This is a genomic window from Psychrobacter sp. 4Bb (assembly GCF_002836735.1).
Taxonomy (GTDB): Bacteria; Pseudomonadota; Gammaproteobacteria; order Pseudomonadales; family Moraxellaceae; genus Psychrobacter.
Window position 1 is genome coordinate 1 of record NZ_PJAS01000070.1, and the last position, 42,064, is coordinate 42,064.

The 42,064-nt window shown below is 42.5% G+C and carries 41 protein-coding genes and 2 pseudogenes; 22 read left to right on the forward strand and 21 right to left on the reverse strand.

Annotated features, from left to right (window positions below):
* Positions 1-279 precede the first annotated feature (279 nt).
* From hfq to radA, 7 genes are all read left to right on the forward strand, one after another.
* Positions 280-807 carry an RNA chaperone Hfq gene (hfq, locus tag CXF60_RS09655; protein WP_101205039.1) on the forward strand — a complete coding sequence of 176 codons (528 nt, stop codon included), beginning with the start codon at positions 280-282 and terminating at the stop codon, positions 805-807.
* Positions 808-1,027: 220 nt separating this feature from the next.
* Positions 1,028-2,020, forward strand: a complete 993-nt coding sequence (locus CXF60_RS09660) for a KpsF/GutQ family sugar-phosphate isomerase (RefSeq protein WP_101205038.1) — start codon at positions 1,028-1,030, stop codon at positions 2,018-2,020.
* Positions 2,021-2,097: 77 nt separating this feature from the next.
* Positions 2,098-2,664, forward strand: coding sequence for a KdsC family phosphatase (locus CXF60_RS09665; RefSeq protein WP_102091770.1), 567 nt, complete (start codon positions 2,098-2,100; stop codon positions 2,662-2,664).
* The gene (gene lptC / locus CXF60_RS09670; protein WP_102091771.1) at positions 2,661-3,245 is read left to right on the forward strand and encodes an LPS export ABC transporter periplasmic protein LptC; all 585 of its coding nucleotides are present in this window, start codon (positions 2,661-2,663) and stop codon (positions 3,243-3,245) included. The genes CXF60_RS09665 and lptC overlap by 4 nt, the downstream gene beginning before the upstream one ends.
* A gap of 89 nt (positions 3,246-3,334) precedes the next feature.
* Positions 3,335-3,892: a lipopolysaccharide transport periplasmic protein LptA gene (gene lptA, locus CXF60_RS09675; RefSeq protein WP_057760441.1), complete on the forward strand. Its 558-nt coding sequence runs from the start codon at positions 3,335-3,337 to the stop codon at positions 3,890-3,892.
* Positions 3,893-4,035: 143 nt separating this feature from the next.
* Positions 4,036-4,746 (forward strand): LPS export ABC transporter ATP-binding protein, encoded by a 711-nt coding sequence (gene lptB, locus CXF60_RS09680; RefSeq protein ID WP_416376875.1) that lies wholly within the window; start codon positions 4,036-4,038, stop codon positions 4,744-4,746.
* Positions 4,747-5,138: 392 nt separating this feature from the next.
* The gene (gene radA, locus CXF60_RS09685) at positions 5,139-6,575 is read left to right on the forward strand and encodes a DNA repair protein RadA (protein ID WP_102091773.1); all 1,437 of its coding nucleotides are present in this window, start codon (positions 5,139-5,141) and stop codon (positions 6,573-6,575) included.
* A 162-nt stretch (positions 6,576-6,737) separates the two neighbouring features.
* On the opposite strand, the pseudogene CXF60_RS14725 reads toward radA, so the two are convergent.
* Both CXF60_RS14725 and rodA read right to left on the reverse strand, forming a co-directional pair.
* Positions 6,738-7,079 (reverse strand): annotated as a pseudogene (locus CXF60_RS14725) (septal ring lytic transglycosylase RlpA family protein); the annotation flags it as partial.
* Positions 7,080-8,185: 1,106 nt separating this feature from the next.
* Entirely contained in the window at positions 8,186-9,328 is a 1,143-nt protein-coding gene (gene rodA / locus CXF60_RS09695; protein ID WP_102091774.1) for a rod shape-determining protein RodA, read from the reverse strand.
* Positions 9,329-9,612: 284 nt separating this feature from the next.
* Between rodA and CXF60_RS09700 the strand changes: the two genes are divergently transcribed.
* The gene (locus CXF60_RS09700; protein WP_102091775.1) at positions 9,613-10,560 is read left to right on the forward strand and encodes a D-Ala-D-Ala carboxypeptidase family metallohydrolase; all 948 of its coding nucleotides are present in this window, start codon (positions 9,613-9,615) and stop codon (positions 10,558-10,560) included.
* A 268-nt stretch (positions 10,561-10,828) separates the two neighbouring features.
* Positions 10,829-11,404, forward strand: coding sequence for a hypothetical protein (locus tag CXF60_RS09705; RefSeq protein ID WP_102091776.1), 576 nt, complete (start codon positions 10,829-10,831; stop codon positions 11,402-11,404).
* 151 nt (positions 11,405-11,555) lie between these two features.
* Here CXF60_RS09705 and CXF60_RS09710 read toward each other — a convergent pair whose 3' ends face one another.
* From CXF60_RS09710 to CXF60_RS14465, 3 genes are all read right to left on the reverse strand, one after another.
* Complete coding sequence (locus tag CXF60_RS09710) at positions 11,556-13,133, reverse strand: M16 family metallopeptidase (protein WP_102091777.1); 1,578 nt, start codon at positions 13,131-13,133, stop codon at positions 11,556-11,558.
* Positions 13,134-13,200: 67 nt separating this feature from the next.
* Positions 13,201-14,697: a M16 family metallopeptidase gene (locus CXF60_RS09715; protein WP_102091778.1), complete on the reverse strand. Its 1,497-nt coding sequence runs from the start codon at positions 14,695-14,697 to the stop codon at positions 13,201-13,203.
* A gap of 65 nt (positions 14,698-14,762) precedes the next feature.
* Positions 14,763-14,912 (reverse strand): hypothetical protein, encoded by a 150-nt coding sequence (locus CXF60_RS14465; protein ID WP_165598598.1) that lies wholly within the window; start codon positions 14,910-14,912, stop codon positions 14,763-14,765.
* A 774-nt stretch (positions 14,913-15,686) separates the two neighbouring features.
* Here CXF60_RS14465 and ftsY point away from each other — a divergent pair.
* A complete protein-coding gene (gene ftsY, locus CXF60_RS09720) occupies positions 15,687-16,598 on the forward strand; it encodes a signal recognition particle-docking protein FtsY (protein ID WP_227526712.1) in 912 nt (303 codons plus the stop codon).
* 54 nt (positions 16,599-16,652) lie between these two features.
* Positions 16,653-17,219 (forward strand): methylated-DNA--[protein]-cysteine S-methyltransferase, encoded by a 567-nt coding sequence (locus CXF60_RS09725; RefSeq protein ID WP_102091780.1) that lies wholly within the window; start codon positions 16,653-16,655, stop codon positions 17,217-17,219.
* A gap of 74 nt (positions 17,220-17,293) precedes the next feature.
* On the opposite strand, the gene CXF60_RS09730 is transcribed toward CXF60_RS09725, so the two are convergent.
* The gene (locus CXF60_RS09730) at positions 17,294-18,043 is read right to left on the reverse strand and encodes a YebC/PmpR family DNA-binding transcriptional regulator (protein ID WP_102091781.1); all 750 of its coding nucleotides are present in this window, start codon (positions 18,041-18,043) and stop codon (positions 17,294-17,296) included.
* A gap of 317 nt (positions 18,044-18,360) precedes the next feature.
* Here CXF60_RS09730 and CXF60_RS09735 point away from each other — a divergent pair, with 317 nt between their 5' ends.
* Complete coding sequence (locus CXF60_RS09735; protein ID WP_057760421.1) at positions 18,361-19,191, forward strand: ion transporter; 831 nt, start codon at positions 18,361-18,363, stop codon at positions 19,189-19,191.
* A gap of 41 nt (positions 19,192-19,232) precedes the next feature.
* Here the strand turns inward: CXF60_RS09735 and CXF60_RS09740 are convergent, their stop codons facing one another.
* Positions 19,233-20,534, reverse strand: coding sequence for an ABC1 kinase family protein (locus CXF60_RS09740; RefSeq protein ID WP_102091782.1), 1,302 nt, complete (start codon positions 20,532-20,534; stop codon positions 19,233-19,235).
* Between the two features lie 123 nt (positions 20,535-20,657).
* Positions 20,658-21,194, reverse strand: a complete 537-nt coding sequence (aroQ, locus tag CXF60_RS09745; RefSeq protein WP_102091783.1) for a type II 3-dehydroquinate dehydratase — start codon at positions 21,192-21,194, stop codon at positions 20,658-20,660.
* 446 nt (positions 21,195-21,640) lie between these two features.
* Here aroQ and CXF60_RS09750 point away from each other — a divergent pair, with 446 nt between their 5' ends.
* Together CXF60_RS09750 and CXF60_RS09755 are read left to right on the forward strand one after the other, a co-directional pair.
* Positions 21,641-21,856 carry a cold-shock protein gene (locus CXF60_RS09750; protein WP_057760416.1) on the forward strand — a complete coding sequence of 72 codons (216 nt, stop codon included), beginning with the start codon at positions 21,641-21,643 and terminating at the stop codon, positions 21,854-21,856.
* Between the two features lie 290 nt (positions 21,857-22,146).
* Entirely contained in the window at positions 22,147-23,301 is a 1,155-nt protein-coding gene (locus CXF60_RS09755; RefSeq protein ID WP_102091784.1) for a DEAD/DEAH box helicase, read from the forward strand.
* A 107-nt stretch (positions 23,302-23,408) separates the two neighbouring features.
* On the opposite strand, the gene CXF60_RS09760 is transcribed toward CXF60_RS09755, so the two are convergent.
* The 7 genes and pseudogenes from CXF60_RS09760 to CXF60_RS14605 all read right to left on the reverse strand — a co-directional run.
* Positions 23,409-24,308 carry a sulfite exporter TauE/SafE family protein gene (locus tag CXF60_RS09760; RefSeq protein ID WP_102091785.1) on the reverse strand — a complete coding sequence of 300 codons (900 nt, stop codon included), beginning with the start codon at positions 24,306-24,308 and terminating at the stop codon, positions 23,409-23,411.
* Positions 24,309-24,405: 97 nt separating this feature from the next.
* Positions 24,406-24,666: a cbb3-type cytochrome oxidase assembly protein CcoS gene (gene ccoS, locus CXF60_RS09765; RefSeq protein WP_102091786.1), complete on the reverse strand. Its 261-nt coding sequence runs from the start codon at positions 24,664-24,666 to the stop codon at positions 24,406-24,408.
* A 115-nt stretch (positions 24,667-24,781) separates the two neighbouring features.
* Positions 24,782-25,510, reverse strand: coding sequence for a YdcF family protein (locus CXF60_RS09770; RefSeq protein WP_228707098.1), 729 nt, complete (start codon positions 25,508-25,510; stop codon positions 24,782-24,784).
* Positions 25,511-25,559: 49 nt separating this feature from the next.
* Entirely contained in the window at positions 25,560-26,600 is a 1,041-nt protein-coding gene (gene murB, locus CXF60_RS09775) for a UDP-N-acetylmuramate dehydrogenase (RefSeq protein ID WP_267284421.1), read from the reverse strand.
* 315 nt (positions 26,601-26,915) lie between these two features.
* On the reverse strand, positions 26,916-27,416 hold the full coding sequence (locus tag CXF60_RS09780; protein ID WP_102091789.1) for a low molecular weight protein-tyrosine-phosphatase: 501 nt from the start codon (positions 27,414-27,416) through the stop codon (positions 26,916-26,918).
* Between the two features lie 207 nt (positions 27,417-27,623).
* Entirely contained in the window at positions 27,624-28,046 is a 423-nt protein-coding gene (locus CXF60_RS09785) for an RNA-binding S4 domain-containing protein (RefSeq protein WP_102091790.1), read from the reverse strand.
* 98 nt (positions 28,047-28,144) lie between these two features.
* A pseudogene (locus tag CXF60_RS14605) lies at positions 28,145-28,285 on the reverse strand (excalibur calcium-binding domain-containing protein); the annotation flags it as partial.
* Between CXF60_RS14605 and CXF60_RS14610 the strand changes: the two are divergent.
* Positions 28,227-28,448, forward strand: coding sequence for a hypothetical protein (locus CXF60_RS14610; protein ID WP_228707099.1), 222 nt, complete (start codon positions 28,227-28,229; stop codon positions 28,446-28,448). The pseudogene CXF60_RS14605 and the gene CXF60_RS14610 sit on opposite strands and share 59 nt — an antisense overlap.
* Before the next feature lie 188 nt (positions 28,449-28,636).
* Here CXF60_RS14610 and ilvA read toward each other — a convergent pair whose 3' ends face one another.
* Positions 28,637-30,190, reverse strand: coding sequence for a threonine ammonia-lyase, biosynthetic (ilvA, locus tag CXF60_RS09795; RefSeq protein WP_101205019.1), 1,554 nt, complete (start codon positions 30,188-30,190; stop codon positions 28,637-28,639).
* Between the two features lie 306 nt (positions 30,191-30,496).
* Here ilvA and rpiA point away from each other — a divergent pair, with 306 nt between their 5' ends.
* On the forward strand, positions 30,497-31,156 hold the full coding sequence (rpiA, locus tag CXF60_RS09800) for a ribose-5-phosphate isomerase RpiA (RefSeq protein WP_057760400.1): 660 nt from the start codon (positions 30,497-30,499) through the stop codon (positions 31,154-31,156).
* 136 nt (positions 31,157-31,292) lie between these two features.
* Here rpiA and argF read toward each other — a convergent pair whose 3' ends face one another.
* The 3 genes from argF to dnaB all read right to left on the reverse strand — a co-directional run bounded on the left by argF (position 31,293) and on the right by dnaB (position 35,123).
* Positions 31,293-32,216, reverse strand: coding sequence for an ornithine carbamoyltransferase (gene argF / locus CXF60_RS09805; protein WP_102091791.1), 924 nt, complete (start codon positions 32,214-32,216; stop codon positions 31,293-31,295).
* A 217-nt stretch (positions 32,217-32,433) separates the two neighbouring features.
* On the reverse strand, positions 32,434-33,540 hold the full coding sequence (alr, locus tag CXF60_RS09810; RefSeq protein ID WP_102091792.1) for an alanine racemase: 1,107 nt from the start codon (positions 33,538-33,540) through the stop codon (positions 32,434-32,436).
* Between the two features lie 179 nt (positions 33,541-33,719).
* Positions 33,720-35,123, reverse strand: a complete 1,404-nt coding sequence (gene dnaB, locus CXF60_RS09815) for a replicative DNA helicase (protein ID WP_057760393.1) — start codon at positions 35,121-35,123, stop codon at positions 33,720-33,722.
* A gap of 298 nt (positions 35,124-35,421) precedes the next feature.
* Between dnaB and pdxA the strand changes: the two genes are divergently transcribed.
* A complete protein-coding gene (gene pdxA / locus CXF60_RS09820; protein WP_102091793.1) occupies positions 35,422-36,522 on the forward strand; it encodes a 4-hydroxythreonine-4-phosphate dehydrogenase PdxA in 1,101 nt (366 codons plus the stop codon).
* A 161-nt stretch (positions 36,523-36,683) separates the two neighbouring features.
* Here the strand turns inward: pdxA and CXF60_RS09825 are convergent, their stop codons facing one another.
* Positions 36,684-37,463 (reverse strand): transglutaminase-like domain-containing protein, encoded by a 780-nt coding sequence (locus tag CXF60_RS09825; RefSeq protein ID WP_102091794.1) that lies wholly within the window; start codon positions 37,461-37,463, stop codon positions 36,684-36,686.
* 520 nt (positions 37,464-37,983) lie between these two features.
* Between CXF60_RS09825 and rsmA the strand changes: the two genes are divergently transcribed.
* The 5 genes from rsmA to CXF60_RS09850 all read left to right on the forward strand — a co-directional run bounded on the left by rsmA (position 37,984) and on the right by CXF60_RS09850 (position 41,838).
* Positions 37,984-38,847, forward strand: coding sequence for a 16S rRNA (adenine(1518)-N(6)/adenine(1519)-N(6))-dimethyltransferase RsmA (gene rsmA / locus CXF60_RS09830; protein ID WP_102091795.1), 864 nt, complete (start codon positions 37,984-37,986; stop codon positions 38,845-38,847).
* A gap of 145 nt (positions 38,848-38,992) precedes the next feature.
* Positions 38,993-39,829, forward strand: coding sequence for a symmetrical bis(5'-nucleosyl)-tetraphosphatase (locus tag CXF60_RS09835; RefSeq protein ID WP_102091796.1), 837 nt, complete (start codon positions 38,993-38,995; stop codon positions 39,827-39,829).
* Between the two features lie 188 nt (positions 39,830-40,017).
* Positions 40,018-40,359, forward strand: coding sequence for a hypothetical protein (locus CXF60_RS09840; RefSeq protein ID WP_058024042.1), 342 nt, complete (start codon positions 40,018-40,020; stop codon positions 40,357-40,359).
* Between the two features lie 149 nt (positions 40,360-40,508).
* Positions 40,509-40,955 carry a MerR family transcriptional regulator gene (locus CXF60_RS09845; RefSeq protein WP_102076270.1) on the forward strand — a complete coding sequence of 149 codons (447 nt, stop codon included), beginning with the start codon at positions 40,509-40,511 and terminating at the stop codon, positions 40,953-40,955.
* Between the two features lie 406 nt (positions 40,956-41,361).
* The gene (locus tag CXF60_RS09850; protein WP_102091797.1) at positions 41,362-41,838 is read left to right on the forward strand and encodes a hypothetical protein; all 477 of its coding nucleotides are present in this window, start codon (positions 41,362-41,364) and stop codon (positions 41,836-41,838) included.
* A gap of 12 nt (positions 41,839-41,850) precedes the next feature.
* On the opposite strand, the gene CXF60_RS09855 is transcribed toward CXF60_RS09850, so the two are convergent.
* A partial coding sequence (locus tag CXF60_RS09855) for a transposase (RefSeq protein WP_180958129.1) occupies positions 41,851-42,064 on the reverse strand: 214 nt, incomplete at its 5' end.

Consider the following 42,064-nt stretch of genomic DNA (forward strand, 5'->3'; position numbering starts at 1 on the left):
CTGTTATAATTTGGCTCAGTGCGTTGAGCCTTGTTATGATGTCTGGTTTATAGACTTTTGTAGACAGAAAGTATTAACGAAACAACTAGTTACTTAATTATTTACAATAATAACGTATTCGCGATAAAGTGGAATCACTTAAGAGCAATGAATATTTATTTAGATACGTTTTATAAAGAAAACACCTTATTGTATCTACCTTTTAGCCATTATAATTAAATTAACACTTAAAATAATTGGCACTCAAAACATAACTATATAATATTTAGGAGAGATTTCATGTCAAAAGGACAAACTTTACAAGATCCGTTCTTGAACTCGCTGCGCAAAGACCGCATTCCTGTCTCTATTTTTTTGGTAAATGGTATTAAATTACAAGGCCAAATTGAATCATTTGATCAATATGTTGTTCTCCTGAAAAACACAGTGAGCCAAATGGTATATAAGCATGCCATTTCAACAGTCGTGCCAGCACGTAACCCGCGTAGTAGTACGACGACAGGTACAAGTGCTCAGCCTCAAAGCGCAGCACCGACTGGATATCAAGGCGGTGGCTTTGAACGTGGTAGTAATCCTGCTGCTGGTGGCTTTGAAGAGCGCGGATTTGCATCGAGTCGTAGTGGATTTAATCGCGGTGGTTTTAGCCAAGGTCAAGATCGTGGTTTTGAACGCGGTAGTTTCGGTCAAGGTCAAGAGCGCGGGTTTGAGCGTGGTGGCTTCGGCCAAGATCGTGGGTTTGATGCCACGGTAGATAACACCGGCTTTGAAGATAAGCCAAACGACGGTTCTAATGATAGCAATAGCTAACGTATTGAATTAATCGAGCGTGTTGTCTGAAAAAACATTAAGACATGATTTATTCGTTTAAAACCTGCTAATAATAGTGGGTTTTTTTTGTATAGATAGCAGCAAGCTCTTTTATTCCGTATGCAGCACTATATTAGTGTAGATTTTGTAGACTATTACTAATATGAAACATAGTGTAGTAAAATAGCGTATTGATTCATTATAAAAATAGAGCGGATTCATGAGTGATACCAAAAACAACTTAACCCATGAGCAATTTATTACCACTGCTATAGAGGCTATTAATACCGAAATATCTGCGTTAGCACTGCTAACAGAGCAGATTGACGACAGATTTGCACAAGCATGTGACATCATTTTGACTTGTAAGGGTCGAGTGGTAGTCACGGGCATGGGTAAATCAGGGCTGATTGGACGCAAGATTGCAGCGACCTTTGCCTCAACTGGTACGCCTGCTTTTTTTATGCATCCTGGTGAAGCGGGGCATGGTGATTTGGGGATGCTTGTGAAAGGTGATGTGCTGCTTGCTATTTCAAACTCAGGTGAGTCAGATGAAATCAAGATGCTACTGCCAGTTGTTAAACATCTAAATATCCCTCTTATCAGTATCAGTCGTGATAAGCGCGGTATGCTACCACGAGCAGCTGACATTGTATTAACGCTTGGTCAGTCGCAGGAGGCGTGTCCACTTAATCTAGCGCCTACCTCCAGTACGACGGCTACTTTAGCGCTCGGAGATGCGTTAGCGGTTGCTTTAGTACATGCACGTAATTTTACTTCTGAAGATTTTGCATTATCGCATCCTGCTGGTGCCTTGGGTCGTCAGCTATTGACGCGTGTCGAAGATTTGATGCATACCAATTCAGAAGACTTGCCTTTGATTCATCAGCAGGCCCCATTGCAACAAGCTTTGTTTACCATGTCTGCCGGACGATTGGGCATGACCGTAGTGACTGATGATAACAATAAGGTCGTCGGTGTGTTCACAGATGGTGACTTACGCCGAGGGTTAGAAAAAGGCATCGATCTACAAACGCCAATGCATGAAGTGATGGTCAGCAATCCACGCCATATTAGTAAAACGATGCGTGCGTCAGATGCGCTAAGTGTTATGAATGAAAGTGGTATTAGTCAGTTATTGATCATTGATAATGAAGATCGTTTAGAAGCTATTATTACCGTGCATGATTTGCTACAAGCTGGGGTCAAATAAGGTTTGTGAGTTGCCGTTGAAATAGTTAAGCTATATAGAATAACGCTTCGAAAATAAATATTAAAAAGAGACAAATAATGCAGGACTTGATACAGAAAGCCGGACAAGTAAAACTATTGGTCATGGATGTTGATGGTATTTTATCCAATGGTCAAATCATCTATGATGCTAATGGTGTTGAGACCAAAGCGTTCTCAGTACATGATGGTGTGGGTGTTAAGTCGTTAGCACGCTACGGTATTTTGACAGCCATTATTACCGGCCGTAGTAGTGCGATGGTGAATAAGCGAGCAGCAGAAATGGGCGTTAACCATGTGGTGCAAGGCCGTGATGATAAATTAATCGCATTAAACGAGCTGCTATCATCTTTAGATCCTGCCCTGAATATCACTGCTGCCGACTGTGCCTATATGGGCGATGATTTACCGGATATCAAAGCAATGCAAACAGTAGGATTCGCGGCAACCGTACCTAACGCGCATGCTGAAGTTATCAAGCGCAGTGACATGGTAACGACTCGTGCTGGCGGTACTGGTGCAGTGCGCGAGATATGTGACCTTATTTTAAAAGGTCATGGACATTATCAAGACTTTATCGCGCATTACACGCTTGATGAGGCGCAAACTCAGGATAACCAGTCGTGAATACACGTGTCTTAATTGTATTAGCCTTAATTATTGCTGGTATCGCAGGTTGGTTTTTTCAGCAGCAAGGCGACGTAACGCCGCCAGTCAATATTGAAACAACAGATGTCGATTATGAAGCCACTGATATCAAAGCCGTGCAGACCAATGAACAAGGTGAAACCGAATACGAGCTTACCGCTGAGTCTTTGACGCATAATCCTGAGACCAATCAGGATGAAATGTCAGGCATTACCATGAATTGGGAACCATCTGCAGAGCAACGCTATCGTATTCAGGCGGCCAGTGCAGCCATCAGTCAACAGACAGGGGAGCTCAGTTTATCAGGTGGATTTACACTGGTGAGCGAAGGCAATAAGAGTACCCCTGATATCGAACCGATAAAAGTGACTGGTAGTACGCTAAAAGGTAATACGAAATCAGGCAAAGTATACAGTGACGCGCCTGTGAAAATCGAACAAGGTATGAATCGATTTGAAGCCTCTAGTATGACTGCCAATCTTGAGACGGGTGAGTATGAATTTGGCCAAGTGGCTGTTGCCTTTTCTCCATCTGAACGCCAAGATAAAGCATTATTTTAATCAAAGTATTTCTTATTTACTGTGTTAAAAAATAGCAGCTAGCATAAAGTTTGCAAATCCTACCACCTATTATGAAATGAGTTATTTATATGAAACTTAAATTTTTGCCTACTTTACGCGCATCATCACTCTGCTTGCACAAATTGCGCGCACTGCCAATGGTGATGTTATTGGCGCTACCGCTATATAGTCATGCATTGCCATCAGATTCTAATCAGCAGATCAAATTGCTAGCGGATAAAGCCACTTATAGTGAGCGTACCGGCGTGACCAGTTATGCAGGTAATGTCATTATTACTCAAGGTACGTTTAAGATGACGGCCGACAATATCACGGTCAATCTATCTCAGCAGCGTAGCATTAACTCAGCGGTAGCAACTGGCCGTCCAGCGACTATGCAGCAAGTAGTCACACAAGAGAAAGGCTTGGCAAAAGGGCAGGCTAATAAAATTGACTACAACGCAGTGTCTGGGATTATTACACTAACTGGTAATGCAAAACTGGTTCAGAATGGTGCAAGCTTTGCTGGTAATGTTATCCGTTATAGCCTAAAAGCAGGTGATGTTGAAGCAACCGCTGGTGGCAATCAGCGCGTTGAATTGGTATTCCCGCCTAATAACGGTACAAACCAAAGTGGCGTACGTTAATCCAAATAAACAGGCTATGAGTAAATAAGTCTGCCTTTAGCAATGCTTAAATTTTGTGAAAGTAAGAGTAAGTTATGAGCGATGATAAAAATCTAGACCTATCGGCATCAAATACCAATACGGCGCCTGTCGCTCGATTGACTATGCAAAATTTAGGCAAGCGCTATGGAAAGCGTTGGGTAGTCAAAGACGTTTCATTTTCTGTCGAACAGGGTCAAGTCGTCGGACTGTTGGGGCCTAATGGTGCTGGTAAAACGACTAGCTTCTATATGGTGGTGGGACTGGTCAATATGGATAAGGGCCGTGTTACGCTAGGTAAAATGGACTTATCTAAATACGCAATGCACGAGCGTGCGCGTGCGGGTATCGGTTATCTACCACAAGAAGCATCAATCTTTCGTAAACTGTCTATTGAGGATAATATCTTAGCTATCCTACAGACTCGTACAGAATTAAGTAAAGCTGAACAGCATCAAGAACTTGAAAAGTTGATTGGCGAGTTCCATTTAGAACATGTGCGCAAGTCTCAGGGTATGAGCGTGTCAGGCGGTGAGCGTCGTCGCTGTGAGATTGCGCGAGCATTGGCCGCTGATCCTAAGTTTATCTTATTGGATGAACCTTTTGCAGGGGTAGATCCTATCTCTGTCGGCGATATCAAAGACGTTATTTTGACGCTTAAAAATCGCGGCATTGGCGTTTTAATCACTGATCATAATGTTCGAGATACATTGGCGATTTGTGAAAAGGCTTATATCGTATCAGAAGGCGCTATCATTGCAGAAGGCACTTCGGCTGAAGTGTTAGAAAATGATTTAGTGAAATCCGTTTATCTAGGTAAAGACTTTCAAGTATAAGTGAGAGCGTTAAGTTGCTTATCTCATACTCTATTTTATATAGTGCACTCAGAACAAAAAGATGCCGTTAAAGTAGAGTTGTGCTGGCATAGGTTTTCCTTACTTCCTCTGCATTTTGCCTTCAAAACGCTGCGTAAAGTTATACTAACAACTTTATATTTTCTAATTAACTAATAGAGCTGGTTAACACTATTCTATATAGAGCCTGTAAGCCAGTTACTACTTATATCTACAATTAACATCTCTACAATTAATATCATCCTCTTTCAAGTACAGCTTGTAAAACTAAAGGCTGACTTATCATGACAAATATTTTTGAATCAGCGCTTATAAAGCGTGACATTATTACCTTCATTATTCTCGATTGATCCTCTGAATAAGGCTTATAAGCTATGGCAAAAAATAAAAGCAGCTATGTCTGTCAGCATTGTGGCGCGCATTTTGGTAAATGGGCTGGACAGTGTACGGATTGCGGGGAATGGAATAGCTTGGTCGAAGCCCCAAATGTCAGCATGCCACATCACAATAAGAGCATTGCTAAGCCCAATAACGCTAGAGCTGCTACTCGTGGTACCAGTGCGCCAGCTGGTAACTATTCCGGTACTCACAGTGCTGTCATGCCGCTTAACGCAGTAAGTGTGACGCTCGACACACGCCTACCAACCGGTATCAGTGAGTTTGATCGCGTACTTGGCGGCGGCCTAGTGGCGGGTTCTGTGGTGCTGATCGGTGGTGATCCAGGTATTGGTAAGTCAACTATCTTGCTGCAAACCGCGACCAATATGGCACGGGCGGATTCACTAGCAGGTAGTGCGTTATACGTGACGGGTGAAGAGTCACTTGCACAGGTGGCCATGCGAGCCAAACGTTTAGACTTGCCTGCTGATAGACTGCGTGTACTGGCCGAAACTAACGTAGAAACTATCTGTGCTGCATTAACGCAAGAGCAGCCAGCCATTGCTATTATTGATTCTATTCAGACTATTTATACGGATGCTATTAACTCTGCACCAGGTGGTGTCAGTCAGATTAGAGAGTCTGCAGCGATTTTGACGCGTTATGCTAAGCAAACGGGAACGGCACTATTTTTAGTAGGACATGTAACCAAAGAAGGTACGCTAGCTGGTCCGCGAGTATTAGAGCATATGGTTGATACGGTACTTTATTTTGAAGGCCAGTCTGACTCGCGTTTTCGTATGATTCGTGCGGTCAAGAATCGCTTTGGTGCGGTTAATGAACTAGGCATCTTTGGTATGACTGATATGGGGCTCAAAGAAGTCGCCAATCCATCAGCGATATTTTTAAGTCGTTACGATAAACCTGTTGCTGGATCTGTGGTGATGGTCAGCCGTGAAGGTACAAGGCCGTTATTAGTAGAAGTGCAGGCCTTGGTCGATGATTCACAAGGTTCGCCTAGAAGAATGGCGCTAGGTTTAGACTTCCAGCGTTTATCCATGCTACTAGCGGTGATGCATCGCCACGGCGGAATACATACCAGTGGACAAGATGTCTATGTCAACGTCGTTGGTGGCGTCAAAGTCATAGAGACAGGATCTGATTTGGCTGTACTGTTGGCTTGTGCTTCAAGTATCAAAGAGAGAGCGTTACCATCTTCATTAGCCGTATTCGGCGAAGTAGGTCTATCAGGTGAGATACGCCCAGTACCTAATGGACAAGAGCGCCTGAAGGAAGCGATGAAACATGGGTTTAAGCATGCCATCATTCCAAAGGCCAATGCACCTGCTAAGGATGCGTCTCAGTTTAAAGGTATCAACGTGATTGCTGTTGAGCGTCTGGATGATGCTATCGAAAGTGCATTTGAGTTATAAGGTATATAGAACTAATAGTACTTCGTTTTAAGTAGCTTAGTCGCTACTATGAGCCTAGAGCGATCAATATAGACCATAAAAAACGCCTAACCAATGATTAGTTAGGCGTTTTTTGCTATATAGGCTAGTAATATTATTGGTCTTTAAAACTGATACCTAGAATTAAGGTCCTGCAACACGCTCAATAGCAACGTTACCCACGCCTTTGCTCGTAATACCGAGTTTTTTGGCAGCACCATAAGACAAATCTAACACACGATTACCATGGAATGGGCCGCGATCGTTCACTTTTACCACGACACTTTTACCATTGGTTTTGTTAGTAACTTTGACATAGCAGTTCAACGGCAATGAGCGATGCGCTGCAGTTAAACCGTTCATGTCAAAAGTTTCGCCACTGGCAGTCTTGCGACCATGAAACTTACGACCATACCAAGACGCAAGACCAGTCTGCTTAAATTTGCTGACAGAGTTAGAGGCAACAGCTGTTAGGCGCTCTAATACATCTTCATCATTGGTAACTTGTGTCGTATCATTGGCTAACAATGAGCTACTAAGTGCCAATGAAGTCGGCTGACGGGCTGACTTTACCAAACTTGATGCGCCATCATGTTGACGGCTTAACTCACCAAGTACACGGTCAATGTGGGAGGCGTTATCTTGCGAAATCATAGCAAGTGTGGTCTTTGCTTCTACAGCATTTGCATTGGTAGCGACTGCAGAGCCAGCAAATAACATTGCTGACATTGTAAGTAAACCAGATAAACGCTTGTTCATAAATACCTCTATAACTTATACATCAAAACCTAACTCTAAATATTTTAGATTGAGCATGGCATTAATCTCTTATTTTCATATTGATTAATGAGTGGCTCTTATAGATATTAATATATGGTAATTTTTCATTTCATTATCATCAGTGTTCAGCAGAAATAGAGCTAAAGTGACTGATGATACGCTCAAATGATAGTTAGCGATAAGCATTGAATACAAAGTCCAAAATCAGGACTAAGTGACAATGTCACTATATGTTGTATTTACATGATGTGCGATCTACAAACTTCTTTAGAGTGCTACGTTAATAAAAGGTTCAGAGGACATCGCGTATCGCTTTGTTATCAAACCGTTAATTAAGTAGTGTATTTGAAAGTCTGGAATCTACAAGATGCTAACTATACGGCTACGCTACAACCTAAATATATTTAAATGCAAAGTTTATTAGTAGCTATGTACGGGTTATGTATCAGAGTACAGTAAAACGAGGTTAACGCAATTTTTTGTAAAAAACAAGGAATAAAATCTTTCTGAACTTATAGGCGATTAACTCATATTGAAAATCATGTCTATTTACTATTAAAAATAAGAGGCACTAAAACGAACAATTATTTCGGATTTGTAACTATTCTAGTGATTGATATGAACATACATTATATGAAGACCATTAAAATAAAAAAGCCACAGCGCTCAGAATAAAACTTTTCTTCACGCTATGGCTCATTGTCTTTTATCAAATCATTTGTAGTACAAAACAATTTATCTTAATGGTACTACCATAATTATTATAACGACTTACTTGAAAGACGAATTATACAGAAAGTATATTATACAAGTTAGCCGGATTTATGTGTATGGATAGACATGAGTAGGCCAAATCCTGCCATCAAAGTCACGATAGCCGTACCACCATAGCTAATGAATGGTAGTGGAACACCTACGACAGGCAAAATGCCGCCAACCATACCGACATTAACGAATATATAAACAAAAAAAGACATAGCGATAGCACCAGCCAACAATCTGCTGTAAACGTCAGGATGGGTGAAAGCGATATATAAGGCGCGTGACAGAAGGCAAAAGTAAATGAACATCAGTAGCATCACACCGAGTAAACCAAACTCCTCGGAGAAGGCGGCAATAATAAAGTCAGTATGGCCTTCTGGTAAGAAATGTAAGTGTGATTGCGTGCCTTCTAGATAGCCTTTTCCAGTAAGACCACCAGAACCAATGGCTGTCTTCGATTGAATGATGTTCCACCCAGCACCTTGTACATCTGCTTCAGGATTAAGGAGTGTCAATACCCGCGTACGCTGATAGTCGTGGAGTAAAAAATTCCAAGCAAATGCTATAAACGGCACAGCCAAAATTACAGCAGCAGAGATTAAACGCCATGAAAGACCTGCTAAGAAAAGCACAAATATGCCGCTAGCAGCGACCAGTAGTGATGTGCCAAGATCGGGCTCTTTAGCAATTAATAGCACCGGTACAATGATCAATGCTAAGGTAATAGCAATGCTAGATGCTGACGGTGGCAAATCACGCTTAGACAAAAACCAAGCACACATCATTGGCATACCAAGCTTCATAAACTCTGAAGGCTGCACACTACCGAACCCAGGCAAATTGATCCAGCGCTGAGCACCCATACGTACTTCACCGATAATATCTACCAATACCAATAATATAAGTCCTAAGATATAAAATATGGGCGTAAAAGTACGATAGAGACTGGGCGGTATCTGCGCCATGGTAAACATTACCGCGAATGCCACTCCATAACTGACCATTTGGCGAATAACCATACCAATATCTTGGCTGGCGGCGCTGTATAGAATCGTCAGACCAATACAACAAACCGTCAATAACAGTAAAGTTAACCATGGGTCGATATGAATACGTTGCCATAGCGTCGGTGCATGACCTTGACCCAAATGATGGCTCTGACGTGAAAAACGATATTGCGGGTTAGAAGACATAGGCAGAATTTGGCTAACAATTGGTGTAGGAGGGAAGTACTAACTAAATTATCTCATTGTAAATAATGATGAGAAGCGTACTTAAAAGTACCGACTTTAATAAAAGTATGCGAGCACGCGATGGCTATATAATTCACAAATAATAATAAAGTCACTCAATTATAAAAGTTGTAAGGATAAGTGTTAATTATCAATATTGGACTTCAAATTAGAAGCGATAGTTTAGCCTGCTTGTTGAAAATTTGATAGTATCGATAAAACGTTTTTAGCGGTAGTTTATTGCAATGATAAAATCAAAAATCCATGCGTATAGGCAAATTTGCCAACCTATTATCACCCTTATCCTATGTGCTGGCAGTGTCAGTGCTCATGCCGTTATCATCAGTGATGATAGTGAACGCCGTATTCAAATACGTCAAAGTAGCAGTACAAGCAATAACAGTAATGCGTATATAACGCCCTCTACTAACAGCTCAAATCAGCGTCCTGGTGTTACCATGTTGAGTGGTGCGAACGCATCAAATAGCGACAGTATGCAAAACTTGATTGTACAAAAACAGCGTGATTTCGAAATTGATGCTAGGTTGTCCATTGAAGAAAACAAACGTGTGAATGTAGTGAGACGCGGTACTACTTATAGTACAGCAAACAACACCTATAATGGTGCTTATAACGATTCTATGAGTATGGACTTTAATGCATGGTTAAATAGCAATAGTTATCGTGCCAGACAAGTAGCAGAGTATGAGCGTTATCTTAGCGCACGAGTCGGATCACAGAATGTACCGCCATTGTCTCAACTGCTGACGACTGCCCGTAGTTGGAGTAAATGCGGATATGAGCCTTATCAACTGCCACCTCAAGAACTATGGTCTAACATTGTACCAACATTACGCCTTTATAGTGAGTTGAAAAACCAAGGTATTTTACCACTTAGTAGTGAGATACGTTCGGTATATCGTAACCCAGGATTGAATGATTGTGCAGGCGGGGCAGATGGTAGTAAGCATATGAATGCAAGTGCTATGGATATCTGGGTGCCTGAGTACGAAGACAATTTATGGCGCTTGAGTACCATGCATGATGGCTTATGTCAGTTTTGGCATTATCAAGGACAGCCTTATAACTTTGGTTTAGGATTATATGCGACGGGAGCTATTCATTTAGATACGGATGGTTATCGCAAATGGGGATTCAATCACGCTAGTAGTTCCTCTTCTTGCCGCTATTAATTGACTTATCAAGAATCGAGAATTCAAATAATTATAAAGTTAGCCGAGATAACGCTAGATATATATTCATTTTTATATATACTATTCCAGTGTTTACTAAAAATAATAATTTTGTAATTATTTGGTAGGATTCATAGGTCAGACGCATGAGTTCATTAAAAATTTGTTTGTTCTTTAAAAACTATGCTTTAATAATATGTGTTATCAATCGCCTTTATATTTTCATGGCTTATAAAGAAAACCACCAAATTTACTTTAAGCGAAAACTATGAAAAATCAGCGCTCGACAATGAAAAACTATCATAAATTAAATAACGAGAAGCAAAGTTTTTTGCACTTGAACTATAAGTATGGCGCTTTGTTTATTTCTGCACTTATGTCGGTATTACTGATTAGTGCGTGTAGTACAGAGATGTCCTCTGAGAACAATATGATAGTGACGGATAAGGCTGATAGACATATACAAAGCTCTAAAGAGATAGAAGATAGTATCAAGAACTCTTACGCTCGTTTGGCATCTAAGCGCTCTGATGTCTGTCCAAAACTAATTCAAGAAGAAACGGGTAATCAGGTTATTGAACGTATATCAGAGGTCATGGTAAATGACTACTGTGATTATTTTTTATATCCGCGAGAGGGTCAGCGCCTCAATGTTAAAGTAGATAACCGTCAAATAGAAGCGCTATTACTTGTGCCGACGCTACATAATTTTGCCAACGGTAATTATAAAGTGACGTCTTATGATAAGCATGTTATCCGTTTGAGCTATAACGGGGCTACCCATAAGCCTGAGCATTTTGTCTATGATGTTGCGCTAAAAATTTCTGACGCCAAGCATTCCTAATGCCAAGCATTAAGAATGTTCTGCTTCTTATTAATGCATCATAGTAATTTAAATATTTAAATGGACGTATTATAAGCAGTATTCTTTACCACTTATAATACGTCCACAAAATTAATGAGCCTTAACTTTTCTAAACTACTTTCCTAGCAACTTATTTCTTACTGGTTTTTTCTACCACTTTATTTTCTTTCCACGGATCTTCTTGCCCAACCGTAACTATCAAAAAGTTATCAGGCTTTAGCGTATCTCGCATGGTTTGATTGACCTCTGAAAGTGTGACTTGATTAATGCGATTGGTATAGTCAGCTAAGTAATTATTCGGTAATTGGTAAAAATTCATCATTCCAAGTAAGCTATTAATACCAGCATTGCTCGCAAACCCCATCGGGAAGCTGTTTTTCAAATTATCTGTAGTTAAGCGCATCTCCTCATTGGTGATACCCTTGTCTAGCGTCTCATTGATAACCGCTAAGCTTGCATCAATAGCCGCACGCGCCTTGTCATTACGTGTTGAAAAACCAATCTGGTAGGGACCTCGAGAGAGCATCGGATTCATCGATCCCGAGATTCCATAAGTATAGCCGAGGTTCTGTCTTACCTCCGTCATTAGTCGCGCATTAAAGTCACTGCCTGCCATGACTTCGTTTCCAACAGCAAAGTTGGTCTGCTGCTGCTGTGCTATTGGGTCAGTTGCCCGTTTACTACCCAGCTGTCCCATGAGTACAGTGGTTTGAGTGCTTGGGAATGGAATATGAACGTGCTGCGCTTTAGTAAGCGGTTTCGGCTCAGGTAAATCAGTGGCAGCTTGGCCGGTAGGCAATTTAGCAGTGATGTCTTCTGCCAGTTTTTTGGCTTGTTTTAATGTCAGGTTGCCGGTCATAGCAACAGACGCGTTTGCTGCAACTAGATATTTATTTTTAAAGTCTATCAGTTGTTGCTTCTCAATCGTAGGAACGCTTTCTAGCGTGCCGACTGATGGATGCGCGTAAGGGTGAGTACCATATAGAGCCTCGTTGAAAGCGATACTTGCTAAGCTATTGGGATCTTGTTTTTGTTGCTGCAGGCCTACCAACAGTCTTGCTTTATTGCGAGCTAGAACTTGCTCGTCAAAGGTAGGTTCACTCACCATCTGTGTCATTAAGTCAATGGCTGGCAGGAGATGCTTATCATCAGATAGGCTACGCAGTGAAACAATAAACATATCCTTATAGGCGCTACTGCTTAGATTGATGCCCAACGTTTCCACTGCACGAGTAAATGCATTTTCATCTAGGCTTTTTGAGCCCTGTTCGAGCATCGTCGCTGTCATATTCGCAATACCAAAACCATCCTTTTTGATACTACCATCACGCGCGCTACCAGCATTAAAACGCAAATCAACATCGACAATTGGCAAGGTGGTCGTTTGTACAAACATGACAGGTACGCCTGACTTGGTCTTAAACTGTTGAATGGTCGGTACGGTGACTTTTAAAGGTTTGTCATCATCTAAGCTGGTTAGCTTAGATAAGGCAGCAATTGGCGCACTTGCATCGACTGCAGCAGGTGAGCGGTAATCTTCAGCAGCTGTTGCATCTGCCTGCGCGGTAGTAGCTAAGATGCTAAAAGCAAAAATTACGCTAGCACTGAGGTGGGATCGCTTTTTAAGTGCGATAGTGCTTCTTATAGAGGATGAAGCAGTCTTAAAAGATTTTGGTTTTGCTTTAGAGTCGTATTTATTCTGAATCATGAGTTTCTTCTTATTAAGAATACGGTGTTATGGCCATTTTTATGAGACGTTTGATCATATATAGCGACTATTTCGCTGAGGTTTTACTGTCTTTAGGTGGCACGACATGCATCACCGTCAAGTTGTCTTTGACCAAATACTTTTTACTAGCAGCTTGAATGTCAGCCACACTAATACCGTCGAGCTTAGCTGGTAACTTGGCAAGTAATCTATCATCTAGACCGATAGATTGTAACGAGCCAATCATACGCGCTTGTCCTTCCATGCTGTCTTGCGCATAAATCAAACCAGTAACCGTATTGGTCTTGGCGCGACTGATCTCATCATCGGCAATAGGATCGGTTTTTAACTTTTCTATTTCTGAAGTTATGGCTTGTTGTGCTTGCTCTAAGCTGACGCCTTCACGAGGTGTTGCTTGAATCAAAAACAGCCCATCACCGCGATCTAGTAAGTCGTAAGAAGTACCAACCGTCGTCAATATACCTTGCTCCCGTATCAGTCGACTCTCTAAACGTGCAGATAAGCCGCCATCGAGCACATCTTGCGCAAGTGACAGGGCATAAGCTTGTTTTTCATTGTTGGTGCCTGCCGTGGCAAGGCTTGGCACGTTGTAACCCATCAGTAGAACGGGCACTTGTACGGCTTGCTCAGAGTCTACCTTTTGATAACCACGGAAGCCTTTTTGAGTCACAGAGGTACGTTTGGGTAGGTTGCTTTTTTCTAAATCACCAAAGTAACGTTTGACTTGAGTAAGTACTTCTTGTGGTTGCACGTCGCCGACGATGACTAACGTTGCATTATTTGGTGCATACCATGTCTTATACCAATTTTTTAGATCTGAAAGTTTGATCGATTCTAGCTCGTTCATAGGTCCAATGACAGATTCGCCTTTTGGGCTGTCAGGTAAGGCCAGCAGACGAAATGACTCATACGCTTTAGCAAGCGGATTGTCATCAGTACGTTGGCGACGCTCTTCCATGACCACTTGATGCTCTTTAGCAAATTCTTTGTCATCAAATATAAGGTTTTTCATGCGATCTGCTTCAAGCTCTAGCGCTAACGGCATACGATTGGCAGGGAATAGCTCGTAGTATCCGGTATAGTCATAGCTGGTAAAGGCATTATTGACACCACCAAACTTAGCAATTAGCCGCTCATAATCATCACTAGAAACGTTGGTCGTGCCCTTAAACATCATGTGCTCGAGTAAGTGAGAGATACCACCTTTATCAAGAGGCTCATCTGCTGAGCCCACTCGGTACCAGATTTGTGTCATAGCGACTGGGGCACGGTGGTCTTCTTTTATGACGACTTTTAGACCATTTTCTAACTGATATTCATGTCGACCTGACATATCCATTGTCAACTCAGACGGCTGAGTGTCTTTGCTCGTTTTATTTTCATCTGATATGTTTTGAGCCAAGCTATCGGTTGCGATTGAGCTTGTCGCAGTTGCAGAGTTAGTAGGCATCATATTGGTTTGACACGCAGAAAGTGACGCTGCTACTGCTAAGGCACAAGCAATGCGTAATGGTGCAGCTGCTAGAGGTAAAGACAATGGCATGGTATGGTCTACTTATATAAAATAATAATAGAAGAATTAGATACTAATCATAGCGATAGAAAACATTATAAAGAGGTCTGGGCACCAACCATAACACTAGCAGTTGGTCTGAACTCTTGCGTCGTGGTGCAACCGGTCACCAATATAGTCGTCGTTAATAAAACAGCCACACTGATGCTGCTGATTTTCTTATAGTGCTTAGAGAGTAATGACATAACGGATTCCTAATAAGTTTTTATCGAATAAGTCTTGGTAGAGTAGGCGAAGTCTGACAAGTAACAGGTCAGAATTTTGTGTCTAAACCTTAAGCAAAACTTTCTCAAATCATCGAGTGATTTTTTAAACAGATAAATTTTGACGATAGTCTAATAGGGTAAGGGCTGAGCATGACTTGAATTATGCTAAAATAGGTCAAAATTAGATGTCATGTCGCTCGTAGCCAGATGACAACCTATGAATCCATTAACAATAAACAAATAATTGATCGTGATAACTTTTAGGGCAAATTTATGAACAACCCAAACAATAGCAACCGCGTAGTCATTAACCTTGATGCTGGTCTTGACGACTTAGATGACGATGATATTACCTTACCCAGTCTACCGGTGCAATCTGTGCCCATTATTGATGAAACAGAAAATATTGCTCCGCAAAAGGACAGTATGGTAAACCAAGACGTCTCTAGTAATGATGCTGCGGACAATATTGCTTTAGCGACGCCAATTGTTATGACAGAAGAGCATAATGTCCCTAAAGGTAATTCTGAAAGCTTTTCGAGCGCTAAAGAGACAGCCGCTGCTACAAGTCAAACTAATACTGCGTCAACCATTCCTGCTATGCCATTGCAAGAGCAATTGGGTGATACACCAAGCGTAAACCCAGTGGCTGACAGTAATGTACAGGCAGCTACTACCAAAGAGCCTGCTACAGAGTTACAAGAGTCACAAGAGACTAAAGAAAATAAGAAAAAGGGCAGCTGGTTTAACCGTATGAAAACGGGCCTCAGTAAGTCACGCAAAAACTTAGCCGAAGGCATGGTCAGTATCTTAATCGGTGGCAAAGAGATTGATGACGAGCTCTTAGAAGAAGTCGAAGATCAGCTATTGGTAGCCGATATCGGCGTCAACGCGACGAACCGTATCATCAAGAGCCTTACCGAGCAGACAGATCGTGGTGACTTGATTTACGCACACTCTCTATATAAAGCATTGCAAAGTGAGTTGGTTGATATCCTCACACCAAAAGTTGAGCCATTGGTGATTGATACTAGCAAAAAGCCGTTTGTTATATTGGTAGTAGGTGTCAATGGTGTAGGGAAAACTACAACGATTGGTAAGCTTGCCAAGCGTCTGCAGGGCGAGGGTAAATCAGTCATGCTGGCAGCGGGTGATACGTTCCGTGCGGCAGCTACTGAGCAGTTACAGATTTGGGGCGAGCGCAATCATATTCCAGTGGTAGCGCAAGGTCATGGTTCTGACAGCGCTTCTGTCATTTTTGATGCGATGCAGTCAGCCAAAGCAAAAAATATCGATGTGCTCATTGCCGATACTGCGGGACGTCTGCAAAACAAAACGCATTTGATGGCAGAATTGGAGAAGGTCGTACGTGTCATGCGTAAGGCGGATCCAAGTGCTCCGCATGAAGGTATGATTGTGCTGGATGCTGGCACGGGTCAAAATGCTATCAACCAAGTCGAACTGTTTAATAAAGTTGTGCCACTGACAGGCATCACCATTACTAAGCTAGACGGTACTGCTAAAGGTGGTGTGGTGTTTAATATTGCCGAAACGACAGATGTGCCTATCCGCTATATTGGTGTGGGTGAGTCGATTGACGACTTACGTTCTTTTAGTCCGAAGCAATTTGTCGCCGCCTTATTCGAGACCGACGATAAAGAATAAGATAGCCAGTTTTATCTGGTAAATCATTTTTAAAAGAATAGGGGAGTAGACGCTATGATAGTTACCACAGCAACCTTTGGGTCGCATCGATTAACACTGATTGCTCGTGTCAATGGGCATGGTCAGCCTATGCTCGTTGAAGCCAACTGGCTGCTGGCAGGTAACTCATGGCATAGCTCAAAATCTGTACCCAAACTTAAAAAGTACTATGGCCTGACAGACGAAGACTTTACCTTTATAGATAAAAATAGCCTAAGCATGAATGAACCTGCTCAAGCATTATTGATAGAAACGATTTTCCAACTCAAAGACTATGCTGATGCTAAACGTAAGACGTTGGATTTGCCTTTAGACTTCTCTATGGGTACTGAGTTTCAGCAAAGAGTATGGCAGGCACTACAAGGTATCGAGTATGGCGAAACCATCAGCTATGCCACGCTCGCGCAGCGTGTCAACAGTCCAAAGGGATTCCGTGCGGTTGCGCAGGCTAATGGCAAAAATCCTTTTAGCATTATCGTGCCTTGTCATCGAGTGATTGCAAGTGACGGTAAGCTCGGTGGCTATACAGGCGGGCTAGATAAAAAAGAGTATTTACTATCATTAGAAGGAAGTTGGACGTAAAACTAAATCTAACTTAATAAAAAAGGGCCAAGTACTTTTAGTATCTGGCCCTTTTTACTGAACAATTAATAAGTTTATGCTTCAAGCTGAGCCATGACGTCAGCAGAGAAGTTCACGTTAGTATAAACCTCTTGCACATCATCAGCATCTTCTAGCATATCAATCATCTTCATGATCTTTTCAGCATCATCGACATTGTCGATCTCAGCCGTGGTAGATGGTGACATAGTGACCTCGGCGTTGTCAGAAATAAGACCAGCCGCATTAAGGGCATCTTGGACTTGACCAAAACTTTCCCATTCAGTGATAACGAGTAAGCTTTCGCCATCATTTTCGATATCAACGGCGCCCGCATCTAGTGCAACGAGCATCACTTCATCTTCTAAGCTGACATCGTTAAACGTGATTTCGCCACGTTTAGTGAATAGATACGCCACTGAACCTGATGTGCCAAGATTACCATCATTCTTGGTAAAAGCATGACGTACTTCGCTGACCGTACGGTTAAGGTTATCCGTCATGGTTTCGACCAGTACAGCCACACCACCAACACCATAGCCTTCGTAACTGACTTCTTCCATATTCTCATTATCGCCACCACCTGTACCACGGTCGACAGCACGATTAATCGTGTCGCGCGTCATATTGACGGATAGGGCTTTTTCGATAACGGCACGTAAGCGTGGGTTTTTGTCAGGATCGGGATCGCCTTGTTTGGCAGCTGAAACGATTTCACGAATAATCTTGGTAAATATCTTACCTCTTACTGCATCCTGACGGGCTTTGCGGTGTTTAATATTTGCCCATTTTGAATGGCCTGCCATATAACATCCTTAAGTTCTACATACTATTTTTATGGGTAAAAAGAGTGATCAACAACAACCTTCGGTATCTGATTGCCTGATTTTATACTATCATTACTTTGTCTATTTGAGGTAGTAGCGCTACTGGCACGTTAACGATTTGTATGTTGTTGAGAGTGCTTTTTTGCTACACTGTGGCAACTTATAGATTGTATTCACTGTGATAGGTGAGCGATATTATAAACCAGTTTTAGCTATTTTGACCAACTTGCCCTTATCCATCACATTTTAAGTCATTGCGTGCTATCAAGCCATTGATTTTATAAAGTACTGATTCTATGAAGCAACCAACCGCCGAAGCTCTTACACACTTGCGTAACCGTACGCATATCATTATTGAAGGCACAGATACTCGTCTGGGCAAGCTCTTTGATATTGTATTGCTGATTGCAATTTTAGCCAGTGTGGCGGTCGTCATGCTTGATAGTGTGCTATATATGCGTTTGCAGTATGGCACGTTGTTCTTTTATGCAGAGTGGTTTTTTACTATTTTGTTTACTATTGAGTATGCGTTAAGGCTGTTTTCAGCACCCAACCGCTTACGCTATGCTTTTAGTTTCTTTGGAATAGTAGACTTACTGTCTGTATTGCCAAGTTATTTGAGCCTAATGTTTGTGGGTGTACAGTATCTACTCGTGATACGGGTATTACGTATTTTACGTGTGTTCCGCGTTCTTAAGCTCAAGGCCTATATGCAACAGGCTGGGTTCTTGGCGTCTGCATTAAAAACCAGTCAGCAGAAAATTACGGTTTTCTTCCTATCGCTTGTATTGTTGGTAACCATCTTTGGTTCGATTATTTATGTGGTAGAAGGGCCGGAAAATGGATTTACCAGTATTCCACTGTCTATCTACTGGGCAGTTGTCACGATGACTACGGTTGGCTACGGTGATATGTCACCCAAGACACCGCTTGGGCAAGCAATTGCAACCATGGTCATGATCACAGGTTACTCGATTATTGCGGTACCAACAGGTATTTTCACATCAGAGCTAGCACGTAACATGCGTCCGCAGCTCAACCCGGTGACTTGTCCAAACTGTGGTAAATTCGGCCATGCAGTAGGGGCAGACTTTTGCGATCGTTGTGGACACGCGCTACATATCTAAAAATAGATTTAATCGTGGTAGTCAACATACCTACTACGAATCTACGCATCGATGTATTCATCAACCAGTGGTGACAGGTCGATCTCGACGCCTAGATTGACCAGATTCCAGTATTGTCCTGATACAGTACGGTCTAGCATCATAGTGGTAGCTGAGGGTTGAAACTGACCAAAGTACTTTAAAGACGTACGCATCTGGGCAATGGCCTCGTGATGTACTTGGCTGCTGCCAAAATCAAATTCGCCTTCTTGATAGGGTCTAATGGATAAAGGCTTTAGACCAATCGATAGCCACTTTTCATAAAACTCACCAGGGATGTTTTTGTCATCTTCGCGGCGAATATCTAATGCAATCAGATCTTGTTCAAGTGCAGTGACGTCACCTTTTAGTGCATGTTTGACAAAGCGTTTAAATAGCTGCACTTCGCTATCACTATAACTGCGGATACCCCCAAAATCATATGCCACGACACTACCGTCATGACGGAACGCGAAGTTACCTGGATGAGGGTCACAGTGCATACGGTATAAGCCAAATAGCTGACCTGCGGTAAAGTGAAACAGACGCTCTGCTATTTTTTGTTTGATGTCATTGTCCCATGTCGCAGCGACAGTCAATGTCTCTCCCATCTCTTCGGTCAACGTTAAAATCCGTCTAGAAGAGTGGCTACTAATCACTTTGGGAATAATAAGGCCTTCATCTTCTGCATGAAAAGCGCCGAATACGCGTAAGTTATGAGCTTCTTTAACATAGTCTAATTCATCGTGCAGACTCTGGCGAATCTCATTAAAAAGCTGCTCTTGTAGTTGCTTACTCATATTGAGCACGCCAGCTATTTTTAATGCCATACGTACTTGTTTGAGATCGCTATCACAGTTTTCATCAACATCAGGATACTGGACTTTGACCACCACTTTTTGACCCGATGGCAACGTTGCTTTGTGCACTTGTCCAATGGATGCTGCGGCAAAAGGTGTCTCTTCAAACTCGCTAAACAACTCTAAGATCGGCGCTTTCAATTCACGTTCAACTTGAGCTTGTATTTGCGCATACGGCATTGGCGGCGCATCTTTCTGTAGCTTTTCGAGCGCTGATGCAACCTCAGGCGGGAATACATCCTTATATTGTGAAGCAATCTGTCCGACCTTCATCACTGCGCCTTTCATCTCACCCAACGTTTCGGCAATTTGAACGCCCACGTCTTGCATCAGATCTGAGCGAGCTTGCAGACGTTTTTCTTCGTCACTTGAGAGATGCTTAAATGAGTTTTTAGCGGCTTTGCCAGCAATACTCGCTGTCATGCCAGCGAGTTTCATAAAGCGTTTTCCGGACGATTTTGCCATTCATGTCACCGTATAATGGGTTATTTGCTCAGTCGTAATTCTATTATTTTAATTGCAAGATTACTGTTTGACTAATGTGTGAAAACGCGAGTAATCATTTATAAAAAAGTAAGCACAGTCATATCATTTGCTTGTGTCAACTGCATACATATTGCTCAACCAGTAATCAAGCGCCATTTGATAACCCAATTGTCCCAAGCCGCAAATAACTCCGACTGCAATATCACTTAGATATGAATGATGGCGGAAAGGCTCACGGGCATGAATATTGGATAAATGTACTTCTATAAATGGTTTTTGCGTGGCCAATAGCGCATCGCGTAGAGCCACTGAAGTATGCGTAAATGCAGCCGGGTTGATAATGATAGCATCGACTTGGGCAGATTTGTCCGCCAATAATCCATGTTGCTGGATGTCGTCTACTAGCTTACCTTCATGGTTGGACTGTATGCATATTAACTCTACACCGTGGCGTGCGGCGCGCTCAACTAGTTGCTTTTCTATATCAGCAAGTGTCGTATGACCATAAATATGCGGTTCCCGTTTACCTAGTAAATTCAGATTTACGCCGTTTACCAGTAGTAATTTATGAGTCAGTATTTGATTTGAATTTTCGTTAGTCGATTGTTCGGCTGTTTTTGATGGGGTAGAGGAGGTCATAATGGTCTCGGTAACTATTGAGCGATGTTAATAATTTATAATAATATATGAATAATTTAAGGCGCGAGCTGCCAAGCTAAATTGGCTTCAACGCATTTTGCTCTTTATCATAACAGCTTGCCAGCTAGGTTATAAAAATTTGTCTAAAAAAATTATCTAGATATCAAAAAGCATATTAAAAGTCTTTATGTTGCTAAAAACCCGTGCTATGATATTTTTTATGCAATAAATATTGCAAGTTTGTTGCTATCATCAAATTTCATGACGATAAGTGCGTTTGGCGAATTCGTTATGGAAGCACTATGTAGGTAATTAAAGCATTACATAGATGATGGTAAGTAGAGTAGTAATACTCTTAATTTTTGATTTCATAATCTTAGACCCTGTTTATATGCAATGTCGCAAAGGAAGCTAGGGCTAAGCGGACTTTTTTAGGAAGTAATATTATGTCAGCTCGTGAGCAAGGTATCGTTAAGTGGTTTAATGACTCAAAAGGCTTTGGTTTCATTCAACGTGACAGCGGAGAAGATATTTTTGTCCATTTCCGCGCGATTCAGGGTGATGGCTATCGTTCTCTAAAGGATGGCGAAAAAGTTGAGTTCAGCGTAGTAGAAGGTGACAAAGGTCTGCAAGCTGAAGAAGTCAGAAAGATAGAAGAGTAATTTACTCAGACATTAAAGCGGTTTAGTTATAATGTCTGTACAAACTACTGATATACTACTGAGTCAAGCCCATCTTATCTTACCTATGTTGAGTGAACTGCAGCATATTTGGTAGGATTGGATTTGGGCTTGGCTTTTTTTATGCCTATATGTCTGATGGTTTTCCACAGACTTAATAAAGCTACTCTTACTGATTACGGTTTAAACACTACATTTGACACTATAAAGGTTCATTGTGAGCTTATTTATAATTAATAAAATACAAGTAATTCACTTAAAAGGATACTTTTTTGAGCAATTTTACAACGTTTACTGATTTGCCACTTTCAACAGCGACCCTGCGTGCAGTAAGTGATCTAGGCTTTACTGAATTGACGCCCATTCAAGCAAAGATACTACCGCATACATTGGCACATCAAGATGCTATCGGACAGGCACAAACGGGCACAGGAAAAACAGCGACTTTTCTACTGACTATTATGGAAGCCTTGCTTAAGCGTCCATTTACCAACGACGAAGAGCGCTATCTTGGTGAGCCGCGCGCTGTGGTCATGGCGCCAACTCGCGAACTGGCTCAGCAAATATTTGATGACTGCATTGCATTAACCAAATATACCTCGCTACATAGTGTTTGTATTATGGGCGGTACTAACTATGAAACTCAGCAGCACGAGCTTGAACGTCAATACGTTGATATTTTGGTAGCGACGCCTGGCCGTCTAATTGACCTTGCTAATAAAGGCATGGTGTATCTAGATAGAGTAGAGGTACTGGTACTTGATGAAGCCGATCGCATGTTAGATATGGGGTTCATTCCTGATATCAAACGCCTAGTTGGTCGAATGCCTGCCAATACCGATCGCCAAAGCTTGTTGTTTTCTGCAACCTTTAACCAAGATGTGATGAATTTGGCCTATCGTTGGTTACATGAGCCTCAGTTTGTTGAAATTGAGCCTGAACACAAGACCAGCGAGTTAGTAGATCAGCATTTTTATTTGCTGACAGAAGATCAAAAGCTAGACGCCTTGCAGCGTATTATCAGTGATGAAGCAGTAGAGAAGGTCATCGTCTTTGCCAATCGTAAAGACCAAGTAAAGCGTCTGTATCACAAACTGCGTCAAGCGCATAATATTGTGATGCTCTCGGGCGATGTCATTCAGCAAAAACGTGAGAAGTATCTACAGCGCTTTAAAGATGGTCACGCGTCTATCTTGGTGGCGACAGATGTAGCAGGGCGTGGTATCCATGTCGATGATATCAGCCATGTGGTTAATTTTACTTTGCCTGATCAGCCAGATGATTATGTACATCGCATTGGTCGTACGGGCCGTGCGGGACAGACAGGTATTAGTATCAGCTTTGTGAGTGAAGATGATGCCTTCAATATACCGGCATTAGAGAAGCACTTGGAAACCAAGTTTACGCTTGAGCAGTGGCAGGAATAATTGCTATAAACTGAGCATTATTCAAAAAATAAAAGCCCTCAATATCGAAAATGGTATTGAGGGCTTTTTTATATGCTAAGTGTTAATAGTATCTGTTACCGATAACTTTATTGAGCGTGTTCCATCATCTCAGTATGCTCATGGTGATTCATGTCCACTGATTCATCACTCATGTCATTCATACTATGATCCATATGGTCGTCCATATCCTGCATGTTGTGATCCATGTCTGCTGCCATATCCGTATCATGATTCATTTGGCTCATGTCGTGAGAGTCCATATCAGACATCATAGCAGTGTGGCTACCATGATTCATCTCACCATGGCCGCCATGCATATTTGCCATGACCATCGGCACGACTGCTACTGCCAACCCTGATATGACCATAACCGCACCATTTAACTGCCTTAAGCGAAAACGTCCGATCTTATCACGTAGCCAACCGACCGTTTCGTGCGTCGCAACCAACATCGGTATGGTTCCTAGACCAAAGACAAACATCAACGCAGCACCGCTTAATGGATTATGAGCAACGACCGCAATTAGTAGAGCGCCATATACCAAACCACAAGGCAAAAAGCCCCAAAGCAACCCTGCTGTTAATGCGCGCGGAAAAGTATTAAGTGGAAATACCTTTTGACGCAATGGGCTAAGATACTGCCAAAAGCGCATACCAAAACGTTCAAGCTTAGTCAAAAACGGTGCACCAAGCATCGTCACACCGACGAATACCAGTACCAATCCTAATAAAATACGCGGTGTACTATTACCCATCATTAATGGCTTTAATACGGTAATACCGATAAGTCCTGCGATTAAACCCAATAATGCGTAACTCGTTAAACGCCCAAGATGGTAAGTAGCCACCAAAGCACGGCGTTTAGCAGGGCTGACATCTTTCATAGACAGACCAAACGCGGTCACAAGACCGCCACACATGCCTAAGCAATGCGGTGAACCAAAGAATCCCATTAGTAATGCCGCCACAAGTAAAGCGATGGTCATGAACGCGTCTCCTAAGAATGGTAAAGGGCGAACTTGCTAGTGCTGAATTATTTAATAAAACGGCACCAATAAATTACGCATTTATAAGGTAGATAAATTAGATGTTTGAATCTTTATCTATCTCAGAATGTTTGTTATTTCCAACAGTTGCCGCTGTTTCATCTTGTTGCTGAGTAGGTGCTGAGCGTTCATGAGCCTGCATGGTTTGGCGGCGTTCTTGACGGTCATCCAATATAATACGCTGTGATGCATTGTCCAGATCTTCGAATTGATTTGACTTGACCGCATAACGCACTGCCCAAATAGCAACCACAAACAGCATGAGACTTAATGGAATTAATAAAAATATACTGAGCATGGCAAATCTCTTAAATAGCAGTGTCTCTTATTATTATACACCCATCACAAATGTAGTGGATGATCGGTAGCATTTAGAATGAGTTTCTCAATGGTATCGTATACATCTTTAACGTTTATTCGTCAGAGTCTTTTGCGGCATTGCCTCTTGGAGTCAATAGCTGCTGTGAAGTCACATCATTGGCATGGCGACAGTCCATCTGGGGACGTATCACATCTCGCAGGTAGGCTGCGACCTCATAGACAGCGCGCCGTGAGTGGCTTAAGTTGTGCGCAGGTTTCATCCAGTCGCGCCTAACTGGCAGTGGCGCAGGGAGTGGTGTGCTATTGATACCATTTAAGGCAAACTGTCTGCGTGCACGCGCCATATGATAGCTATCAGTAATCAGATATACATGGCGTAACGGAATGCGTTTGGCTGTAAAACGGGCGTTTTCACATGTATTCATGCTGGCATTTTCACTGATCAGTCCGTCGATACCGTGTTCCATCAACCATTGACCGAGCCATGGAGCTTCGGCGCCACTCAGTACGATCGGTAGGGGTAAGTCATGGTAAGCGCCCGCAGCGGTACGAGCGCGATTAAGACTATAACGATTTAGGATAATTTGGTTGTTGTGGTCATTGGTCAGACCGCCGCCTAAGACTACATAAGCGGTAGGCGGGGAGCTCATGGCAGCAGAAGGCATGTCAGGTAGCGGCAGTAGAGAAAAGATATAAACGATTGCTTGCGAAAACAGCGGAGTAAATAAGCTAATAATCACTAAAATGACGGACGTTGAGCCCAGTATAAAAGTAATGTTGATAATGCGAAAAAGCGTCACCATGCGTTCAGAAAACCGCAAGTAATATCGCCATAATCGCTTAGATAATAGCCGCTTAGACCATGATTTTTTAGGCCACATGCTCAGCATATCCAATTGAGCCATCAGCATTTACCCAGACTGGCTCACGTGACAATTGAATGGCAAATTTTTCATAGACAGTAGCAGCGATATATTTCTGCGCTATGGCTACATCCTCTTGTGTGGCTTGCTGAGGTGTATGGTTGGTCAGTACGAGTGCTTGCTGTTTATGCGTAAAAATAGGTGCAATGCCGCCGCCTTTTAACCCTGCTTGTTCAATGAGCCACCCTGCAGCCACCTTTACCATTGCATCAGGCATCGCATAACCAACGATAGCTGGATAAATTGCTTGCAGCGCTGTGAACTGCTCCTGAGCGATAATAGGGTTTTGAAAAAAACTGCCACAATTAGGTAGCTGTTTTGGATCTGGCAGCTTTTGTTGTCTAATATCTATAATGGCTTGCATAACGTCAGCAGGCATTGCTTGCTCGCGCCCTTGTTGCTCTGCATAGCGCTGCGCCACAGTCTGTACATCACCATAACTGGCTAAAATATTGGCAGGATCAGTATGTAATCTGAAACCTACACGGCTAATAAGCCAAGTGTTTGGTGTACGCTTAAAAATACTGTCACGATAGCCAAATTGGCAATCAGCAGCTGACAAATGGTGCCAAGTTTGTGTCGGCAAATGATAGGCGCGTACATACTGTAAGCGGTCTTCTAATTGTACGCCGTATGCACCGATATTTTGTATGGGTGCTGCGCCCGTCAGGCCCGGTATTAGTGCAAGGTTTTCCAACCCATACCAACCTTGACTGACCGTATGTACGACCAAATCATGCCAGTTCTCGCCAGCCATTACTTCGATATCAACATAATCGTCGGTTTGATTGGTCAGATGAATACCACGCATCTTTGGCTGCAGTACTATGGCTTTCAAATCGGCAGGCAATAAAACATTACTACCGCCAGACAGTACAAACAGTGGTAGCTTGTCTGCTGTATCCTCTATATAAGCTGCCATAAAGTCATCAAGCTGCGCTTCATTCTCCAATGTCACGACAGAGTCAGCAACACAGGCCAATGCCATAGTATTGTCGTGTGACAAGTCGATTGAATCATTGACTACGGCAGTCGCTGAAACATTCGAAACATCAGAGCTGATGGTAGACTGAGTACTGTGGTCAAGGCGTGAAGCTTGGGTCATAACATAGCCTATGTGGCAAAAGGATAATAAATGATAAGGTAGCTATAGTTGATTCAATTTAAAAGAGATACAAGGCAACTGAGTGTAGACGTAACTGTGATACTTCAAGCGAGGTTAACGCTGTAGCTCTTTTATAGAGGATTAACCTTATTATAGAGGATACCGGATGCAAGAGTAGCAGAAATATAGACAGTATGGCTAGCAGGCTTTCCAGCTTTCTATCCAAGCTTGGGCGCTTGATTCGATACGCTCGATCACTTCTTCAAAATCATCGTTATCGCCCTTATAGGGATCTGGCACATCACTGCCGCAATAGGTAGGGTCTTCTTCACTGAACAGTGCTAGTGTTGCCAAATTATCCTCTGACTTTGCTGTAATGCTGTCTTTAATAGCTTGTAGATCAGCTAGATTCTGTGAATCCATGGCTAAGATTAAATCAAAATCACGAAAGTCATTGGCACTGACTTGACGAGCGACCAGCTTATTAATTTTGTAGCCGTGTGACTTAGCATGACGTTGTGAGCGAGCATCAGGCGCACTACCAACGTGCCAATCACTGGTGCCTGCTGAGTCTACTTTTATAGATAGTCCAGCAATCGCTGCTTGCTGACGAAAAACTTCTTCAGCAGTAGGGGAGCGGCAGATATTTCCTAAACATACCAATAATACAGACGAGGGAGTACAGGCTTTCATCAGCATAATATGACCTTCTATAACAAAAAAAACATGCTATAAGAGACCAGCATTGTTAATGCGGCTTTTATTAGCATGCAATCGATTGAATCAGCTGCTAGCGTAACGCTTAATGCTTGGAATGGCAAGGATAGAGACTAAACAATAGCGTCATTTAACAATGAAAATTTGGCCATATGATGCATGGCCAAAAGGCGAAATAGTGAAACGGTTTTAATCTTGATTACTTTTAAAACGTTGTAGATCGCGTCGCTCTTTTTTGTTGGGTTTGTTGTCAGGACGAGCAAGGTTGGCTAGTTTGCGCTGTTCGGCATAGTAAGCACGGCGCGTCTCGCTTTCTTTGGTCTCTGAATATAGTACCTCAGCGGCGGTCGCATTGCCACGCTGTGCAGATAGCGCCTCAACAACGACAGTCTTTTCAGTCATAGCGGTCGCTGAGCCTTGACGAATGGTTAGCTCATCTCCGACTGAAATCTCTTTACTGGTTTTTACCCGGCTACCAGCATAGTGCACGCGTCCACTTTCAATCGCTTGTTTGGCTAGGGTGCGTGTACGATAAAACCTAGCTGCCCATAGCCATTTATCGAGACGGATTTTCACCAAACCTTGGTTATTGTCATCAGTATTTTTTTTCATAAGAGTCACTCTGCATTCGTTTTTATATTAAATAATAGTTTTATATAAACAATATTAGGGCAACTTTAATATTTGCAAATAGATTTGATGACTGTGGGTTAGTTGCACCATTGTTGTTCACAAGGTACACCATCGTGGTTGCCATCCATTTTAGTATTAGGACAGTAGTTTGTAAAATAGGTGGCTTCTGCACAGGATGTCATTTGTGAGCAATGTGTTCTGCCGTCACATGAAAAGTTTGAGGCCGGTTGTGTCGATAAGACTGGAGTTGCAGTTGGCGCTGATGTTGAAGTGTTACTCAAATCAACGTATGTTGGCGGTATGTCATCAATATTATCAACGTCATTAGAGGTAAGAGTAGGTTGCGTTACGTTATCTGCCGCTGCATTGGTTGTAGGTTGATGTATCGTATTTTTAGGTTGAAGGACTCTATAACCTATAAGCACGAAAATCAGGCAGGTCAATATCACTAATACTTTGTTTATCACTGTGCCATACCTGCCAGCTAATAATCATTATTAATATGAAAATGGCAGTTTTTAATCGACTTAAAAACTGCCATTAGGTAAGAAATATGATATCTATTTTTACTATCTCAAAAACAACTGATAGCCAATATTGTCATTGACCGTGGCACAGTCATAACCAATATCTAAAAGCGCGTCTTGTAGCTGACGAGAGTTGCCTTCAGAGGCTTGCAGGCCAACCAGCACACGACCTTCAGCAGCACCATGGTTGCGGTAATGGAATAAAGTAATATTGAAGTCATCCCCCAATTTCTCTAAGAACGTTAGCAATGCGCCTGGACGTTCTGGGAATACCACTTGTAGCAATTGCTCGTTTTCGACATGAGCATGACCACCAATCAAATGACGGATATGTGATTTGGCGATATCATCATCAGTCAGGTCGTGAGCAGTGTAGCCATCGTCTGACAATTGGTTACTGATGGTTTGACGCTCTTTTTCGCCTTCTTTTAAAGCGATACCTACGAAGATTGAGGCAGGCTCCATTGAGTCTGGTGACTTTTTGCTGTCAGCACGGTAGTTAAACTCAGTAATATTACGACCGTGTAGACTGCGACAGAAATTTAAGAAAGCACCTGTTTGTTCAGGAATAGTAACCCCAAAGATAGCTTCTTTTTTCTCACCAATTTCGGTACGCTCAGCGATATAACGCAAGCGGTCAAAATTCATATTGGCACCGCAAATGATACCGACGCAGTTTTTGTCTTGGATATTATTGGCTTCGATATATTTTTTCATACCAGCGACTGACAATGCACCAGCAGGTTCAACGATGCTACGGTTTTCTTCAAAGATATCTTTAACAGCCGCACACACCTCATCATTGGTACAAGTGATCACTTCAGGCTCAACGATAGGACCTGAGTTATCGCTTTTTTGCGTACGGACGACGTCAAAAGGTAATTCACCAATCTGTGCGACTGCCACACCATCGACGAACAATCCTACTTGCTCAAGCTTGACACGTTCACCTGTTTCAAGCGCCGCTTTTAGACAAGCTGACTGCTCAGCTTCTACCGCAATCACTTTTACATGTGGTGCCACTTCGCCTAAGAATGCGGCCACACCAGAGATTAGACCACCACCACCAACGGCAACGAATACATAGTCCATATTGCGCCACTGCTGGGTCAGCTCAAGACCAATGGTACCTTGTCCTGCGATAACCAGCTCATCGTCATAAGGTGGAATAAAGGTCAGTCCTTCGCGTTCAGCGCGGTCAATCGCATAGCGGTTTGCTTGATCAAAACTATCACCGTGCAGATCTACATTGCCACCAAGTGCTCTTACCGCATCCACTTTGATATCAGGAGTCGTGGTTGGCATGACGATGATGTTGTTTAAAGATAATTTGCGCGCAGAGTAAGCCACGCCTTGCGCATGATTACCTGCGGAAGCACAAATGACGCCGCGCGCTTTTTGCTCGTCGCTCAACTGACTGATACGGTTATAGGCACCGCGCAATTTAAATGATTTGACCGGTTGTAAGTCTTCACGCTTAAATCTAATGTCATTGGCAAAACGTTGGGTCAGCTTGGGCGCCGTTTCCAGTGGTGTTTGAATAGCAACGTCATAGACGGTGGCTTGTAAGATGGCTCGTACCCAGTGTGACAGCATAGTAATCCCTAAACAGAGTAAATATAAAAAGTGTAGATGAATATAAAAACGAAATAGATTAGCCTATGCCGATTTTTAGTATCTTGCAAGACTCAATTGCAGTTTTCTTGGGATTTCGTGCTTGAATTTACATGAAGTGCAAGTATTTGCCGAAGTTAAGTCTTAGCTAGGCACGATAGGACTCACAAATTAGCGTCATGATGCGCTAACATCCATTAATATCATCGGTTATAATAGCCGCGCATTTTATCTGTTTTAGCCTTTTACTTTTTTTAAGACCATACGTTTATTTTCCAAGGATTTATGATGAGTGATCAGCAAGCACAAAAGCAAGCCGCGGCCAAAGCTGCTCTAAGCTATATCGAAGACGATATGATACTTGGGGTAGGGACAGGTAGTACGGTCAACTGTTTGATTGAGTTGTTGCCACAATTGAAGCTTGCTGGCGCTGTCGCTAGCTCACAGGTGACAGAAGATAAACTTCGTGCGCTTGGTATCGAAATAGTCGATTTAAACTTTGCTGGTACATTGGATGTTTATATCGATGGTGCGGATGAAGTCAATGAGCACTTGCAACTTATCAAGGGCGGCGGCGGTGCATTGACTCGCGAAAAGATTGTGGCAGCAGCTTCAAACAAGTTCGTCTGTATGGTCGATGATAGCAAAAGCGTTGATATACTAGGTCGCGCGTTTCCAGTACCAATTGAAGTATTACCACAAGCACGCTCGTATGTGGCTCGCCAATTGGCCAAATTAGGCGGTGAGCCAGTATACCGTGAAGACTTTGTCACTGATTATGGTAATGTCATTCTAGACACCTATGACTTGGATGTGAGTAATCCAATCGCGCTCGAAAAAGAGCTAAATAATATCGTAGGTGTGGTCTGTAATGGTATCTTTGCAGCAAACCAAGCAGACGTTTTGCTAAAAGCAGGTGCTAATGGCGTGACAACGCTCACGCGTTAAACTATCTCTAAATCATTTGTATAAACAAAAAAGCCGTCCAGATCTGGACGGCTTTTTTATTTGGGAACTTATTTAGGAGTGTACTAGCAAGTTATCTTACTATTGATCTCACTGTCTTTTGATAGAATAGCCTAAGTTATGCAGATAACTTGATTTTGTCTTTAAGTAAAAACTCCATCAATGCTTTTTGTGCATGTAAGCGGTTTTCCGCTTCGTCCCAAACGACAGAACGTGGGTCATTAAGCATGTCATGAGAGATTTCCTCGCCGCGATGGGCGGGCAAGCAATGCATAAACACCACTTCAGGGTCGGCTTTGTCTAATAGAGACGGTGTCACTTGATAAGGCGCAAAACGACGTGCACGTGTGTTTTGCTCTGATTCTTGACCCATACTTGCCCACACATCAGTGACAATTAAGTTAGAATCTTTTGCCGCGTCCTGTACGTTTTCTACCAGACTGACGCAATGTGAGAAGCGTTCCATAAGTTTCGGATCAGGCTCAAACCCATAAGGCGCTGCCACGCGTAGTTCAAAACCAAACTGATTGGCAGCTTGCATAAATGACGAGCACATATTGTTGCCATCACCGACCCACGTGACGATTTTATTTTCGATACTACCGCGATGCTCGTAATAGGTTTGCATATCAGCGAGCAATTGGCATGGATGATAGTCATCGGTCAACGCATTGATAATCGGTACGCTTGAGTATTCAGCAAAGGTTTCAACTTTTTCGTGCCCGAAGGTACGAATCATGATGATATCAACCATGCTAGAAATCACGCGTGCTGAGTCTTCTAGTGGCTCGCCGCGACCGAGCTGCGTATCGTTTGGTGATAAAAATATGGCGTTACCACCAAATTGACCCATGCCCGTCTCAAATGAGATACGGGTACGCGTTGAAGATTTTTCAAATATCATGCCAAGCGTACGACCAACAAAAGGCTGGTATATCTCGCCTGCGTGTTGCATCTTACGCAATTCGCTTGCGCGTTTGATTAAGTTTTCTAGTTCTTGTTTGGTTAAATCAGATAAGGTTAAAAAATGGCGCAAACTCATAGTAATCCTAGCAGTCGATCGCAGTCAGTGAAACGTCATCAGTCTTCAATAGCATCGCGTCAGTGCGTATACTGGGTTGACAACAAACTTTTAGTATAGCGTATTTACTTTCAATGTAAACGTTCATTTTTATCAAGATCAAATGGCTTGCCAAATAGATCGAAATCACATTAGCAATCCACGATATCTTGTATGCTAATGACTGTGCCGCTAATGACTATGCCTGTGTACGGTTTGGACGTATGCTAAGGCGACATAACAGCTCATAGCTAATCGTCCCAGCATGACCTGCTACTTCGTCGACACGAGGCGCATCGCCCCAGAGCATGACCTTGCTATCTATAGCAAGACTCTCAGGTGCATTACTGATATCAATGACAATCATATCCATAGCTACTCGCCCAATAACTGGGCAGCGGTAGCTTTGGCTGTCGTTAGCATCCATGACAGTAACATACGCATCATCAGTAACCACACGTGGATAGCCATCGCCATATCCCACGCTGACCAAAGCGGTTCTGGTATCTTGCTGCGCACGCCAGCGGCTACCATAGCCGATTGCATCATTTGCGCTAACGGTTTGTAGAGCAATGATTTGAGCACTAAATTCCATCGCGGGCTGCAAGTTTAGTTCTTGTGCGCTTTTATCAACCACAGGCGAGCTACCGTATAAGATAATGCCTGGACGTACCCAGTCATAATGGTACTCTGGGAAGTTGACGATACCAGCAGAGTTGCATAACGAACCTTGGATACCTGGGCTAATGGTTTCTTTCAAAGTTGCTAGTACGCTTGAGAAGCGCTCAATCTGCATCGCATTTAATGGATGATCGTGGTCATCAGCATTGGCAAAATGCGTGGCTAGAATCAGCTGATAACCCGCTTCATGTAGGCATTTTGCTGCTGACAGCACACCCTCAGCATTGAAACCCAAACGGTTCATACCTGTATTGTATTTGAGCCAAGCTACTCTAGTTGCACTGCCAGCTGGTGGGATATTTTGTAGTGCCCATTCTAACTGTGGTCCGTGGTGAATCACGCAGCTAATCTCATGATCAATCGATTGCTGCCACTCATCAGCGCTAAACGCACCTTCTACTAGACCGATGGTTTTCTCCCAACCTAACTGTCTGGCTTCTAGCGCTTCAGTCAACGTAGCGACACCGATACCATCTGCTTGCTGCAGGGCTGGCAAGACTGCCGCTACGCCATGTCCGTAAGCATTGGATTTGACCATGGCCAACACTTTCGATTGGGGTGCTCGTTGTTTGACTTGATTTAGGTTATGAGTAAGGGCTTTTGGTTTTATAGTGATTGTGCGCATAATCGCCTTCTATATGAGTAGAATTATGAAGTGATAAAGCCAGTACTACATCGATTGGGTTGATGCGGTACTGGCTATTGTATTAAAAACTGATTGTATAAAATGATTTATTAACCGATGACTAAACCTGAGTTTATATAAAGCTTAGTCTTGGTCAGACTTAAATTTTATAAAATAGATTACTCATCATTCTCAAAACTCACGCCTTGATAGTACTCTGGCGTTAGATTAATAAAGCGGGTAAATTGACCTTCAAAGCCTAGACGAATAGTACCGATAGGACCGTTACGCTGTTTACCAATGATGATTTCCGCCACGCCTTTGTGGTCTGAGTTTTCATTATAAACCTCATCACGATAGATGAACATAATCAAATCGGCATCCTGCTCAATCGCACCAGATTCACGTAGATCCGACATGATAGGACGTTTGTTTGGACGGTTTTCTAGACTACGGTTAAGCTGTGACAATGCAATCACGGGACATTCAAGCTCACGTGCGAGCGCCTTTAAACTACGAGAAATCTCAGAAATCTCGCCAACACGGTTACCATCTAGACTGGGTACTTTCATCAGCTGAAGATAATCGACTACGATAGCACCCAAGCGACCGTCATGATTTTTGGCGATACGGCGGCAGCGAGAACGCATCTCAGACGGCGGTAGGGCAGTACTGTCATCAATATATAGATGCTTTGATTGCAAATGTTGAATAGCGTTCATCATCTTTGCCCATTCATCTTCATTCATTTGCCCAGAACGCAGATGCGTCTGGTTAATCGCGCCCCATGAGGACAGCAAACGCATGACGATAGATTCAGCAGGCATCTCCATCGAAAACACCACGACTGGCAAATCTTCATTAAACAAAATCCCTTCTGCCAAGTTCATCGCAAAAGTGGTTTTACCCATCGAAGGACGTGCAGCAACAATAATCAAGTCACCCGCTTGTAGGCCTTGGGTTTTGTTATTCAGCTCGGCAAATGGTGTCTGCAAACCAATCATGCCGTCGGGATTGGATTTGAGCTCTTGAATCTTATCGATAACATTGGTTAAGACCGAAGTAATACCAACAGGGCCACGCTGTTCCGCGCGTTTATTATGCTGCTCATTGATACTAAATATCTTGCCCTCGACATTGTCTAGAATGTCGCTAACGCTTTGGTCTTTTGGATTATAGGCAAGCGTCAGCATGTCATTACCAGTGGTAATTAGTTGGCGTAGGGTTGAGAGCTCACGCACACGCTGGGCGTAGGCAGTCAGGTTAAACAAAGTCGCAGGACTTTGGCTCAAAATATCAGCCAAATAACTGTCACCACCTGCGCCTTTTAGTAGCTTTTGCGCTTCTAACCAGTCGTGTACCATGACCGTATCATAAGGCTCATTCACTGCCGCCAAATGGGCAATGGCATCAAAAATATATTGATGTCGCCCAGCATAAAAGTCATCTTTGGTGACAATATCGGCAATCTTGTCGTACGCCTCTTCGATACTCATCAAAGACGCGAGCAATGCCTTTTCAATATCGATATTGTGTGGCGGTGTCTGATTGAGTAAGTCGTCGGTTTTGTCGTTTTCTGCCATGAGTGCCTAATGAGTTAAAATGGGTATGAAAAAAGATATCGATGATAGAGAAATACAAACGTAGCGCGCCTCTACGATAGAAGTACCAAAACGCGGTCTCAGGTTTGTCTGTAAATGCTACAATCAGATGCGAAAGTTTAACACATAATGTGGTTTTTTAGACTTGATAAAGAACTAAATCTAAAGTGATTGTTTTTCATGAACTAAGAAATACCATACAATGTTTAAGTATAAAAATTTAAAACACGAATTATAAATACAATAAAATCAATAATTTGAATAACATAAGGCTATTGTTATGACAGAAAAAAAACGACCGCTATTAATAACTACAGGTGAGCCTGCAGGTATTGGCATGGACGTAGTACTAGGACTAGCAGTAGAGGGTAAGTTGCAAGATTTTGCTCGGCCAATTTGGGTGACTGCTGATGCTAAAGCGATGCAAACTCGCGCGGAGGAATTGATTGCAGCTGGCGTGCTCAAAGGCACACCTAGCTGGCATACTATCAATACAGATATAAATGCCGATAACTTCGATGTTAACTTGGTAGAGCAGATATCGCAGCAAGATATAGACGCTGATAGCGCTTTTATCCTACTGAATATTCCTTGTGCCGCACCCGTGGTCTGCGGGAAAATCAATATTGCTAACTCAGCAATGGTGGCTCAGCAGTTAGATATTGCTCATAAACTGGCAATAAATAATACAGTCGCTGCCATCGTCACTGGGCCATTGCAAAAATCAGCGTTGATAGATGCTGGTATCAAGCTATTAGATGGCACCATGTTTAGTGGTCATACTGAGTTTTTTATGCAGCAAAGTGGTTGTGAGAAGGTCGTCATGATGCTGGCCAATCAAGCGATGAAAGTAGCACTTGTCACTACGCATTTGCCATTAAAGGACATCCCAGCTGCGATTACTGCCGACAATGTACGCCAAACGGTACAAATTGTCATCGATGATATGAGAGAGAAGTTTGGTCTCATGCAGCCTCGTATCTTGGTTTGCGGCCTCAATCCACATGCAGGCGAGGGCGGGCACTTGGGAAGTGAGGAGATTGAGATTATCAATCCCGTGTTGCAAGAATTCATCCATGCAGGCGTCAATATATCAGAGGCGATGCCAGCGGATACGTTATTTACTACCAGACATTTAACAAACTGTGATGCGGTCATTGCCATGTATCACGACCAAGGATTGCCAGTATTAAAATCGCACGGTTTTGGTGACACGGTCAATCTAACCTTAGGGTTACCTTATATCCGCACCTCCGTCGATCATGGTACGGCGTTAGACTTGGCAGGAAGCGGCGGTGCGAGTGCGACCAGTTTATATCAAGCACTAAATATGGCTAATGAGATGGCTGATAAATCACTTATCGATGTACCTGCTGTATAAGTCAGTGCTTATAGATATTTTTCACGTAGTACTTAATAATTTTATTATCAGTAATGCCTATCTAAAAAGGCAGCCGCCTAAGACGATTTAGTAAAGTTTATATCGTGCATGAGGAACAGCATCTGTCTTAAGCGCAGGCCCACAATCCCAGGGTCAGGACCCTAAGCTTGTCTAGTGACGGATACCGATTGATTGACCAGCTCCATGGATCCGAACGAGGTTAAGAACGCGACGTTTGACGCATCGGACCCAACACCGATGCGGGCCATTGTGTCGGCACCTGCCATACCCGTTGGATCAATGAGATGCCAGCTTCCTTCAAGGTAGACCTCGGCCACGGCATGAAAGTCTTGTGGTGTCACATCGGGCGCATAAACGCTCACAAACCTAGCTGGTATCGACGACGCGCGCGCTAGTGTTACGAGAACATGCGCAAAGTCGCGGCATACGCCCTGACGTTGAGCAAAGCTGTCAAGCGCGGTGGTTTGTGCATGGCTTGATCCGGGTACGTAGCTAAATGCCGACTCGATCCAGTCACGCATCGCGGCAATCCGTGCGCCGCCAGCGAGATTGCCAAACTCGGCGTCCACGAAGGCATGGAACTGTTCTGACGGGCAATAGTGAGACGGCATCAAATGCCTGATTGTCTCTCCGGGCAAAAGATGCAGGGGCGTTTGGGACAGTGCCGATATGTCTAAGGCAGGACGGTCAACGGCGATTTCTGCGAGATAAGTGCAGCTAAAATCCCCTTCAGCGTGAATCCAAATCCGTTCTCCTATACCATCATCGGCGGCGACCCGTGAAAAATGCGCAACGTCTGATGTCCAAATCTCGGTCGAACGCACCCGCTGATCCGCAAGATCGGCGGCTTCGATCTGAAGCAAAAGATCCATTGGCTCTGAGAGTCGATAATGGAGGGTGACGTTAAGTTTCAGGATCATATGTGAATTCCCTAAGGGTATTTATCTGGCGGGCTGACGATCGCGTAGGGCTGAACCGCCTCGACCATATCAGAGACTGGCTTACTTTACTGGAGTCAGACAGCAATGCCTGACAGGGTTAAATTATCATAATAGCGCTTTTCAAACTCAAAAGGTGAAACATAACCAATCGCGTTATGCAGTCGGGCTTTATTAAACACAAAAGTCTTTAAAATTCAATTAGTTATCGATTTGGTTGTACGCCGCAATCGTTATGATGTCGCCATCTTTGGACCTGTTTCTGTCTGCTAGCACTTGATTTGACGCTACTATTTAGCATAGTCAGAGTTTATATTATATGAATGTAGAGGTAAAAAGTTACCGGGCCGGTTACTCGAAAGCATGGCTCGTCTATCGATAATAATTATTCAAAAACACAGCCTAATTATGAGCTGTGGTATAATTCACCATTATAAAGTCAGTATATCGCTGCCATTACATTATCATCGCCCATTTATCTTTTATACATTAAGACTCTTTTATGTCCAAAACTTCATTTGATGCTCAAACTATTTCTAACAGCTTACGTGCTGCCAAACATCAGCCGCGTAAGCGCTTTGGCCAAAACTTCTTGCATGATACTAGCGTCATTCGCGAAATCGTCGAAAGTATTCGTCTAGAGCGCGATGACAATTTGATCGAGATTGGGCCTGGTATGGGCGCATTGACCGAGCCGTTATTGGCAGAAGTGGATGCAATGACAGTGGTGGAGCTAGATCGTGATTTGGCAGATAGCTTGCGTATTCGTATCGGTGCCAATAGCCATCCAAACTTTGAGATTATCAAAGACAATGCGATGCATGTGGACTACCGTGAGCTATATAGTGAAGAGCGCGGTAAGCTACGTGTAGTAGGTAACCTGCCGTACAACATCTCAACGCCTATCTTATTTCATCTGCTTAGCTATGCCGATGTGATTCAAGACATGCATTTTATGTTGCAAAAAGAAGTGGTCGAGCGTATCACGGCTGATGTGGGTAGCAAGACTTATGGCCGCTTATCGGTCATTATGCAATACCACTGTGATACAGATTATTTGCTGACCGTTCCTCGCGGTGCGTTTAATCCACCACCAAAGGTGACCAGTGCTGTGTTTCGCCTGACGCCGCATATCAACAAACCAGTAGTTGCAAATGATGAAGAGCATTTTGCCATTGTCGTACGTGAGACTTTTAACCATCGTCGCAAGACGCTACGTGCTATCTTCAAAAAATCAACGTTGCTACCGACATTGAGCGAAGACGATTTTGAGGCTTGTGGTATTGATCCGCAGGCACGACCTGAGACATTAAGCGTCACAGACTTTGTGAACCTAAGCAATCATTCACAACAGCTAGACGTATAATGTATTTTGGATAAATAAAAGTATGCTACTAATCGTCAATTATAATGGCGGTTTTTTATGCTTTATTTTTATGATTAGCACTTAAGTATTTATTTCTTATCGAGCTAGCTGTCTTTAACTATCGTGTTTAAATCGTTGAGGTATTATGAGTTTTCGCCATCAGTATGTTATCGGTGACTTACAAGGTTGCTATGCTGCGTATCTACAATTGCTAAAGACACTGGATTTCGATCCTGCCCAAGACAAGTTATGGTTTGCTGGTGATTTGGTAGCACGCGGCGAGGACTCATTGAACACGCTGCGTCATGTCAAAGTGTTGTGTGAGCAAGGCGCTGCGGCAACGGTATTGGGCAATCATGATCTTAATTTGATAGCAGTCTGGCGCGGGGCCGCCAAGCTTAAAAATAAAGACAAAACGGCACCTATCTTTGCTGCGGATGACTGTGATGAGTTGCTCGAATGGTTACGTAGGCAGCCGATATTAGCCTATCCTGATGAGCACACGGTGCTAGTACATGCAGGGATTCCACCGCATTGGAGTATTGAAGCCGCTGCAGGATACGCACAGCAATTAGAAGCTCAGCTGCAAAGTAATTTAGCGCAGCTCGACCAATTGCTGCCAAATCTATATAGCAAAGAAGCGGATGAATGGCATGCAGGTATCGAAGGATTTACTAAGATGCGGGCGATTGCTAATTACTTTACGCGTATGCGCTTGTGTAAGCAAGATGGATCGCTCGAGTTTAGCTTTTCAGCAGGTTTAGATGAGGCTATGCCAACCGATTTTTTGCCTTGGTTTGAGTGGCAAGTACCGCGCACTCGTAAGATACTATTTGGACATTGGGCTGCGCTAAAAGGCGAAATTGATTTGCCACATGCGCGCGCACTCGACGGTGGCTGCGTGTGGGGTAATTATCTATTGGCTTATCGATTGGGTGACGGCAAGGTTTTTACTTCAAGCGCACAGTGCCCGAGTCCATAAAGAGGGTTATAAGCGTCTTAATATACAAGGCTAAATAAACAGTCTGTTATAAGTAGTTCCATTATACCAGTCTGTTTTAAGTAGTCTGTTAATAGACTTAAAGGGTGAAATAACTGGTTTCGTTGGGGTATGCCCTATAAAAAATTGTATAGCTAACGTTATTTCAGGAAATTCGATAGGCAAATAAAATGAATAATATAGATAAATTAACTGAGCTAAATCACTATTTTTTAAAATTGAGAGAAATTTTACTTCAGGAGGATGAACACAACTATATAAGAGGAATTAATGTAATTATAAATAGAATACAGTACTCGTTAAAATATAACGAAGACGCTAAAGCAACCATTAAAAGCGTTGGAGACACCTACAGTCTTATGAACTCCGGTAATGGTAGCTTTTCGGATTTCTTCATTTGGAGAGAAGACTTTAACGAAAGAGTTGAAGCAAACAAAGTGTTAACAAAGTTGAGAAGTGATATAACTAGTTTGATAGTAAGTGTTGACAATAATTTATTGAATAGCCGTTAGTATCCAACAGTTCGGTGCCTGTATAGCGCACCGATCATGTTCCCACAACAGAGTTTATGACGTTGGATGTCAGAAATCAGTTCTTACTGGTTCTATTTAGGTATAATTATTTAAAACTAGATAAAAATTATATTTTTAAGGTATATGGTATGGAATCTGATACATCATTCTTATTAATAGGAGCTTTAGCAGCCCAAGCTAACACAACCAAAGATACTATTCGTCATTACGATGAGATGGGGTTACTGAAATCTCGAAAACGCCAAGCAGGATCACGCCTATACACTGAATTTCATCCTGAATGTATTGAGCGTATTAAAATGATTAAAGGCGCACAAGCTATCGGTTTTACTCTTAATGAATTTAAAAGACACCTAAATGATCATTTCAATGGCACTCTCAATATTGATAAAGATTTAATTACTATTTCCAAAAAACTTACTGAAGCGAAACGTCAAAAAACTGAGATCATCAATACTATTAACCGGCTTAGTGCTTATTATATTATTCTAGAAGAAATAAAGTCAGACAATATCGGCTTCATTTCTAAATCTGAATGGGAAAAGCGAATAGCGGCGCAGCTCTGCTTAACCTGAATCGCACCGATCATGAATAGAATATGTATGTTAAGTACACCATGAAGTACACTGTGAATATTTCAGCGATTTAAAACGTTGATAACATTAGCCCGCAGCTTAGCATTCAAGTCCTCACTAGGGGACCGAACTGACTGAATTAGTTCAGTATTACTACTTCATTAAATTGGTTCGGTGCGCTATACAGGCATCGAACTGCTAGCGTTATATATAAATTTAATAAATGCAAAATCCACAACATAGGTCATTATGATCGAGCTGTCTGCTTAAAATATTCTAGGTTAATTCCTACTATTTTTTAAGCATGATTCAGTGCTAGCTAAACCGGAGGAACAATAGAAAAGATTGGTAAACTTCCTACAAATAAAATGAACGAAATTCTGGTAAATAAGTAGAGTTAATATATATGAAAGCTACTAGTATTTTGGCTTTATGTGCGCTTATATTGTCAGTAGGATGGGGTATTGTAAGAGATATTCGGCAGCCAAAAGAAAACTCTGTCGTTAGTTATGAGCAATTACAAGATAAAGAAACTGAAGTAGTACATTTAATGGGAATACTGACTGATAGCCTCCCTAAGCCTAAAAATAAGAGGCTAATAACGAAATCAAATATAAGTAGTCTATACTACGTATACGAAAATCCTAGCAGAACGTTTGAAAAAGACCTTGAAAATAATATTAGGGTTAATAGTAACTGGAACGAATTCTCAGTTACTAAAGTAGATGATATATCGGCTTTTAGAAGCTATTGCTATAAAGATATAAGTTTAGTTTTATTGAAGGGTAAAGGAGGGGTTATAGATGAATACAAACGCTTTACTATAAATGTAGCTTGGGAAAAAAATAGTTATTGTTGGCAGCAAGCTAATAATAAGGTTTAAGCAAGTATATAGTCAATCCAAAATAAAAGAAGTACAACCCATATTATGAAATAGTTTAGGTAGATTATTCTCCATCCAACCTTGTCGTAGAAACTTAGCTTGTGCCCATTTCTTTTCAATAGGATTTAAGTCAGGACTATAGGATGGTAGAAATAAAAGCCTGTGACCATGCCTATTCAGAAGACTTTTCACTCGTTTATGAAAACTGGCATTATCCATGACGATT

Excerpts from the sequence above, each read along its gene's own strand:
- hfq (WP_101205039.1), top strand. The coding sequence starts at position 280 with ATGTCAAAAGGACAAACTTTACAAGATCCGTTCTTGAACTCGCTGCGC.
- CXF60_RS09715 (WP_102091778.1), bottom strand. The coding sequence starts at position 14,697 with ATGCCATTGTCTTTACCTCTAGCAGCTGCACCATTACGCATTGCTTGT.
- radA (WP_102091773.1), top strand. The coding sequence starts at position 5,139 with ATGGCAAAAAATAAAAGCAGCTATGTCTGTCAGCATTGTGGCGCGCAT.
- CXF60_RS09850 (WP_102091797.1), top strand. The coding sequence starts at position 41,362 with ATGAAAGCTACTAGTATTTTGGCTTTATGTGCGCTTATATTGTCAGTA.
- rsmA (WP_102091795.1), top strand. The coding sequence starts at position 37,984 with ATGTCCAAAACTTCATTTGATGCTCAAACTATTTCTAACAGCTTACGT.
- rodA (WP_102091774.1), bottom strand. The coding sequence starts at position 9,328 with ATGTCTTCTAACCCGCAATATCGTTTTTCACGTCAGAGCCATCATTTG.
- CXF60_RS09700 (WP_102091775.1), top strand. The coding sequence starts at position 9,613 with ATGATAAAATCAAAAATCCATGCGTATAGGCAAATTTGCCAACCTATT.
- ilvA (WP_101205019.1), bottom strand. The coding sequence starts at position 30,190 with ATGCTGTCACACTGGGTACGAGCCATCTTACAAGCCACCGTCTATGAC.
- murB (WP_267284421.1), bottom strand. The coding sequence starts at position 26,600 with ATGGCATTGGCCTGTGTTGCTGACTCTGTCGTGACATTGGAGAATGAA.
- CXF60_RS09750 (WP_057760416.1), top strand. The coding sequence starts at position 21,641 with ATGTCAGCTCGTGAGCAAGGTATCGTTAAGTGGTTTAATGACTCAAAA.
- ftsY (WP_227526712.1), top strand. The coding sequence starts at position 15,687 with ATGAAAACGGGCCTCAGTAAGTCACGCAAAAACTTAGCCGAAGGCATG.
- CXF60_RS09840 (WP_058024042.1), top strand. The coding sequence starts at position 40,018 with ATGAATAATATAGATAAATTAACTGAGCTAAATCACTATTTTTTAAAA.
- CXF60_RS09835 (WP_102091796.1), top strand. The coding sequence starts at position 38,993 with ATGAGTTTTCGCCATCAGTATGTTATCGGTGACTTACAAGGTTGCTAT.
- CXF60_RS09730 (WP_102091781.1), bottom strand. The coding sequence starts at position 18,043 with ATGGCAGGCCATTCAAAATGGGCAAATATTAAACACCGCAAAGCCCGT.
- CXF60_RS09845 (WP_102076270.1), top strand. The coding sequence starts at position 40,509 with ATGGAATCTGATACATCATTCTTATTAATAGGAGCTTTAGCAGCCCAA.
- lptA (WP_057760441.1), top strand. The coding sequence starts at position 3,335 with ATGAAACTTAAATTTTTGCCTACTTTACGCGCATCATCACTCTGCTTG.
- lptB (WP_416376875.1), top strand. The coding sequence starts at position 4,036 with ATGCAAAATTTAGGCAAGCGCTATGGAAAGCGTTGGGTAGTCAAAGAC.
- CXF60_RS09705 (WP_102091776.1), top strand. The coding sequence starts at position 10,829 with ATGAAAAATCAGCGCTCGACAATGAAAAACTATCATAAATTAAATAAC.
- alr (WP_102091792.1), bottom strand. The coding sequence starts at position 33,540 with ATGCGCACAATCACTATAAAACCAAAAGCCCTTACTCATAACCTAAAT.
- rpiA (WP_057760400.1), top strand. The coding sequence starts at position 30,497 with ATGAGTGATCAGCAAGCACAAAAGCAAGCCGCGGCCAAAGCTGCTCTA.
- CXF60_RS09780 (WP_102091789.1), bottom strand. The coding sequence starts at position 27,416 with ATGCTGATGAAAGCCTGTACTCCCTCGTCTGTATTATTGGTATGTTTA.
- CXF60_RS14465 (WP_165598598.1), bottom strand. The coding sequence starts at position 14,912 with ATGTCATTACTCTCTAAGCACTATAAGAAAATCAGCAGCATCAGTGTG.
- aroQ (WP_102091783.1), bottom strand. The coding sequence starts at position 21,194 with ATGACCTCCTCTACCCCATCAAAAACAGCCGAACAATCGACTAACGAA.
- CXF60_RS09710 (WP_102091777.1), bottom strand. The coding sequence starts at position 13,133 with ATGATTCAGAATAAATACGACTCTAAAGCAAAACCAAAATCTTTTAAG.
- CXF60_RS09760 (WP_102091785.1), bottom strand. The coding sequence starts at position 24,308 with ATGACCATCGCTTTACTTGTGGCGGCATTACTAATGGGATTCTTTGGT.
- CXF60_RS09735 (WP_057760421.1), top strand. The coding sequence starts at position 18,361 with ATGAAGCAACCAACCGCCGAAGCTCTTACACACTTGCGTAACCGTACG.
- dnaB (WP_057760393.1), bottom strand. The coding sequence starts at position 35,123 with ATGGCAGAAAACGACAAAACCGACGACTTACTCAATCAGACACCGCCA.
- CXF60_RS09825 (WP_102091794.1), bottom strand. The coding sequence starts at position 37,463 with ATGATCCTGAAACTTAACGTCACCCTCCATTATCGACTCTCAGAGCCA.
- CXF60_RS09660 (WP_101205038.1), top strand. The coding sequence starts at position 1,028 with ATGAGTGATACCAAAAACAACTTAACCCATGAGCAATTTATTACCACT.
- CXF60_RS09665 (WP_102091770.1), top strand. The coding sequence starts at position 2,098 with ATGCAGGACTTGATACAGAAAGCCGGACAAGTAAAACTATTGGTCATG.
- pdxA (WP_102091793.1), top strand. The coding sequence starts at position 35,422 with ATGACAGAAAAAAAACGACCGCTATTAATAACTACAGGTGAGCCTGCA.
- CXF60_RS09785 (WP_102091790.1), bottom strand. The coding sequence starts at position 28,046 with ATGAAAAAAAATACTGATGACAATAACCAAGGTTTGGTGAAAATCCGT.
- CXF60_RS09740 (WP_102091782.1), bottom strand. The coding sequence starts at position 20,534 with ATGGCAAAATCGTCCGGAAAACGCTTTATGAAACTCGCTGGCATGACA.
- CXF60_RS09725 (WP_102091780.1), top strand. The coding sequence starts at position 16,653 with ATGATAGTTACCACAGCAACCTTTGGGTCGCATCGATTAACACTGATT.
- ccoS (WP_102091786.1), bottom strand. The coding sequence starts at position 24,666 with ATGCTCAGTATATTTTTATTAATTCCATTAAGTCTCATGCTGTTTGTG.
- argF (WP_102091791.1), bottom strand. The coding sequence starts at position 32,216 with ATGAGTTTGCGCCATTTTTTAACCTTATCTGATTTAACCAAACAAGAA.